55 protein-coding genes and 1 pseudogene (2 of these 56 cut by a window edge) are annotated in these 56,377 nt (G+C 72.5%); 28 read left to right on the top strand and 28 right to left on the bottom strand.

Annotated elements, in window-relative coordinates; genetic code table 11:
- Together N912_RS0123800 and N912_RS54240 are read left to right on the top strand one after the other, a co-directional pair.
- On the top strand, positions 1-1,230 hold the 3' portion of the coding sequence (locus tag N912_RS0123800; protein WP_028924354.1) for an amidohydrolase family protein. 102 nt of this gene lie to the left of the window's left edge; 1,230 of the gene's 1,332 nt are visible here — the last part of the coding sequence; the start codon falls outside the window, past its left edge; it ends in the stop codon at positions 1,228-1,230.
- A 157-nt stretch (positions 1,231-1,387) separates the two neighbouring features.
- Positions 1,388-2,029 (top strand): hypothetical protein, encoded by a 642-nt coding sequence (locus N912_RS54240; protein WP_051580694.1) that lies wholly within the window; start codon positions 1,388-1,390, stop codon positions 2,027-2,029.
- Positions 2,030-2,106: 77 nt separating this feature from the next.
- On the opposite strand, the gene N912_RS0123790 is transcribed toward N912_RS54240, so the two are convergent.
- Both N912_RS0123790 and N912_RS0123785 read right to left on the bottom strand, forming a co-directional pair.
- A complete protein-coding gene (locus tag N912_RS0123790; protein WP_037066235.1) occupies positions 2,107-3,372 on the bottom strand; it encodes a D-arabinono-1,4-lactone oxidase in 1,266 nt (421 codons plus the stop codon).
- Positions 3,373-3,435: 63 nt separating this feature from the next.
- Complete coding sequence (locus N912_RS0123785; protein ID WP_156993939.1) at positions 3,436-5,391, bottom strand: hypothetical protein; 1,956 nt, start codon at positions 5,389-5,391, stop codon at positions 3,436-3,438.
- Positions 5,392-6,546: 1,155 nt separating this feature from the next.
- Here N912_RS0123785 and N912_RS54235 point away from each other — a divergent pair.
- Entirely contained in the window at positions 6,547-7,893 is a 1,347-nt protein-coding gene (locus tag N912_RS54235; RefSeq protein WP_084211141.1) for an AI-2E family transporter, read from the top strand.
- Positions 7,894-7,941: 48 nt separating this feature from the next.
- Here the strand turns inward: N912_RS54235 and N912_RS54230 are convergent, their stop codons facing one another.
- Positions 7,942-8,817 (bottom strand): aldo/keto reductase, encoded by an 876-nt coding sequence (locus N912_RS54230; protein ID WP_051580693.1) that lies wholly within the window; start codon positions 8,815-8,817, stop codon positions 7,942-7,944.
- A 172-nt stretch (positions 8,818-8,989) separates the two neighbouring features.
- Positions 8,990-9,874: an alpha/beta hydrolase gene (locus tag N912_RS0123770; RefSeq protein ID WP_156993935.1), complete on the bottom strand. Its 885-nt coding sequence runs from the start codon at positions 9,872-9,874 to the stop codon at positions 8,990-8,992.
- 43 nt (positions 9,875-9,917) lie between these two features.
- On the opposite strand from N912_RS0123770, the gene N912_RS0123765 reads away from it, so the two are divergent.
- From N912_RS0123765 to N912_RS0123740, 6 genes are all read left to right on the top strand, one after another.
- Positions 9,918-11,603 carry an acyclic terpene utilization AtuA family protein gene (locus tag N912_RS0123765; protein ID WP_028924350.1) on the top strand — a complete coding sequence of 562 codons (1,686 nt, stop codon included), beginning with the start codon at positions 9,918-9,920 and terminating at the stop codon, positions 11,601-11,603.
- Positions 11,604-11,662: 59 nt separating this feature from the next.
- Entirely contained in the window at positions 11,663-13,198 is a 1,536-nt protein-coding gene (locus tag N912_RS0123760) for an acyl-CoA carboxylase subunit beta (RefSeq protein ID WP_156993993.1), read from the top strand.
- Between the two features lie 7 nt (positions 13,199-13,205).
- Positions 13,206-15,167, top strand: coding sequence for an acetyl/propionyl/methylcrotonyl-CoA carboxylase subunit alpha (locus N912_RS0123755; RefSeq protein ID WP_028924348.1), 1,962 nt, complete (start codon positions 13,206-13,208; stop codon positions 15,165-15,167).
- A 7-nt stretch (positions 15,168-15,174) separates the two neighbouring features.
- Positions 15,175-15,777, top strand: coding sequence for a TetR/AcrR family transcriptional regulator (locus N912_RS0123750; RefSeq protein ID WP_037066230.1), 603 nt, complete (start codon positions 15,175-15,177; stop codon positions 15,775-15,777).
- A gap of 63 nt (positions 15,778-15,840) precedes the next feature.
- A complete protein-coding gene (locus N912_RS0123745; protein ID WP_028924346.1) occupies positions 15,841-16,146 on the top strand; it encodes a type II toxin-antitoxin system Phd/YefM family antitoxin in 306 nt (101 codons plus the stop codon).
- 3 nt (positions 16,147-16,149) lie between these two features.
- The gene (locus tag N912_RS0123740; protein ID WP_028924345.1) at positions 16,150-16,509 is read left to right on the top strand and encodes a type II toxin-antitoxin system RelE family toxin; all 360 of its coding nucleotides are present in this window, start codon (positions 16,150-16,152) and stop codon (positions 16,507-16,509) included.
- Between the two features lie 3 nt (positions 16,510-16,512).
- On the opposite strand, the gene N912_RS54225 is transcribed toward N912_RS0123740, so the two are convergent.
- Positions 16,513-16,983, bottom strand: coding sequence for a MarR family winged helix-turn-helix transcriptional regulator (locus N912_RS54225; RefSeq protein ID WP_051580692.1), 471 nt, complete (start codon positions 16,981-16,983; stop codon positions 16,513-16,515).
- A gap of 132 nt (positions 16,984-17,115) precedes the next feature.
- On the opposite strand from N912_RS54225, the gene N912_RS54220 reads away from it, so the two are divergent.
- From N912_RS54220 to N912_RS54215, 5 genes are all read left to right on the top strand, one after another.
- The gene (locus tag N912_RS54220) at positions 17,116-18,528 is read left to right on the top strand and encodes an MFS transporter (RefSeq protein WP_037066228.1); all 1,413 of its coding nucleotides are present in this window, start codon (positions 17,116-17,118) and stop codon (positions 18,526-18,528) included.
- 119 nt (positions 18,529-18,647) lie between these two features.
- Complete coding sequence (locus N912_RS0123725; protein WP_028924344.1) at positions 18,648-19,451, top strand: CoA transferase subunit A; 804 nt, start codon at positions 18,648-18,650, stop codon at positions 19,449-19,451.
- 17 nt (positions 19,452-19,468) lie between these two features.
- Entirely contained in the window at positions 19,469-20,200 is a 732-nt protein-coding gene (locus N912_RS0123720; RefSeq protein ID WP_037066411.1) for a CoA-transferase subunit beta, read from the top strand.
- Between the two features lie 7 nt (positions 20,201-20,207).
- Complete coding sequence (gene pcaD / locus N912_RS0123715) at positions 20,208-20,984, top strand: 3-oxoadipate enol-lactonase (protein WP_028924342.1); 777 nt, start codon at positions 20,208-20,210, stop codon at positions 20,982-20,984.
- Positions 20,985-21,031: 47 nt separating this feature from the next.
- Positions 21,032-21,640, top strand: coding sequence for a DUF1707 SHOCT-like domain-containing protein (locus tag N912_RS54215; RefSeq protein WP_051580690.1), 609 nt, complete (start codon positions 21,032-21,034; stop codon positions 21,638-21,640).
- Positions 21,641-21,645: 5 nt separating this feature from the next.
- Here the strand turns inward: N912_RS54215 and N912_RS0123705 are convergent, their stop codons facing one another.
- On the bottom strand, positions 21,646-22,518 hold the full coding sequence (locus N912_RS0123705) for a thermonuclease family protein (protein WP_028924341.1): 873 nt from the start codon (positions 22,516-22,518) through the stop codon (positions 21,646-21,648).
- Positions 22,519-22,582: 64 nt separating this feature from the next.
- Positions 22,583-23,227, bottom strand: a complete 645-nt coding sequence (locus N912_RS0123700) for a class I SAM-dependent DNA methyltransferase (RefSeq protein ID WP_028924340.1) — start codon at positions 23,225-23,227, stop codon at positions 22,583-22,585.
- Between the two features lie 67 nt (positions 23,228-23,294).
- Here N912_RS0123700 and N912_RS54210 point away from each other — a divergent pair, with 67 nt between their 5' ends.
- From N912_RS54210 to N912_RS0123680, 4 genes are all read left to right on the top strand, one after another.
- Positions 23,295-23,753, top strand: a complete 459-nt coding sequence (locus N912_RS54210) for an NUDIX domain-containing protein (RefSeq protein ID WP_051580689.1) — start codon at positions 23,295-23,297, stop codon at positions 23,751-23,753.
- Between the two features lie 22 nt (positions 23,754-23,775).
- Positions 23,776-24,723, top strand: a complete 948-nt coding sequence (locus N912_RS0123690) for a phosphotransferase family protein (RefSeq protein ID WP_028924339.1) — start codon at positions 23,776-23,778, stop codon at positions 24,721-24,723.
- Between the two features lie 81 nt (positions 24,724-24,804).
- Complete coding sequence (locus tag N912_RS54205) at positions 24,805-25,440, top strand: hypothetical protein (protein WP_051580688.1); 636 nt, start codon at positions 24,805-24,807, stop codon at positions 25,438-25,440.
- 1 nt (position 25,441) lies between these two features.
- Positions 25,442-26,185, top strand: a complete 744-nt coding sequence (locus N912_RS0123680; protein ID WP_028924338.1) for a class III extradiol dioxygenase subunit B-like domain-containing protein — start codon at positions 25,442-25,444, stop codon at positions 26,183-26,185.
- On the opposite strand, the gene N912_RS54200 is transcribed toward N912_RS0123680, so the two are convergent.
- The 4 genes from N912_RS54200 to N912_RS0123660 all read right to left on the bottom strand — a co-directional run bounded on the left by N912_RS54200 (position 26,140) and on the right by N912_RS0123660 (position 29,391).
- On the bottom strand, positions 26,140-26,877 hold the full coding sequence (locus N912_RS54200) for a pyrimidine reductase family protein (RefSeq protein ID WP_156993929.1): 738 nt from the start codon (positions 26,875-26,877) through the stop codon (positions 26,140-26,142). The genes N912_RS0123680 and N912_RS54200 overlap by 46 nt on opposite strands.
- Before the next feature lie 7 nt (positions 26,878-26,884).
- Entirely contained in the window at positions 26,885-27,661 is a 777-nt protein-coding gene (folP, locus tag N912_RS54195; protein WP_051580758.1) for a dihydropteroate synthase, read from the bottom strand.
- 68 nt (positions 27,662-27,729) lie between these two features.
- Positions 27,730-28,359: a class I SAM-dependent methyltransferase gene (locus N912_RS54190; RefSeq protein ID WP_051580686.1), complete on the bottom strand. Its 630-nt coding sequence runs from the start codon at positions 28,357-28,359 to the stop codon at positions 27,730-27,732.
- A 6-nt stretch (positions 28,360-28,365) separates the two neighbouring features.
- Positions 28,366-29,391: an NAD(P)/FAD-dependent oxidoreductase gene (locus tag N912_RS0123660; RefSeq protein ID WP_028924337.1), complete on the bottom strand. Its 1,026-nt coding sequence runs from the start codon at positions 29,389-29,391 to the stop codon at positions 28,366-28,368.
- A 73-nt stretch (positions 29,392-29,464) separates the two neighbouring features.
- Here N912_RS0123660 and N912_RS0123655 point away from each other — a divergent pair, with 73 nt between their 5' ends.
- Positions 29,465-30,046, top strand: coding sequence for an XRE family transcriptional regulator (locus N912_RS0123655; RefSeq protein ID WP_028924336.1), 582 nt, complete (start codon positions 29,465-29,467; stop codon positions 30,044-30,046).
- Here N912_RS0123655 and N912_RS0123650 read toward each other — a convergent pair.
- Complete coding sequence (locus N912_RS0123650; RefSeq protein WP_028924335.1) at positions 30,043-31,080, bottom strand: NAD(P)-dependent alcohol dehydrogenase; 1,038 nt, start codon at positions 31,078-31,080, stop codon at positions 30,043-30,045. The genes N912_RS0123655 and N912_RS0123650 overlap by 4 nt on opposite strands.
- Positions 31,081-31,163: 83 nt before the next feature.
- Between N912_RS0123650 and N912_RS0123645 the strand changes: the two genes are divergently transcribed.
- Positions 31,164-31,760: a TetR/AcrR family transcriptional regulator gene (locus tag N912_RS0123645; RefSeq protein ID WP_028924334.1), complete on the top strand. Its 597-nt coding sequence runs from the start codon at positions 31,164-31,166 to the stop codon at positions 31,758-31,760.
- A gap of 7 nt (positions 31,761-31,767) precedes the next feature.
- On the opposite strand, the gene N912_RS0123640 is transcribed toward N912_RS0123645, so the two are convergent.
- Entirely contained in the window at positions 31,768-32,490 is a 723-nt protein-coding gene (locus tag N912_RS0123640; protein ID WP_028924333.1) for an alpha/beta fold hydrolase, read from the bottom strand.
- 108 nt (positions 32,491-32,598) lie between these two features.
- Between N912_RS0123640 and N912_RS0123635 the strand changes: the two genes are divergently transcribed.
- Complete coding sequence (locus tag N912_RS0123635; protein WP_028924332.1) at positions 32,599-33,168, top strand: TetR/AcrR family transcriptional regulator; 570 nt, start codon at positions 32,599-32,601, stop codon at positions 33,166-33,168.
- Positions 33,169-33,180: 12 nt separating this feature from the next.
- Here N912_RS0123635 and dnaB read toward each other — a convergent pair whose 3' ends face one another.
- From dnaB to rpsF, 5 genes and pseudogenes are all read right to left on the bottom strand, one after another.
- Positions 33,181-34,575 carry a replicative DNA helicase gene (gene dnaB / locus N912_RS0123630; RefSeq protein WP_028924331.1) on the bottom strand — a complete coding sequence of 465 codons (1,395 nt, stop codon included), beginning with the start codon at positions 34,573-34,575 and terminating at the stop codon, positions 33,181-33,183.
- 580 nt (positions 34,576-35,155) lie between these two features.
- Positions 35,156-35,608 (bottom strand): 50S ribosomal protein L9, encoded by a 453-nt coding sequence (gene rplI / locus N912_RS0123625; RefSeq protein ID WP_028924330.1) that lies wholly within the window; start codon positions 35,606-35,608, stop codon positions 35,156-35,158.
- 9 nt (positions 35,609-35,617) lie between these two features.
- Complete coding sequence (rpsR, locus tag N912_RS0123620; RefSeq protein WP_028924329.1) at positions 35,618-35,854, bottom strand: 30S ribosomal protein S18; 237 nt, start codon at positions 35,852-35,854, stop codon at positions 35,618-35,620.
- Positions 35,855-35,908: 54 nt separating this feature from the next.
- On the bottom strand, positions 35,909-36,394 hold the full coding sequence (locus N912_RS0123615) for a single-stranded DNA-binding protein (RefSeq protein ID WP_028924328.1): 486 nt from the start codon (positions 36,392-36,394) through the stop codon (positions 35,909-35,911).
- A 91-nt stretch (positions 36,395-36,485) separates the two neighbouring features.
- Positions 36,486-36,809, bottom strand: a pseudogene (rpsF, locus tag N912_RS54185) (30S ribosomal protein S6); the annotation flags it as partial.
- Between the two features lie 152 nt (positions 36,810-36,961).
- Between rpsF and N912_RS0123605 the strand changes: the two are divergent.
- Together N912_RS0123605 and N912_RS54180 are read left to right on the top strand one after the other, a co-directional pair.
- A complete protein-coding gene (locus tag N912_RS0123605; RefSeq protein WP_028924327.1) occupies positions 36,962-37,732 on the top strand; it encodes a deoxyribonuclease IV in 771 nt (256 codons plus the stop codon).
- Complete coding sequence (locus N912_RS54180) at positions 37,729-39,099, top strand: glycosyltransferase family 87 protein (RefSeq protein WP_051580684.1); 1,371 nt, start codon at positions 37,729-37,731, stop codon at positions 39,097-39,099. Before N912_RS0123605 ends, N912_RS54180 begins: the two co-directional genes overlap by 4 nt.
- Here the strand turns inward: N912_RS54180 and N912_RS0123595 are convergent.
- Complete coding sequence (locus tag N912_RS0123595) at positions 39,040-39,675, bottom strand: NUDIX hydrolase (protein ID WP_028924326.1); 636 nt, start codon at positions 39,673-39,675, stop codon at positions 39,040-39,042. The two genes, N912_RS54180 and N912_RS0123595, sit on opposite strands and share 60 nt — an antisense overlap.
- Positions 39,676-39,679: 4 nt before the next feature.
- Positions 39,680-41,062 carry an MFS transporter gene (locus N912_RS0123590; RefSeq protein ID WP_051580683.1) on the bottom strand — a complete coding sequence of 461 codons (1,383 nt, stop codon included), beginning with the start codon at positions 41,060-41,062 and terminating at the stop codon, positions 39,680-39,682.
- A gap of 144 nt (positions 41,063-41,206) precedes the next feature.
- Between N912_RS0123590 and N912_RS0123585 the strand changes: the two genes are divergently transcribed.
- Complete coding sequence (locus N912_RS0123585) at positions 41,207-43,249, top strand: M13 family metallopeptidase (RefSeq protein ID WP_028924324.1); 2,043 nt, start codon at positions 41,207-41,209, stop codon at positions 43,247-43,249.
- 4 nt (positions 43,250-43,253) lie between these two features.
- On the opposite strand, the gene N912_RS54175 is transcribed toward N912_RS0123585, so the two are convergent.
- Positions 43,254-43,871, bottom strand: coding sequence for a TetR/AcrR family transcriptional regulator (locus tag N912_RS54175; protein ID WP_037066222.1), 618 nt, complete (start codon positions 43,869-43,871; stop codon positions 43,254-43,256).
- A gap of 100 nt (positions 43,872-43,971) precedes the next feature.
- Between N912_RS54175 and N912_RS0123575 the strand changes: the two genes are divergently transcribed.
- The gene (locus N912_RS0123575) at positions 43,972-45,450 is read left to right on the top strand and encodes an FAD-dependent monooxygenase (protein ID WP_028924323.1); all 1,479 of its coding nucleotides are present in this window, start codon (positions 43,972-43,974) and stop codon (positions 45,448-45,450) included.
- Here the strand turns inward: N912_RS0123575 and N912_RS54170 are convergent.
- The 3 genes from N912_RS54170 to N912_RS0123560 all read right to left on the bottom strand — a co-directional run bounded on the left by N912_RS54170 (position 45,394) and on the right by N912_RS0123560 (position 49,959).
- On the bottom strand, positions 45,394-46,923 hold the full coding sequence (locus N912_RS54170; RefSeq protein WP_051580682.1) for a glycosyltransferase family 87 protein: 1,530 nt from the start codon (positions 46,921-46,923) through the stop codon (positions 45,394-45,396). The two genes, N912_RS0123575 and N912_RS54170, sit on opposite strands and share 57 nt — an antisense overlap.
- A 53-nt stretch (positions 46,924-46,976) precedes the next feature.
- Positions 46,977-49,046 carry a transglycosylase domain-containing protein gene (locus tag N912_RS54165; RefSeq protein ID WP_051580681.1) on the bottom strand — a complete coding sequence of 690 codons (2,070 nt, stop codon included), beginning with the start codon at positions 49,044-49,046 and terminating at the stop codon, positions 46,977-46,979.
- A gap of 508 nt (positions 49,047-49,554) precedes the next feature.
- Entirely contained in the window at positions 49,555-49,959 is a 405-nt protein-coding gene (locus N912_RS0123560) for a DUF5318 family protein (protein WP_211261363.1), read from the bottom strand.
- Between the two features lie 173 nt (positions 49,960-50,132).
- On the opposite strand from N912_RS0123560, the gene N912_RS0123555 reads away from it, so the two are divergent.
- The 3 genes from N912_RS0123555 (at position 50,133) to N912_RS66800 (ending at position 52,814) form a co-directional block, all read left to right on the top strand.
- On the top strand, positions 50,133-50,696 hold the full coding sequence (locus N912_RS0123555) for a PadR family transcriptional regulator (protein WP_028924321.1): 564 nt from the start codon (positions 50,133-50,135) through the stop codon (positions 50,694-50,696).
- A gap of 13 nt (positions 50,697-50,709) precedes the next feature.
- Positions 50,710-51,801, top strand: a complete 1,092-nt coding sequence (locus tag N912_RS0123550) for an inositol-3-phosphate synthase (RefSeq protein ID WP_028924320.1) — start codon at positions 50,710-50,712, stop codon at positions 51,799-51,801.
- A gap of 350 nt (positions 51,802-52,151) precedes the next feature.
- On the top strand, positions 52,152-52,814 hold the full coding sequence (locus N912_RS66800; RefSeq protein ID WP_084211195.1) for an NlpC/P60 family protein: 663 nt from the start codon (positions 52,152-52,154) through the stop codon (positions 52,812-52,814).
- Between the two features lie 44 nt (positions 52,815-52,858).
- Here the strand turns inward: N912_RS66800 and N912_RS0123540 are convergent, their stop codons facing one another.
- The 4 genes in view from N912_RS0123540 to N912_RS0123525 are tightly spaced (at most 58 nt apart) and all read right to left on the bottom strand, a layout consistent with a single transcriptional unit that may run on beyond the window.
- A complete protein-coding gene (locus N912_RS0123540) occupies positions 52,859-53,725 on the bottom strand; it encodes a polysaccharide deacetylase family protein (RefSeq protein ID WP_028924318.1) in 867 nt (288 codons plus the stop codon).
- A 58-nt stretch (positions 53,726-53,783) separates the two neighbouring features.
- Complete coding sequence (locus tag N912_RS0123535) at positions 53,784-54,161, bottom strand: nuclear transport factor 2 family protein (protein ID WP_028924317.1); 378 nt, start codon at positions 54,159-54,161, stop codon at positions 53,784-53,786.
- Positions 54,162-54,164: 3 nt separating this feature from the next.
- Positions 54,165-55,568, bottom strand: a complete 1,404-nt coding sequence (locus tag N912_RS54160) for an amidohydrolase family protein (RefSeq protein ID WP_064745369.1) — start codon at positions 55,566-55,568, stop codon at positions 54,165-54,167.
- A 33-nt stretch (positions 55,569-55,601) separates the two neighbouring features.
- Positions 55,602-56,377, bottom strand: the 3' portion of a protein-coding gene (locus N912_RS0123525) for an NAD(P)-dependent oxidoreductase (protein WP_028924316.1). 73 nt of this gene lie beyond the right edge of the window; 776 of the gene's 849 nt are visible here — the last part of the coding sequence; the start codon falls outside the window, past its right edge; its stop codon occupies positions 55,602-55,604.

Here is a 56,377-nt window from a genome sequence, read left to right as displayed (position 1 = left end):
ATCGCCTGGTGCGGTCCTGCCGTCGACGCCCCGGACGCGCCGGGGGCGAGCGTGCGCCGGCTGGACGGGCTGCTGCTGCCCGGGTTGGTCAACGCGCACTGCCACACCCCGATGACGGTGCTGCGCGGCATGGGCGGTGACCTGCCGCTGATGCGCTGGCTGCGCGAGGTGATGTGGCCGGCGGAGGCTCGGCTGGCCGCGCCGGACGTGCGGGCCGGCATGCTGCTCGGCTGCGTGGAGCTGCTCCGCGCCGGGGTCACCACCAGCGTGGAGATGTACTTCTACACCGACGCGGTGGCCGAGGCGGTGCTGGCCGCCGGCAGCCGGGTGGTGCTCACCCCCGGGATCATCGACGCGCCCGGGTGGGACCGGCTGGGCACCTGGCGGCAGATGCTCGACGAGGTGTCCGCGCGGATCGACTCGGACGGGCTGCGGTACGGGCCGGGCGAGCGGGTCGAGCTGGGCTACGGCCCGCACGCGGCGTACACGCTGCCCGCCGAGGCGCTTCCGGCGGTGGCGGACGCGGCCGCCGAGCGGGGCGCGCTGGTGCACCTGCACCTGGCCGAGACCGCCGACGAGGACGCCGCCCAGCGCGCGAGGTACGGCTCGGTGCCCCGGATGCTGCACGAGCTGGGCGTGCTCGGCCGCGCCGACCGGCTGCTCGCCGCGCACGCCGTGCACCTGGACGCCGAGGACATCGCGCTGCTGGCCCGGCACGGCGTCGCGGTCGCCCACTGCCCCGGCTCGAACGCCAAGCTCGCCGCCGGCACCGCCCCGGTTGGTGCGCTCCGGTCGGCGTCCGTACCCCTCGCCCTGGGCACCGACGGCCCGGCATCCTCCGACGACCTCGACCTGTGGTCGACCGCCCGCCTGGCCGGCCGGCTCGCACGCCTGGCCAGCGGGGACGCCGCCGACCTGACCGCCGCCGACCTGCTCCTGCTGGCCACCCGCCACGGCGCCGCCGCGATCGGCCGGCCTGACCTGGGTTCCTTGGAACCCGGCCGCTGGGCCGACGTGGTGCACGTGAGCACGGACGACCCGGCGTTCCTCGACCTGGACGACGACGCCGGCCTGCTCTCCAACCTGGTCTGGGCGGGCGGTGGCCGGCTGGTCCGCGACGTCTGGGTGGCCGGCTCACAGGTCCTGGCCGCCGGCGAACCCACCCAGGTGGACCGCGCATCCGTCCAGTCCTCCGCCCGAGCCGTAGCCACCCGCCTCCGCCACCCCTAGCCGGCGCCGCACACCTCGTTGGGGTGCCGCACAGGGTGCGGGGTATGCGACGGACCAACGAGGTGTACGCAGGCGGATCAGGGACGGCTCGTTCACCCCGGTTCGTCGGGGCGCCTACCTGGAGGGGCACTGGCCGAAGGAGGCTCACCGCAGGCATGTGCTGGCGGTGCGGGCGGCCGCATGGGAGCTCGGTCCGGATGCGGTCATCAGCCATGTCTCCGCCGCGGTCCTGCACGGGCTGCCGACCTGGAGAACGTCCCTGCGCCGGGGGCACGCCACCCGCAATCGGAGCTCCGGCGGCCGCCGGGTGCACATCCACGTGACCCCGTTGGAACCGGATGCGATCACCGTCGAGGACGGGATATCGGTCACGACGGTGGCGCGGACCGTCGTCGACATCGCTCGAAGCGCACCGTTCGAGGAGGCAGTCGTGGTGGCCGACGCCGCACTGGCTTCGGGCCTGACCAGCCGAAACGAGCTCGAGGAGGCGTGCGGTCGGCTGACCGGGCGTCGTGGCGGGCCGAGGGCTCGACGCGTGGTCGGCTTCGCGGACGGACGGTCCGAGAGCGTCGGCGAGTCGCGCAGTCGGGTGGGGATCGCCCGTTGCGGACTCCCCACGCCCGACCCGCAGTGGGAGGTACGGGACCGGGATGGGCGGCTACTGGGTCGGGCCGACTTCGGCTGGCGCGAGCACAAGGTGGCCGGCGAGTTCGACGGCCGCCTCAAGTACGGCCGCCTCGTGCTCCCCGGCCAAACCCCCGGTGACGTGGCCGCCCGCGTCCGCGAGGCCCTCTCGTGATCCTCGCGCGTCGCATACCTCGTTGGGGCGTCGCACATGGTGCGGAGTATGCGACGGACCAACGAGGTGTGCGGCGGCTAACCGTCCAGTACGGAGTCGAGGTGGGAGTTGGTGAAGACTCGGGCGGGGTCACGGTGGTCACGGATGGTGCGGAAGTCGGCCAGCTTCGGGTAGGCCTCGGCCACCTCGCGGTTCGTCCACGGGTGGCGCTTGCCCCAGTGCGGGCGGCCGGCGTGCGCTCCGAGCACATCGGCCGCGAGCGAGAGCAGCGGCTCCGGATCGGTGCCGGTGGCGGCGTGCACGGCCACCCAGCCGGTGGCGCGGCCGTACGCCGGGTGCAGCCAACCGGTCTCGGCAGGGCCGACGCGCACCTCCAGCGGGAAGCCCACGTCCAGCTCGCGGTCGCTGATCGCGGCGAGCAGTTCGCGGACGCCGTCGGCCAGCGCCTCCCGGGGCAGCGCCCATTCGCCTTCCTCCCAGCGAACCACCGGGCGCGCGACCAGGACCCGGTGCGCCAGGTCGGTGACCGAGCCGGTGCCGGTGAGCGCGGTGGCCACCCGGTTGATCGTCGGGACCAGCCTGGGCACGGACCGCCCCAGCGCAACCCCGCCGCCCACGGCCGCCGCCCGTACCACCCGCCGCTCCACGAACGTGCGCACCGCCGAGGGCGGGTCGGGCTCCTCGTCCGCCTCGTCGGCCCACCGCGCGAGCGCGTCCTGGGCGTAGGGGAACACGGAGAACTCCGCCCAGCGGTGCGCGTCCAGGTAGTCGGCGGCGAGCGCCTCGTCCAGCGGCATCCGGGCCTGCGACGCCCGCAGCACCAGCGCCGGCATCACCTCGAGCTCCACCTCGGTGACCACGCCGAGCGCGCCGAGGCCGGTGCGGGCGGCGTCCAGCTCGGCGTCCGGGACCTCGACGGCGGCGCCGGTGCCGTCGATCATGCGCATCCCGGTGACCTGCGCGGACAACGACCCCGTTCGCGGTGTGCTGCCGTGCGTGCCGGTGGCCACGGCGCCGGCCACGGTCGGGGTGTCCAGGTCGACGAGGCCGGCCACGGCCAGGCCGCGCTCGGCCAGCGCCGCGTTCAGCTCGGCCAGCGTGGTGCCGGCCCGCACCCGCGCGCGCCGCCCGGTCACCGAGACCACGCCGGTCAGCGCCGACAGGTCGAGCGCCACGTCGGTGGTCACCGCCAGCGGGCTGAACGAATGCCCGGCACCGACCGGCCGTACCCGCTGCCGGTTACCGGCGGCCCGCCGCACGGCCGCCCGCACTCCCGCCTCGTCGAGCGGGCGGACGGTGGCGGCGGGACCGCAACGCTGCCCGCCCGACCAGTTCGTCCACATGCGGGGCGAGCCTAGCGGCCCGACCCGGATCCGCCGCGCCGATTCCGCTGCCGCGTCGTGCCGTTACCGAGGCTGGGACGAGAGCGAGCCGAACAGCCCGCTGCTGTCCAGGCTACCCAGCGCCGAGGTCTCCGCGTCCACGTCGACCACCTGGCCCGCCGGACCACCCGGCAGGCCCTGCGGGGACTGCTGAGCCTGCCGACCGCCCTGGTTGTGCGGCTGGCCGCCCTGGTGGCCGTGCGGCTGGGCCTGGCCACCGTGGTGCGCCTGACCGTGCGGCTGGTTCTGCCCGGGGCCGCCCGGCTGGCCGAACGCGGGGACCTGCCCCGGCATCGGCGCCTGCGCGGGTCCACCCGGGTTCATCTGGCCGACCGGCCGAGCCTGGCCCTGACCCTGCGGCTGGGCGGGCCCGGCCGGCTGCGACGGGGCCGGCGGCATCGCCTGGCCGACCGGCCGCATCCGCCGAGGCCCACGGCCGCCCTGGCCCTGGCCGATGGAACGTCCCGGCCCGGACGGCTGCCCGGGGCCGGCGGGCTGGACCGGGGCACCGGGTCGGCCCGGCGCCGACTGCGGGGCCTGGTCGCCGCGCGGTCCGGAGTGGCGGCCGCCCGCTTGCGGTGGGGCGGGCGGCCGCGCCGCGGGCGGGACGGCGACGGTGGACGACTCGGCGCCGGCCGGGTTCTCGGCGAACAGCTCGGCGGGCTCCGGGCGGGCGTGCCGGCTGACCGGACGGTTCGCCTCGGGCTGCGCCGTTGCCCCTCCGTAGGCCCCGAACCCGGTGCCCAGGCTCCCCTCGGCCGGACCCAGGGCGCCGATCGTCGAGTCGTTGCTCATGAGGTTGGCTGGCGCGGAGGCCAATGCCGCGGCGTTGCCGGCGAGGAACCCGTCCGACCCGTTGCCGGCCAGCCCGTTGGACCGTCCGGGCGTCAGCGCCTCGGTCCGCTCCACCCCGGCCAGCGACACCGTGCGGTCCGGGCCTGCCTGCGCCGGAGCCCGGTCGCCGTCGGTCAGCCCGATGGTGCGCTCGGCCGAACCACCCGGCTGCACCGGGCGTGCCCGGGTGACGCCGAGCTGGTTCATGCCCGGCTGGTTCATCGGGCCGTGGTTGGGGCCGGGCTGGCTCATGTCGGGCTGGCTCTGCCCAGGCTGGCCGGCCGAACCCTGGTTCAGACCCGGCTGACCCGGCCCCGGCAGGTTCATCGGGGTGTGGCTCGGCCCCGGCTGGCCCATGTCGGGCTGGCCCGACCCCGGCTGGTTGGCCGGGCCGTGACTCGGGCCGGGCTGGTTGATCCCCGGCTGTCCCGGCGCCGGCTGGTTGACCGGGCCGGGCTGGCTCATGCCCGGCTGGCTCTGCCCGGGCTGGCTCTGCCCCGGCTGGTGCACCGGCGCCTGGTTCGCGGGGGCGTTGTTCGCGGGCGCCTGGCTCGTGGGCGCCTGGTTCCTTGTCTGGTTCGGACCCTGCTGCCCCGGACCGGACTGTCCGTTCACGGACTGGCCTGGGTAGTCGGACGAGAACCCGCCGGGGACGTGGTCGGGGGCCGCGCGGTCCGGGGAGGCGTGCCGAGGAGCGGCGTCTGCCCCGTACCGCGCGCGATCCGGTCCGCCCTGCTCGCCAGGCGCCGACGGGTGCCCACCGGACAGGCCGGAGGGAACGGCGAACCCGCCAGTTCCCGGACCCTCGGGCGCACGGAACATGTCGGCGTCCGGGGCGCGGAAGCCACCCTCGGCCGGCCCGCGCTCGCCGGACCCCCGGCGCTCGCCCTCACCGGCCGACTGCGACTCCGGCCGCCCGGGCTCGGGCTGCTGCTCGGCGATCTCGGCCAGCTGGAACTCCGAGGAGTCGGCCACCGCGGGAGAGTCCGGCACCCCGTAGCGCGCGGAGCTGGCACCCACGCCGGCCGGCCGCGTCGGCACGGCCACCCCCGCCGCGCCGGCACCGCTTATCCCGATCATGCCCCCGGTCACGGCCGCGGCCGCGAAGCCATGCCTCCCCCAGGTGTGCCTAGCCCTGGCATCCATCCGGTCCTCCTTCATATGTCCCCGTCCGGTTCAACGCGGGGCATCCGGACGAGTGATGGGCTCACCCGAGTGAAGGAGGCAACACAATTCGATGACGATCCGTGACATGCGGCGTGCCGATATCACATCTCGCCGCTCACCCGGTAGGTCGAGCTGGGCCCTTACCTACCGGGGAAACTGGCCGCGACCCACCGATCGCGACGCCCGGTGCCGACCGCCGCGGGCACCCCGAAGTTCGGTGATCCCCCGTAGCTCGTGGGGACCGGAGCGGTGCGGCGCCGGGCGGGGCTGGACCGGGTTCGGCCACATCGCCGGCACGGTGGCCGGTGCCCCGGGATCGGCGCACACCGTCGGGACCGACCGCAACCGAGGCCGCGCGGGCTGTGCGGGCACCGGTGCGGGCATCGGGGCGTCGAGGGGGTCTCTACGGAAGTGCTCCACCGGATCGGCAGCATGGCTGACCAACGCGTGGAAAATCGGGGTGAGCTCGGAGTCCTCGGCATTGAGGCTGTTGGGGTCGATGACCGGCTCGTACACCTGGGCGCTTACCTTCCGACGCGATCTTGTCAAGGGCAAGGGGGACCGACCGGTGCCGTTCCCGGCACCGGCGCCAACTAGGGGTTCTGTTCAGCGACAACGGGCGTCACGGGCGGAAGTTGCGGCGGTTACCGGCATCCCAACCAAACAAACGAATGACCCCCCGATAGAGTGGCCCTTTTACGGTCGTTCGGGCACTCAGACCACATCCCGGGCCGTCATCGGGGCCAAGATCAGGCCCGTCGCCACGACCGAGCTACTCACCCGGTGGGCGGGGGCAGCCGGCGGCCGGTAACCGATCAGCGGCCGGCCGGGATGTGCCCACCGTAACCGGCCGCCGCCGGCTCCCCGGTGATCGAACGGGGCCGCAACGACCGGGCGACCTCGGCTCCGCGCACGGCCGGAACGGGGCAAGCCCGCGCACCGCCAACCACGGACGGTAACCGAAACTCACAGTGCACCAATGCAACCCGGCAGGACCGGTCCGAGCGGCCCGAACACGACCGCCGACGACGGCCCGCGCGGCCCGCCGGAGAAGCCGCCCACGGCAGGTCACAAACGGTGCACACGCGCCCGCCAACCGGTCACCACGGCCGCCGCCGCACTACCCTCGGACCCGTGAGCACCGACGGCGCCGAGCCGCCCGACAACCAGCAGCAGCCCGCGCGACGGACGACCGAACCCACCCCGACCCGCCAGGCGAGCTCACCCACATCCGTACCGTCGGACGCACCGCCCTCCACGCTCACTGGCGCACCGCAAGCAGCACCGGACGCAAGGCCCGCCGCGGTCGCGGCCGGCCCGCTGCGGGTGGTCTCCGAGCTGTGCGCCCGGTTCCTGGTGATCGCGGCCGCGCTCGGCGTGGTGATCTTCCTGGTGATCCAGCTGCGGGTGGTGGTGATCCCGGCGGCCATCGCGCTGCTGCTGGCCGCCCTGCTCGCGCCGCTGGTCGGGACGACGACGCAGCACCTGCGGCTGCCGCGAGGGCTGGCCACCGGACTGGTCCTGATCGGCGGCATCGCGCTGCTCAGCCTGGTGCTCTCGTTCGTGATCAACGCGTTCATCGCCGGCCTGCCCGACCTGCGCACCAGGCTGATCCAGAGCTTCGAGCTGAACATCAAGCCGTTGCTCTCCGGCCCGCCGCTGCGGCTGCCCCCGGAGCGGCTGGACGACCTGCCCGGCGAGCTGCAGCGCTCGCTCACCGCGAATACCGACGCGATCACCTCGGGGGCGCTGTCCACGGCGGCGACCGTCGGCGAGATGGCCTCCGGGCTGGCCCTCGTGCTGTTCGTCCTGATCTTCTTCCTGTACGACGGCAAGCGCGTCTGGGGTTTCCTGCTGCTCGCCTTCCCGGTGGCGCAGCGGCGCCGGGCGGACATCGCCGGGCAGCGCGCGTTCGCCTCCCTGGTCGGCTACACCAGGGCCACGGTGGTGGTCGCGGTGGTCGACGCGGTGGGCATCGGGATCGGGCTGTGGGTCATGCGGGTGCCGCTGGTGGTGCCGCTGGCCGCGCTGGTGTTCCTTGGCGCGTTCGTGCCGGTGGTCGGGGCCGTGCTGTCCGGGTCGGTCGCGGTGCTGATCGCGCTGGTGGCCAACGGGCCGTTCACGGCGCTGATCGTGCTCGGCGTGGTGATCGCGGTGATGCAGCTGGAGAGCCACGTGCTGCAGCCGATCCTGCTCGGCAGGGCGGTGCAGCTGCACCCGCTGGCCGTGGTGCTCGCGGTGGCCGGCGGCGTAGTGATCTCCGGCATCGCCGGCGCGCTGCTCGCCGTGCCACTGGTCGCGGTGATCTCGGCCGGCGTCCGCTCCCTGGTCACCCCGGCCGAGCCGAACCCCGCCGAGATCAACCCGCTGGACCCAAGGCACGCCAAGGCGGGCCCGATCGAACCGCGCCAGCGCCGCCGCCTGGTCCGGGTCGGCGCCGCCGCGAGCAGCGGCCTCAAACGCGGCCGCCGGCAGGACTGACCCGTGAGTGGCTAGGGCCGCCAGAGCGGCCCTAGCCACTCACGGGTGTCAGGCGACGTCGTCGAGGGTGGCCACGGTGCCGAGGTCGAGCTTGAGCCCGGCGGCGGCGACGTTCTCCTCCAGGTGCGACAGCGACGCCGTGCCCGGGATGGGCAGCATGATCGACGAACGCTGCAGCAGCCAGGCCAGCGCCACCTGCGCGGAGGTGACGTCCAGGCCCTGGGCGATGTCGTGGACGACCCCGCCGGGCTTGGCCAGCTCGCCGGACGAGATCGGGCGCCACGGGATGAAGCCGATGCCGCGCTCGGTGCACATGCGCAGCACCTCGTCGGAGGAGCGGTCGGTGAGGTTGTAGCGGTTCTGGACGGTGGCCACGTCGACGATGGCGGTGGCGTCCGCGAGCTGCTCGGCGGTCACGTTCGACAGCCCGACCAGCCCGACCTTCCCCTCCGAGCGCAGGTCGGCGAGCGTGCCGAACTGGTCGGCGGCGGGCACGGCCGGGTCCACGGCGTGCAGCTGGAACAGGTCGATCCGCTCCACCCCGAGCCGGCGCAGGCTCATCTCGGCCTGCTGACGCAGGTACTCGGGCCGGCCGCAGGCGGGCCACTCGCCGGGCCCGGTGCGCAGCTTGCCGGCCTTGGTCGCGATGACGAGGCCGTCGTAGGGGTGCAGCGCTTCGCGGATCAGCTCCTCGTTGACGTACGGGCCGTAGGCGTCGGCGGTGTCGATCAGGTTGACGCCCAGCTCCACGGCCCTGCGCAGCACCCGGATCGCGTTGTCGTGGTCGGCCGGCGGCCCCCACACCCCGGGGCCGGTGAGCTGCATGGCGCCGTAACCGAGCCGGGTCACCTGGACCGCGTCACCGAGCCGTATCTCGCCGCTCTGGACGGCCGGGCGTGCGGTGGCGGTTGGGGTGGCTGTCACTCGTATCTCCCCCGAGGGATGTCACTGTGTCGGAAGTAAACAAGCCTGGCAGCAGGCGTGGGTGCGCGGCTCGCGGACGTGACGAGTCAGACACCCTCAGTACCTCGTTCGTGCCAGGTATCACCGGGCCGGGTCATTGCGGGGCACCCGTGGCGAAAGACCGGACCCTAGCTCAGCCGTCGAGGCGCCGCCCGACGAACCGCAACGCGGCGGGCAGCACCCGCCGCCAGTACCCGACGGTATGCGCCCCGTGATCGAACTCGGCGACCTCGGCGCGGGCGCCCGCCGCCAGCGAACGCGCCGCCGGACAGAACGGGTCCTCCCGCCCGCACCACACCCCGAGCAGGTGCCCGGCGGGCAGCGCGTCGAGGTGGCGCAGCGGCTCGTGGCGCGCCCACTGCCGTTCGTCGGCGAACGCGTCGAGCCCGCGCGCGTCCCGCCAGTCTTCGAACACCGCCGGGCTGAGCACGGCGGTGGGCATCCGGGTGCCGACGTAGGCCAGCGCGCCGAACCCGCCCATGGAGATCCCGAGCACCGCGCGCGGGGCGGCCAGCCCGAGCCCGGCCAGCCAGTCGGGCAGCTCTGCCCGGAGCATCGCCCTCGGGTCGTCGGCCGGGGTGCGGGCCACCCAGTAGCTGTCGCCGCCGTCCAGCGCCACGACCGTGAACGGAAGCACGCCGTCCCGGTCGCACGCGGCCAGGAAGCTCGGCAGCCCCAGCTCGACCATCCCCCGCGCGTCGCTGTGCCGCCCGTACAGCAGCAGGCAGACCGGCAGGCTGGGCGCCGGCCGCATGGTCACCATCGTCACGTCGCGCCCGCGCGCGGCCGAGGCGAACCTGTCGGTGCGGGTGGGCACCGCCGCAACCTCGGGCACCGCGCCGTCCGGCCCGACCAGGCCGAGCGCCCGCCGGACCGGCGCCAGCTCCGCGACCCCGACCCCGGCCCCGATCCCGAGCGCGGCGAGCGCGCCGGCCCCGAGCAGCGCCGTGCGCCTGGTCACCACGACCTGGTTGACGCCCGGAGCCCGCCCCCGGTTGCGTCCGACGAAAACAAGCACGCACGCTTGATTGTTTCCCCCCACGCTGGCAGGGTCCGTAGGCGTGACGCTGCGCATCGGGAACGCATCCGGGTTCTACGGGGACCGGTTCTCCGCCGTGCGGGAGATGCTCACCGGCGGCCCGCTGGACGTGCTGACCGGCGACTACCTGGCCGAGCTGACCATGCTCATCCTGGGCCGCGACCGGCTCAAGGACCCCGCGCGCGGCTACGCCCGCACCTTCCTGCGCCAGCTCGAGGAAAACCTCGCCTTGGCGGTGGACAACGGAGTGAAGATCGTCGCCAACGCGGGCGGGCTGAACCCGGCCGGCCTGGCGGACGCGCTGCGCGAGCTCACGGCACGGCTCGGCGTACCGGCGCGTATCGCCCATGTCGAAGGCGATGATCTCAGCGGACGGACGGGCGAGCTGGGCCTGGGCGAGCCGTTGACGGCGAACGCCTACCTGGGCGCGTGGGGCATCGCGGAGTGCCTGAAGGCGGGCGCGGACGTGGTGGTCACCGGGCGGGTCACGGACGCCTCGCTGGTGGTCGGGCCGGCGTCCGCGCATTTCGGCTGGGGCGCCGAGGACTACGACGCGCTGGCCGGGGCGGTGGTGGCCGGGCACGTGCTGGAGTGCGGGGCCCAGGCCACCGGCGGCAACTACTCGTTCTTCACCGAGCACGACATCGCCACCCCGGGTTTCCCGATCGCGGAGATCGACGCGTCCGGGCAGAGCGTGATCACCAAGCACCCCGGCACCGGCGGCGCGGTCACCACCGAGACCGTCACCGCTCAGCTGCTGTACGAGATCGCCGGCGCCCGCTACGCCGGCCCGGACGTGACCACCCGGTTCGACAGCATCACCCTGAGCCAGGACGGCCCGGACCGGGTCCGGATCTCCGGCGTGCGCGGCGAGGCGCCGCCGCCCGACCTGAAGGTCTGCCTGAACACGCTCGGTGGCTTCCGCAACGAGACGACGTTCGTGCTCACCGGCCTGGACATCGAGGCCAAGGCCGACCTGGTCAAACAGCAGCTGGAAGCCGGCCTGGGCAAGCGGCCGTCCGAGGTCCGCTGGACGCTCGCCCGCACCGACCACCCGGACACCGACACCCAGGAAGCGGCCAGCGCGCTCCTGCACTGCGCGGTGAAGGACCCCGACTCGAAGGTCGCCGGCCGGGCGTTCAGCTCGGCGGCGATCGAGCTGGCCCTGGCCAGCTACCCGGGTTTCCACGTCACCGCGCCGCCCTCGGACGCCTCGCCGTACGGGGTGTACACCGCCGCGTTCGTGCCGGCCGAGACGGTGCAGCACATCGCCGTACTCCCCGACGGCGCCCGGACGACCATCCCACCGTCAGCCAACACCAGCGCGCCAGCGGCTGTAGACCAACCAGAACTCCCGCCACCGCTGGCCGACGGCCCGACGCAACGCCTCCCGCTGGGCACCGTGCTCGGCGCGCGCTCCGGGGACAAGGGCGGGGACGCCAACCTCGGCGTCTGGGCGCGCACCGACGAGGCATACCGCTGGCTCGCGCATGCACTCACCCCCGAGACGCTGAAACGCCTGCTCCCCGAGACCGCCCCGCTGCACGTCGAAGCGCACCCGCTACCCAACCTGCGCGCCGTCAACTTCGTCATACACGGCCTGCTCGGCGCCGGAGTCGCCTCGGCTCACAGGTTCGACCCACAGGCCAAGGCACTCGGCGAGTGGCTGCGCTCGCGGGTGGCGGACATCCCGGAGGCGCTGTTGTGACCACCCTGCACACCCACGTCGACCCGTCCAGCGACGAGTTCGCGACCAACCGCGACGACATGCTCACCAAGCTGGCCGAGATCGACGCCGAGCACGCCAAGGCCGTCGCCGGCGGCGGCGAGAAGTACGTCACCCGGCACCGCAAGCGGGGCAAGCTGCTCGCCCGCGAACGCATCGAGCTGCTGCTGGACGAGGACAGCCCGTTCCTGGAGCTGTCCCCGCTGGCCGCCTGGGGCACCGACTTCGCGGTGGGCGCCAGCGTGGTCACCGGCATCGGCGTGGTCGAGGGCGTGGAGTGCCTGATCGTCGCCAACGACCCCACCGTCAAGGGCGGCGCGAGCAACCCGTCCTCGCTGCGCAAGGGCCACCGCGCCGCGCAGATCGCCCAGGAGAACCGGCTGCCGGTGATCAACCTGGTGGAGTCCGGCGGCGCCGACCTGCCCACCCAGAAGGACATCTTCATCCCCGGCGGGCGCACCTTCCGCAACCTGACCCGCTCGTCCGCCCGCAAGGTCCCGACGATCGCGCTGGTGTTCGGCAACTCCACGGCCGGCGGGGCGTACCTGCCCGGCATGTCCGACTACGTGGTCATGGTGGCCGGCCGCGCCAAGGTGTTCCTGGGCGGCCCGCCGCTGGTCAAGATGGCCACCGGCGAGGAGGCCGACGACGAGGAGCTGGGCGGCGCGGAGATGCACGCCCGCTCGTCCGGCCTCGCCGACTACCTGGCCGCCGACGAGGAGGACGCGATCCGGCTGGGCCGCTCCATCATCAAGCGGCTGAACTGGCGCAAGCACGGCCCGTCACCCAAGCCGGACTACGCCGAGCCGCTGTTCGACCCCGAGGACCTGCTCGGCATCGTCCCGACGGACCTGAAAGTGCCGTTCGACCCGCGCGAGGTGATCGCCCGGATCGTGGACGGCTCGGACTTCGACGAGTTCAAGCCGCTGTACGGGTCCTCGCTGGTCACCGGCTGGGCGCAGCTGCACGGCTACCCGATCGGCATCCTGGCCAACGCGCGCGGCGTGCTGTTCAGCGAGGAGTCGCAGAAGGCCGCCCAGTTCATCCAGCTGGCCAACCAGACGGACACCCCGCTGCTGTTCCTGCACAACACCACCGGCTACATGGTCGGCAAGGAGTACGAGCGCGGCGGGATCATCAAGCACGGCGCGATGATGATCAACGCGGTGTCCAACTCGACGGTGCCGCACCTGTCGGTGCTGATGGGCGCCTCGTACGGGGCCGGGCACTACGGCATGTGCGGGCGGGCCTACGACCCGAGGTTCCTGTTCGCCTGGCCGAGCGCGAAGTCGGCGGTGATGGGCCCCGCGCAGTTGGCCGGGGTGCTGTCGATCGTGGCCAGGGCGGCGGCGCAGTCGCGCGGCGCGGAGTACAGCGAGGAGGACGACGCCGCGATGCGCGCCATGGTCGAGGGCAAGATCGAGGCGGAGTCGCTGCCCATGTTCCTGTCCGGGATGGTCTACGACGACGGCATCATCGACCCCCGCGACACCCGAACCGTGCTCGGCCTGTGCCTTTCCGTGGTGCACAACACGGCCGTCAAGGGCGCCGACGGCTTCGGCGTCTTCCGGATGTGAGGCGTTCGTGATCCAGAACCTGCTGGTGGCCAACCGGGGCGAGATCGCCCGCCGGGTCTTCCGCACCTGCCGCGAGCTGGGCATCGGCACCGTGGCGGTGTACTCCGACGCGGACACCGACGCCCCGCACGTCACCGAGGCCGACGCCGCCGTCCGGCTGCCGGGCAACGCGCCCGCCGAGACGTACCTGCGGGCGGACCTGCTGGTCAAGGCGGCCGTCGAGGCCGGGGCGGACGCCGTGCACCCCGGCTACGGCTTCCTGTCCGAGAACGCCGAGTTCGCGCGCGCCGTGACCGACGGCGGCCTCACCTGGGTGGGCCCGCCGGCCGCCGCGATCGAGGCGATGGGCTCGAAGGTCGAGGCCAAGCGGCTGATGGCGGCCGCCGGGGTGCCGGTGCTCCCCGAGCTTTCCCTTAACACCGTCACGGAGGCGGACCTGCCGGTGCTGGTCAAGGCGTCGGCCGGCGGTGGCGGGCGGGGCATGCGGATCGTCCGCTCGCTGGCCGACCTGCGCGCGGCGGTGGACGGCGCGGCGGCCGAGGCGGGCTCGGCGTTCGGCGACGCAGGCGTGTTCTGCGAGCGGTACCTGGAGGCCGGACGGCACATCGAGGTGCAGGTGCTGGCCGACGCGCACGGCACCGTCTGGGCGCTCGGCGAACGCGAGTGCTCGATCCAGCGCCGCCACCAGAAGGTGCTGGAGGAGGCGCCGTCCCCGCTGGTCACCGACGAGATGCGGACACGACTGTGCGACGCCGCGCGCGCGGCCGCTTCCGCCGTGGACTACATCGGCGCCGGCACCGTGGAGTTCCTCGCCACCGCGACCGGCGAGTTCTACTTCCTGGAGATGAACACCCGCCTACAGGTCGAGCACCCCGTCACCGAACTCGTCACCGGCCTCGACCTGGTCGCCCTCCAACTGTCCGTCGCCGAGCGCACACCGCTACCCCCCGACGGTCCGCCGCCGTTCGACGGCCACGCCATCGAGGCCCGCCTCTACGCCGAGGACCCCGCCCGCGACTGGCAACCCCAAAGCGGCCTTCTGCACCGGTTCGACCTACCCGTGAGTGGTAAGCGTTGCTATGACAACGCTAACCACTCACGGGTGCGGGTGGACAGCGGCGTGGAGTCCGGGTCGGTCGTGGGCGTGCACTACGACCCGATGTTGGCCAAGGTGATCGCGTGGGCGCCGAGCCGGGCGGGTGCCGCGCGCACGCTCGCCTCCGCGCTCGCCCGCGCCCGGATCCACGGCTTGGTCACCAACCGCGACCTGCTGGTCAACGTGCTGCGCCACCCCGCGTTCCTGGCCGGGGAGACGGACACCGCGTTCTTCGACAGGCACGGGCTGGATACCCTCGCCGCCCCGCTGGCGAACGCGGACGCCGTCCGGCTGGCCGCGCTGGTGGCCGCGCTGGCCGACGCCGAGGCGAACGCGAACCGGTCCGGCGCGCGGCTGCCCAGCGGCTGGCGGAACGTGCCGGCGGTGCCACAGCGCAAGCGGTACCTCGGCCCGGACGGTGACGAGATCGAGGTGAGCTACCGGCTGGCCAGGGACGGGCTGCGGGCGGCCGGGTACGACGGCGTCGGGCTGGTGTCCTCGGCCCCGGACCGGGTGGTGCTCGACGTCGGCGGGCTGCGCCGGGAGTTCGCGGTGGGTCGCTACCCCGGGCTGGTCCACGTCGACTCCGCGCTCGGCCCGGTGGCGCTGACGCCGGTGCCGAGGTTCCGCGACCCGGAGTCCGCGCTGGCCAGCGGCTCGCTGGTGGCGCCGATGCCGGGCACCGTGCTGCGCATCGCGGTGTCCGAGGGCGATCGGGTGACCGCCGGCCAGCCGGTGCTGTGGCTGGAGGCGATGAAGATGGAGCACCAGATCAGCGCGCCGGCCGACGGCGTGGTCAGCGAGCTGCCCGTCGAGCCCGGCCAGCAGGTCGACGTGGGCACCGTCCTCGCGGTGGTCCCCTCGGAGCAATGACAGCCTCATGACCACCGTGCGCCAGCCGCAACAGGCACGCAGCCGGACCACCCGCCGGGGCCTGCTGGACGCCGCCGTGAGCTGCCTGTCCGAACGGGGCTGGACCGGCGCGACGGTGTCCGTGATCGCCGAGCGCGCCGGGGTGTCCAGGGGCGCCGCCCAACACCACTTCCCCACCAGGGAGGACCTGGTCACCGCCGCGGTCATCCACCTCGGCGAGGAACAGGTCCGCCACCTGCGCGCCCGCGCCGCCGACCTGCCGCCCGGCCCGCCCCGGATCGAACCGGTGGTGGACCTGCTGCTGGAGCTCTACACCGGCCCGACGTTCCGCGCCGCGCTGCACCTGTGGGTGGCCGCGTCCACCGACGAGTCGCTGCGCGCCGTCGTGCTGCCGCTGCAGGCCAGGGTCGGCCGGGAGGCGCACCGGGTGGCCGTCGAGCTGCTGGGCATCGACGAGTCGCACCCGGGCGTGCGCGAGCTGGTGCAGGCCACCCTCGACCTGGCCAGGGGCCTCGGCCTGGCCAACCTGCTCGCCGACGACACCCCCCGCCGCCGCCAGATCATCTCCCGCTGGTCACAGGTGCTCCGCGAGTCAGTAGCCGCGCACTAGCGTCGCAGCGTGCTATCTAGGTAGAATTCGGCCCATATGGCGCGTGGAGAGCGGAGGCCCGGCATGAACGTCGACACCGGCGACCTGATCAGCGTCACCGACGCCAGCAACCGGGGCGTGTCCAAGCTCGCCTCCGACGCCGAGCACGGCCGGCCGCAGGTGCTGGTCCGCAACAACAAGCCGGTGGCCGCCATCGTCGACATCCCCACCATGGACCGGCTGCGGCGCCTCGACGAGCTGGAGGACGACCTGCGGTTGCTCAGCATCGCGCTGGTCCGCACGGCCGCCGACTCCGGTCGTCGGTACGCCCTTGACGACGTGCTCGCCGAGGCGGGCATCGATCGGGACGAGCTCACCGACGAGGCCTGACCCGTGGCCAGGGTCATCCTGACCGAGGAGGCCCGCGAGGACTTCCTGGACCTGGACGGCGCCACCCGGCGGCTCGCGGCGAAAGGACTGGTCAAGCTCGAGACGGAGCCGGAGAAGCGCGGCCAGCCGCTGGGCCGCCGGTCCACCACCAACCTGACGAACTTCCGCAAGCTGGTCGTCGGCAACCGATCCGTCCGGATCGTCTACCAGGTACGGCCGAACGGCGACGTCGTGGTCGTCTGGGTGATCGGCAGGCGAGCCGACAACGAGGCGTACGAGCTGGCGATGGCCAGGCTCCGGCTGCACGGCGACCCGGCCATCCGGAGCCTGGCCACCAGCATGGAAGAACTCTGGCCCCGGTGACGCCTATCCGGCGGCCAGGCGCGTGTCGGCCCTGGCCTCGGCGTCGGCGAGCCTGGTCAGGAACTCGGCGACGGTGGCGAGCTGGTCGTCGGTGAAGCCGGTGACCACGTCGGCCAGGCGCCGCGCGCGCGGCGCGTCCTCGTCCTCCAGCCAGTCCTGGTTGAGCGACACGCTCACCTTGCGCCGGTCCGTGGTGCTGCGGGTGCGGCTGACGTAACCGGCCCGTTCCAGCCGGTCGAGGACGCCGGTGATGGTGCCGGACGAGGTGTACCCGGCGAGCCGACCGAGCTGGCCGGGGCTGAGCGGGCCGTGCAGCCGCAGCAGGTTGACGAACTGCGCCTCGCAGCTGCTCAGCGTCAGGCCCGCCTTCGCGCCCACCTCGTGGTCGAACCGCATGGCCGCGGCCGCGTGCCGGCGGGTGGCCGCACCGATGGTGCGCAGCAGGCAGCACCGCTCCGTCGATTCGCTTGCCACCGACGACCTCCGTCCGTAATGTGTCGCGACGACGACTTAGTCGTTTGTACGACAGAATCGCTCACACGACATAGCCGTCGGCACGACTCTGTCGTTCATCACGACCTTACTTCTCACCGGGGGCGCAGCGCCGTGACGACCGAAGACGCCATGACCGAGACCGAGCCGGAGGCGCCGTACTCGCGCAGGTGGGCGGCGATGGTTGTACTGATCCTGGCCTTCGCGCTGGACCTGCTGAGCGTGACGATCGTCAACGTCGCGCTGCCCGCGATCCAGCGCGGCCTCGGCGCCGGCCCCACCGACCTGGAGTGGATCTCCGCCGGCTACCTGCTGGCGTTCGCCGTCGCGCTGATCACGGCGGCGCGCCTCGGCGACCTGTGGGGCCGCAAGCGGGTGTTCCTGGTCGGGCTCGCCGCCTTCGGCCTGGCCAGCGCGTGGTGCGGCCTCGCGCACGGCCCTGGCGAGCTGATCGCGGCGCGCGCCGCTCAGGGCCTGGCCGCCGCCGCGCTCACCCCGCAGGTGATGAGCATCATGTACACCATCTTTCACGGCAGGGAGCGGGCCACCGTGTTCGGCGTGTTCGGCATCATCTCCTCGTTCGCGCAGGCCGGCGGGCTCGCGCTGGGCGGTGTGCTGGTCACCGCGGACCTCGGCGGCCTGGGCTGGCGCACGATCTTCCTGGTCACCGTGCCCGCCGTGTTCGTGCTGGTCGGGCTCGGCGCGTGGCTGATCCCGGAGAGCCGGGCCGGCGGCGCCGCCCGCCCGCGCCCGGTGGCCGCCGCGGTGCTCACCGTGGGGTTGGTCGCGATCGTGTTCCCGCTGCTGGAGGGCCAGCGCTACGGCTGGCCGGCGTGGTGCGCCGGGTGCCTGGTGGTGGGGCTCGGCGCGGTGGTCGGGCTGGCGCTGGCCGAGCGCGGGCGGCCGGGCGCGCTGTTGCCCGTCGAGCTGCTGCGGCTGCGGCCGGTCGCCACCGGGCTGGCCGTGATGCTGCTGGCGTTCTCCGGCTTCAGCGGGTTCCTGCTGGTGTTCGCGCTGTGGCTGCAGGACGGGCAGGGCTACTCGCCGCTGGCCGCCGGGCTGGTCACCGTCGCGTTCCCGGCCGGCGCCCTGCCGGTGGCGCCGTTCATCGGCCGGCTCACCGTCCGCTACGGCCGCCGGGTGGTGCTCACCGGGTGCGCGGCGGCCGTGCTGGGCGCGCTGGCCGTGCTGGTCGCCGCCGGCGGCGCGCCGAGGGTGGGCGCGTGGGCGCTGGTGCCCGGGCTGGTGCTGCTCGGCGCCGGGATCAACCTGTGCATTCCGCCGCTGGTCACGCTCTATCTCGCGGCGGTGCCACCTCGGCACGCCGGCTCCGCCTCGGGCATCCTGAGCACCGTCCAGCAGTTCGGCGGCGCGCTCGGTGTCGCGGTGCTCGGCGCCGTGTTCTTCGCCGGGCTGGCCGGCGGCTACCCGGCGGCCATCACCGGCAGCATGATCACCATGATCGCGCTGTTGGTCGCCGCCTCGGCGGCGGTCGTCCTCGGCCTGACGCCGAAGCGCGCCCGGTAGCGTCCGATCACCGGACGGCCCGTTGGCGGGGCCACGCGGCGACGGCTAACGTTCGGCCGAGACGGTCATGCGCGTTCAACTGTCAGGGACGTGCAGGCCTACGAGCGGGACGGAGCCGGATGGCCGAGATCATGACGCTGACCGAGGCGGTCGAGCAGTTGGTGCACGACGGCGACTCGGTCGCGCTCGAAGGCTTCACCCATCTGATCCCGTTCGCCGCCGGCCACGAGATCATCCGGCAGCGCCGGCGCGGGCTGACGTTGATCCGGATGACCCCCGACCTGATCTACGACCGGATGATCGGCGCGGGCTGCGCGTCCAAGCTGGTGTTCTCCTGGGGCGGCAACCCGGGCGTCGGCTCGCTGCACAGGATGCGCGACGCGCTCGCGCACGGCTGGCCGGAGCCGCTGGAGATCGAGGAGCACAGCCACGCCGGGATGGCCAACAGGTACCAGGCCGGGGCGTCCGGGCTGCCGTTCGGCGTGCTGCGCGGCTACGCCGGCACCGACCTGCCCGCGCACACCGACACCATCAGCACCGTGACCTGCCCGTTCACCGGCGAGCGGCTGGCCGCCGTGGCCGCCCTCAACCCGGACCTGGCGATCGTGCACGCGCAGCGCGCCGACCGCGCCGGCAACGTCCAGCTGTGGGGCATCACCGGGGTGCAGAAGGAGGCGGTGCTGGCGGCGAAGCACTCGCTGGTCACCGTGGAGGAGATCGTCGACACCCTGGACCCGGTGCCTGGCGCGGTGCTGCTGCCGTCCTGGGTCATCGACGCGGTGGCGCTGGCCCCTGGCGGGGCGAAGCCGTCCTACGCGCACGGCTACTACGAACGGGACAACGCGGCATACCGGGCCTGGGACGCGGTGAGCCGGGACCGGGAGAAGTTCTCGGCGTGGCTGAAGGAGTTGGTCTCCCCGTGAGCTACACCGCCGACGAGATGATGACGGTGGCCGCCGCCCGCGCGCTGAGCGACGGCGACGTGTGCTTCGTGGGCATCGGGCTGCCGTCCACGGCGGCCAACCTGGCCCGGCGGCTGCACGCGCCGAACATCGTGCTGATCTACGAGTCGGGCACCCTGGACACCCGCCCCGAGCTGCTGCCGCTGTCCATCGGCGACGGCGTGCTGGCCGAGTCCGCGCTGACGGTGGTCAGCGTCCCCGAGGTGTTCAACTACTGGCTGCAGCCGGGGCGGATCAGCGTCGGCTTCCTGTCCGGCGCCCAGCTGGACAGGTTCGGCAACATCAACACCACAGTGATCGGCGACTACGACGAGCCGAAGGTGCGGCTGCCCGGATCCGGCGGCGCGCCGGAGATCGCGGCGTCCTGCGGCCATGTGCTGATCGTGATGCGGCATCGGCTGCGGGCGTTCGTCGACACGGTGGACTTCATGACGTCGGTGGGCTACGGCAGCGGCCCCGGCGACCGCGAGCGGCTGGGCGTGACCGGCGCCGGCCCGACCAGGGTGATCACCGACCTGGGCGTGCTGGAGCCCGATCCGGAGACGCGCGAGCTGACCCTGACCGGCCTGCACCCCGGGGTGGACGTCGAACAGGTCAGGGCCGAGACCGGCTGGCCGCTCGCGCTCGCCGCCGAACCTCTGGTCGAGACCCCGGCGCCGACCGCGCGCGAACTGGAGATCCTGCGCTCACTGCGGACCGTGGGGGAATGACGACATGATGGGCGACCGCGAACCGGTCACGCTGCACCACGTCGAGGACGGCCGGCCCGACGGCCCGCCGCTGCTGCTGCTCGGTTCGCTGGGCAGCACGCTGGAGATGTGGCGCCCGCAATTACCCGCGTTGACGCCGAACTGGCGGGTGATCAGGGTGGACCACCGGGGCCACGGCGAGTCGCCGGTGCCCGCCGGCCCGTACACGGTCGCCGACCTGGCCGGCGACGCGCTCGCGCTCATGGACCGCCTGGAGCTGGAGCGGGTCAGCTTCCTCGGGCTGTCGCTGGGCGGCATGGTCGGCATGTACCTCGCCTCCGAGGAGCCCCGGCGGATCGACCGGCTGGTGCTGTGCGCGACCACCGCTCGGTTCGGCGAGCCGTCGCCGTGGCCGGAGCGGATCGCCACGGTGGCCGCCGGCGGCACCGAGTCGATCGCCGAGGCGACGGCCACCCGCTGGTTCACCCCCGCGTACGCGGCCGCGCACCCGGACAAGGCGGCGTGGGCCGAGGCGATGGTCCGCGACACCCCGGACGCCGGTTACCTGGCCTGCTGCCAGGCGCTGCGGGACTGGGACCACGTGCACCGGCTCGGCGCGATCCAGGCGCCCACGCTGATGATCGCCGGCGCGGCGGACCCGTCCACCCCCAAGGACCCGCACGCCGACGTGATCGCGGCCGGCATCCCCGACGCCCGGCTGGAGGTGCTCGACGCCGCGCACCTGCTCACCATCGAGCGCGCCGACGAGGCGAACAAGCTGATCACCGAACACCTGGGGAACTGATACAGGTTCTTGCTCCGGGCGTGGGCGCGGGCGGCTAACGTAACCGCGTGTCCGGCGAGATCGATCCCACCGAGGCCCGGGCGTCCGACCTGGACCGCGAGCGCACCGTCGCCGCGCTGGCCACCGCCATGGAGGAGGGCCGGATCACGCCCGTCGAGTTCAGCGACCGGGCCGAGACCGCGTGGGCCGCGCGCACCCGCCCCGAGCTGCTCGCCGTGCTCGCCGACCTGCCCGGCGGCCCGCCCCCGGAGCTGGTGCCGCTGGAGCTGGACGTGGCCTTCGGCCAGGTGCAGCGCTCCGGCCAGTGGACCGCGCCCGAGCTGGTCCGCATCCTCGGCCTCGGCCAGCGCACCACGCTGGACTTCACCGAGGCGGTGATCCGGGTGCCGGAGGTGGTCATCGAGGTCACCGCGAGCATGAGCTCGACCCGGGTGGTGCTGCCGGCGGACGCCGAGGTGGACACCGACGGGCTGGAGCTGGTCGCCGGCTCGGTGCGCCACCGGGCGGAGGCCGAGCGGCACCGGCACCGGCTGCGGCGGCTGCTGCCCGGCGGCGGGCGCGACCCCGAACCGGGCACGCCGATCCCATTCGTGCTGCGCGGCCGCGCCACCCTGGCCACCGTGACCCTCTGGTACCCCCGTAAATCGAGGCGCTGACCCCGTCACTTCTCGACGAAGACCAGGTCCTCCGGCGGGTAAAGCAGCCGCACGTCCTGCCCGTCCACCTCGATCACGTTGTCGAACCCGGTGAAACGGCCCTCGGGGAGCACCACCAGCCGGTCCTGCTGGCTCTCCAGGAACTCCGGCAGCCCGGCCAGCGACGAGTCGCCGTCGTTGAGCGCGAGGTAGTCCACCAGCCGGCGGAACAGCTTGGGCATGATCACAACCTGATCGGTGAGGGTGTCCAGGCCGGCCACCGTGAAACCGGCGGTGGTGCGGTCGGACGGCCACAGCCCGGAGCCGGCGGCGCGGGCCGACTCGACGGCGGTGCTCAGCGCCTGGCGCAGGTCGGGGAACAGCTTGCTGTAGTACGTCGGGTAGGCCAGCCCGTCCGCGAGCACGGCGACGTTCGCGCTGGTGGTGACCCGTTCGGCGGTCAGGTTCACGGACGTGAGGTCCTTCTCCCCCAACGGCGGCTCGCCGGCGAACGCGAACGACACGCACCGCCCGTACTTGTCGGCGAACCGGGTCAGTATGTGGCCCGGCGTGGCCTTCGGGCTGGCCGAGAGCACCGTCTGGTGGTCATTGCGGCGGACCTTGTCGAACCCGAGCGCGCCGAGCAGCCGCGCGGCGGCCGCGTCACCGAACTCGGCGGGCTGGCGCAGCGGACCGGTGCCGCCGGCTTGCGGCGTGTAGTGCGTCTCCAGCGCGTCGATCCCGTCCAGCCGAAGCTGCGCGCCGCCGCCCTGGTTGGTGCGGACGTTCAACCCGGCCCGCCGGAAGGCGTTCTTCGCGGCCGAGTAGAAGCGCACCGAGTCACCGTCCGGGGCGGCGCCGACTATCCGGTACTGGCCTGAGATCAGGGTGAACGACATGATCATCACGATCCCGGCCGCGCCGCCACCCGGCAAGCCAACGTTCGGCCAAGACCACGTGACGCTACGGCTTGCGGGCCAGCAGGTGGGCCTGCGGGACCTTCTCCCAGCCGGACGGTTCGCGCACCGTCCTGGCCAGCATGGCGAAGCCGGCCCGGTCCAACAGCCCGGTGATCCGGTCCGGGCTCAACCGGTGGAAGCTCATGTCCACCGGGTGGCCGAACGCCTCGTCCAGGTGCAGCGGCTCGTCACCGACCTGGAACGCGAGCAGCAGGTGCCCTCCCGGGGCCAGCACCCTGTTGAACTCCGCGAACACCGCCGCCAGCCGCTCCGGCGGGGTATGAATGATGGAGTACCAGGCCACCAGCCCACCGAGCGCGCCGTCCTCGACGTCCAGCGCGGCCATCACTCCCTGCTCGAACCGCAACCCCGGGTGGGCGCGGCGGGCCACCGCGACCATCCCCGGCGAAAGATCCACCCCGGCGATGTCCAGCCCGAGCCCGTGCAGGAACGCCGTGACCTCGCCCGGCCCGCTGCCCACCTCGACGACCGGCCCGGCGCTGTCGGCCCGTACCAGCTCCGCGAATGCGCCCAGCGTGGCGCGGTCCAGCGGCCTGTCCCGCAGCTCGTGCCTGAAGTGCTCGGCGTAGTCGGCGGCCATCGCGTCGTAGCCGGCCTTGGTCGAGTCGAGGTACGAAGGTGTCGTCACGGCGCCGACGCTAACCCGCCGCCCCGACGCTCCTCGGCAACCGACGGCTTGGAGGCATCCCGTGCCCATGTCCGCCCACCTGCGCCGGCTTCGCGAGCGCATCGGCCACGACCTCATCACGCTGCCCTCGGCGACCGCGTGCATCGTCGACGAATCCGGCCGGCTGCTGCTCGCGCGTCACGACGAGGGCGTGTGGGTGTCCCCGGGCGGGGCGATCGAGCCCAACGAGCGCCCGCTGGACGCGGTGCGCAGGGAGGCCAGGGAGGAGACCGGCCTGAGCATCGAGCCCCGGGAGCTGCTCGGGGTGTTCGGCGGCCCGGAGTTCCAGATCACCTACCGCAATGGAGACCGGGTCTCCTACGTCTGCGCCGCCTACCTCTGCGACGTGATCGGTGGCGAGCCGACACCGGACCGCGACGAGGTGCACGAGCTTCGGTGGGTGCACGAGCGTGAGCTGTCCGGTCTCGAGCTGCCCGCCTGGGCGCGCATTGTGCTACCGGCGGCCTTCCGGCGCGTTCGGCCGTGAGCCCGCCGGTAGCCTCGCGGTAGTGATCGACGACGGGGCACGGCGGGTGGCGGCGAAGGTGCTGGCCGGCCACGGGGTGGACGTGGACGCCGCCGAGCGCGGCCGGGGCTGGACCAACGCAACCTGGCTGACCGACGAGCTGGTGGTCAGGGTGTCGTCTCGGCCGGGGAACACCGACCTGCTCAGGGAGTCGCGGCTGGTGGCGCTGCTGCCCGAGCAGGTCGGATATCCCGAGATCGTCGACGCCGGGGTGCTCGACGGGCACGAGTGGGTGCTGTCCCGGCGGGTGGCCGGGACGAACCTGGAGGAGGTCTGGCCGACGCTGGAGCCGGCCGAGCGGGTGCGCGCCGTCGAGCAGATGTGGACCAGGGTCCGGCACGTCCACCGGGTCGACCTGGCGGCCGCCGCGCCGCACGCGCGCGCCCGGTCGCCGTTCTTCCCGGACCGCCCCGCCGACGCGTCGGCAACCCTGCGGCGGCTGGCCGACGCCGGCGAGCTGACCGCCGCGCAGGTCGACGGGCTCGACCGTGCCCTGGACCGGTTCTGGGCCGCGCTGCCGGCCGCGCCCAGGGTGCTGAACCACGGCGACTTCTGCGTGCCGAACACGATGTGGCACGACGGCCGGGTGGTGGCCCTGCTCGACTTCGAGTTCGCCCTCGTCGCACCGCCGGCCATCGACCTGAACGAGCTGGTCAAGATGGCATTCGTACCCAGCGACCCGGCCGGGCGCGCACCGCTGCGCGAGATGGTGGGCGCGATCGCCCGCTCCACCCTGCCCGAGGCCGGCGGCCCCGACGTGCTGGTCGGCTACGCGATCATGCTCGAGGCCTGGATGCTGGAGAACGAGCTTTCCACCGTCGCCAACGGCGGCGAGCCTGACGAGGCCGAGCGGGCGGACGCGTCCGAGCTGCTCACCGCCTTCGCCCGAGGCGACGGCGGCCACTACGCCCCACTGTTCACCGGTCCCTGACCGGCGCTCCACGCGGCTGACAGTAGCGTGGGGTAGGTGAGCGTTGAACCGGTTGCGCGGTGGCATGTTGGGCAGTGGACGATGGCTGCCAGCCTGCCGGGCGAGCCGCTGCAGCCGGGGCGGCGGCGCACCCCGGACGAGGGGCACTTCGACGTGATCGGGCTGGCCAGGATCCTGGGCCGGCGGCTGAACGGCGCGGAGGAGCTGCGGGTGCGGCTGTGGCAGAACGAGCTGCGGCCGACGCACACCCGCGCCTGCGGCGTGCACACCCTGGCCGACCCGGACAACGCCGAGGCGCTCGCGGACAAGGCGCGCGAGGCGTTCGAGTGGCTGGCCGAGCGCGCCCCCGCCGGGTACCGGTTCGTCTGGACGGACGCGGTCTACCTCGAGCCGGACGCCGACCTGGGCGCGGAGGTGGTAGCGGTGGACGCGGTCGCGCGGATGGCCGGGGGCGCGGACGCGGTCGACCTGGCGTGCGCGCACGTCCGGCGGGGTGCGGGCGGATGGGTCGCCGGTGACGCGGTGCGGGTGCTGGCCGGCCCGTTCGACCGGCGGGACGAGGCGGTCGGCGCGGTGGAGCGGGCGCGGGCGCGGCTGGTCGGCCAGTTGCGGGCGGCCGGGCGCGAGGACCTGGCGGGGACGGCGTCGCGGTGGCCTCCGGTTCCGGTCGAGCCGGACACCTGGGCGTCGACTCCCGAGCGAGCGGTGGGGCGGTAACGTGCCGATCGTCTCGATGGCGGTGTGCCCGCATCCGCCGCTGCTGGTCCCGCAGGTGGCCCCGGGCGCCGAGGTCGCCGACCTGCGCGCGGCCTGCGTGGCGGCCGTCGACCGGCTGGTGGCCGCCGGGCCGGACTCGGTGCTGGTCGTGGGCTGTGACAACGGCGGCGACGAGGGTCACCGGGCCTACCCGCCGGGCTCGCGCGGTTCGTTCGAGCGGTACGGCGACTACGACGTGGAGGTCGTCCTCGGCGGCGGCAACGGTGCCGCACCGGCCGGCCGGCTGCCGCTGTCCCTGCTGGTCGGCGGGTGGCTGGTGCGGCGGAGCGCGGCGGCGTCGCGGCTGGGGTGCTCGGGGCTCGGGGTGGCCGAGGACGCGACGCCGGCGGAGTGCGCCCGGCTGGGCCGCGAGCTGGCCGCGCGCGAGGAGCGCATCGGGCTGCTGGTGATGGGCGACGGCTCCGCCTGCCACTCCGAGCACTCGCCCGTGCACCTGCATCCGCGCGCCGAGGTGTTCGACGCCACGGTGAGCCGCGCGCTGGCCACCGCGGACACCGACACCCTGTCCCGGCTGGACCCGACGGTGGCCGCCGAGCTGTCCGCCGGCGGCCGGGCGGCCTGGCAGGTGATGGCGGCGGCGGCCGGGCCCACGGGCTGGGACGCCGAGCTGACCTACTCGGCGTGGCCCTACGGCGTCGGCTACTTCGTGTCGAGCTGGCGCCCGTCCAGGCCGGCGCGGGCGTAGCGGAGGAAGACGCTGCCCTGCTCCCCGGCGAGCGCATGCCGTAGGTCCATCCGCGTGGCCAGGGAAAACGGCGAGCCGGCAATGATCCGCCCGGCGCCGGGCCCGGCCAGCAGCGGCGACACCGACAGGCACACCTCGTCCACCCGGTCGGCCCCGGCGAGCGTGCCGAACAGCTCGGGCCCACCCTCGCACAGCACCTGCGGCAGGCCGCGCGCGACCAGCGCGTCCACCAGCAGACCGGCATCGACGCCGCGCTCACCGCACACCACGACGTCCGCCATCGACTCCAGCACGGCACGCTGCCCGGCCGGCGAGCCGGCGTGGGTGAGCACGATCGGACGGACCGGCGCGGCGGCGATCGCCCGCTGCTCGGCCAGCGCGGTGAGCCGGCCCGACACCACCGCCAGCACCGGGTGCTCGGGCAGCCCGTGCGCGCGCCGCCACTCCCGCGCCTCGGTGCCCACGGTCAGCGGGTTGTAGTTCTCCAGCCGCAGCGTCCCGGCGCCCACCAGGACGACGTCGGCCATCATCCGCAACAGCTGAAACACCAGCTGGTCGTCCGGGTCGGACAGGTCGTTGGACAGCCCACCCAGGGTGACCGCCCCGTCGATGCTGGTCACGAAGTTCACCCGGACCCGGGGCGTCGCCCGCTCGCGCACCAGGTAGGCGTCGATGAGCGCCTCGCGTTCCACCGAACCCTCAGCTCGCGGCGGCGGAGACGACGGCGAGCGTGCGGCGGGCGGCACCCACGTCGTGCACCCGGAACACCCGGGCACCGCGCGCGGCGGACAACGCCAGGGCCGCGATCGTGCCCTCCTGGCGCTCGCCGGGAGGCCGGTCCAGCGTCTCGCCGATGAAGTCCTTGTTGGACACCGCGACCAGCACCGGCCATCCGGTCGCCGCCAGCTCGTCCAGCCGCCGGGTCAGCGCCAGCGAGTGCGCGGTGTTCTTCCCGAAGTCGTGGGTCGGGTCGATGACGATGCCGTCCGGGCGCACCCCGACCGAGGTGGCCCGCTCGGCCAGCCCGGTGACCGTCCTGATCACGTCCGCGACCACGTCGTCATAGGCCAGCCGGTGCGGGTCGGTCCTCGGGTTGACCCCGCCGGCGTGGCTGCACACCAGCCCGGCGCCGTACCGCGCGGCGACCTCGGCGACCCCCGGGTCGTGGCCGCCCCAGGTGTCGTTGATCAGGTCCGCGCCCGCCTCGCAGGCCAGCCGCGCCACCCCGGAGCGCCAGGTGTCGATGCTGATCACGACCTCGGGGTGGCGGGCCCGGACCGAGGAGATGAAGTCCACCGTCCGCGCGATCTCGTCGGTCTCGCTCACCGGCTGGCCGTAGCCGGCCTTCACCCCGCCGATGTCGACCAGGTCGGCGCCGGCCTCGATCGCCGCGTCGACGGCCTCGTGCGCCCGGTCCGTGGCGTAGCCGGCGCCCTTGTCGAAGAACGAGTCGGGGGTGCGGTTGATGATCGCCATCACGGCGAAGCTCCCCGGTGGGAACGTGCGCGCGCCCAGGCGCAGCTCGCGTTGGACGGCCACCGTTTTCACCTTCCCTCGGTTCGACGGTGCCCATTGTCCCCGAGCACCGGGGCGCGTTGCGCACGCAGGACCGTGTCGCGGGTGTGGCGGGTGCCCTCGGGGGCCGGCGCGGTTCGCGGGCGGGTCTCGTTGACCAGGACCGCCCAGTCGTCGTCGAGCAGCCCGGCGATCTCGTCGTGGCGGTAGTACTCGGCGGGGTCGAAGCCGGGGCGCGCGGACAGGTCGGCGGGGTCGTGGCTGCCGAACAGCAGGGTGCCGCCGGGTGCGACGGCGGCCAGCAGCCGGCGCAGCACCGCGTCGCCCGGCCGGCGCGGCAGCGGGAAGTACTGGATCGACACCAGGTCGAACGCGCCGGCCGGCAGCGGCGTGACCGTCAGGTCGGCGCGGGTCCACGCCACCCGGCCGGCGAGTTCCGGGCCCGCCGTCGCGGCGGCGCGTTGCAGGGCGGTCCGGGAGAGGTCGACCGCCGTCACCCGCCAGCCGCGCCGGGCCAGCCAGATCGCGTCGGCGCCCTCGCCGCACCCCACGTCGAGCGCCTGCCCCGGCGCCAGGTCGGAGGCCTCGGCGACGAGCACGCCGTTGGGCGCGCCGCTGAAGACCCGCTCGCGGCCCCGGTACATCTCGTCCCAGTCCATCGGCGGTCAGAGCCCGTGCCGCCGCGCGCCCATGACCTGGTCGCAGAGCCGCGCCTCCGACTCGCGCGAGAACGGGTCCCGGCGGCGCAGCACGGCGCGGCGGGTCTCCTCGGCGATGAGGTCGGCGTTGATCGCTCCGGCGGCGGCCGATCCGGAGGCGGCCGAGGCCAGCACGTTCGCCATGGGATCGGCGAGGTTGCCCGCGACCCACACGCCCGGTACCGGCGTGCGGCCGGTCGGGTCGGCGGCGATGTAGGCGCCCATCCCGCTCGGGTGCGGTGTGGGTTCCAGCCCGAGCGCGCCCAGTACGGCCGCGCGCGGGACGGCGCGCGGCGCCACCGCCAGCGCCCGCAGCGCGACCCGCTCGCCGGTGCGCAGCCGGACCCCGGTGAGGCGGTCCTCGGCGATCTCCAGCGCGGACACCTCGCCGGTCACGACCCTGATGTCGCGCGCGGCCAGCTCCTCGGCCTGCTCGGCGGTGGGAACGGGGCCGGTGTGGGTCAGGAACGTGAGCCGGTCGGTCCACTGGCGGAACAGCAGGGTCTGGTGCACGCTCATCGGGCCGCTGGCCAGGACGCCGATCGGGCTGTCGCGAACCTCCCAGCCGTGGCAGTACGGGCAGTGCAGCACATCGCGGCCCCACCGTTGCGCCAGCCCGGGAACGTCCGGCAGCTCGTCGACGATGCCGCTCGTGACCAGCAGCCGCCGCGCCCGCACGGTACGGCCGGTGTCAAGCTCGATGGTCATCCACTCGCCGTCCCGGGACGCCGAGCGCGCCCGGCCGCCGATGACCTCACCCCCGTAACCGGCCGCCTCCCGCCGTCCCGCCTCCAGCAGCTCACCGGGCGCGACACCGTCCCTCGACAGAAAGCCGTACATGTGCGCGGCCGGCGCGTTGCGCGGCTCCCCACCGTCCACCACCAGCACCGACCGCCGAGCGCGCCCCAGCATCAGCGCCGCGCTCAACCCCGCCGGCCCACCGCCGACGATCACCACCTCGTACCTACCGGTCACCGTGACCACCTCCGCCACGAACCTCTCCCACCCCGCGACCGGCTGACAAAGTTCTTTGCACAAACAGCAAATTCTGGGCACCGTGAGGTGTATGAGCGAAGAGTTCGACGAGGTGCTGGCCGCGATCGGCCCACGGCTGCGCGAGCTGCGACGCCGGGGCGGAGCCACCCTGGCCGAGCTGTCGGAGACCACCGGCATTCCGATCAGCACGCTGTCCCGGCTGGAGTCCGGGCACCGCAGGCCGGGCCTGGAGCTGCTGCTTCCGCTGGCTCGCGCATACCAGGTGCCGCTCGACGAGCTGGTCGGCGCCCCGGCCAGCGGCGACCCGAGGGTGTACCCGCGACCGTTCACCCGCCACGGCATGACGATCGTCCCGCTGACGCGTCGGCCCGGCGGGCTGCAGGCGTTCAAGCACATCGTCCCGGCCGGCCCGAACGACGTCGAACCGGATCCCCGCTCGCACGAGGGGTACCACTGGCTGTACGTCCTCAACGGGCGGCTGCGCGTGGTGCTCGGCGACCAGGACCTCGTGCTCAGCGCCGGCGAGGTCGCGGAGTTCGACACCCACCTCCCGCACTGGTTCGGCAACGCCGACACCCGCCCGGTGGAGTTCCTGAGCATCCTCGGTCCGCAGGGCGAACGGTTCCATATCCGGGCTCGCTACCGGCCCTAGCGTCGGTCCAGGTCGGACATGTCGAGCACGAAGCGGTAGCGGACATCGTTGCGGCGCAGGCGCTCGAACGCCTCGTTGACGCGCGCGGAGGGGAGCAGCTCGATGTCCGCGGTGACCCGGTGCTCGGCGCAGAAGTCGAGCATGGCGGCGGTGGCCGGCCGCCCGCCGCTGCCCGCGGAGCTGAGCTTCTTGCGGCCCACGAGCAGGTCGATGGTCTCCACGGTGACCGGCCCGAGGTCGCCGAGGTGGCTGAGCGTGCCGTCCGTGGCGGTCAGCCGCAGGTACGGGCCGAGGTCGTGAGGGGCCGAGATGGTGTCGATGACGACGTCGAACCGGTCGCGCGCCTCGGCCATCCGCCGGGTGTCGGTGGTGACCAGGAGGTCGCGGGCGCCGAGCCGGCGGGCGTCGTCGGCCTTGGCGGCCGACCGGCTGAGGACCGTGGTGTCGGCGCCGAGCGCCACCGCGAGCTTGACCGCGAGATGTCCGAGGCCACCCAGCCCGGCCACGGCGACGGTGCTGCCTGGCCCGACGCCGAGGGCGCGCAGCGGCTCCCAGACGGTGATCCCGGCGCACAGCAGGGGGGCCGCCGCGGCGGGGTCGAGCGCGGCGGGCAGCGGATGGGCGAACCTGTCTCGGACCACGTACTCGCGGGAGAAGGCACCCAGCGTGGTCGAGCCGTCGTGCCGGTCGCTGCCGCCGTAGGTCAAGGTCGGGAACTCGTGGCAGAAGTTCTCCTGGCCGGCCCGGCACATGGCGCACGTGCCGCAGGAGTCGACGATGTTGCCCACCGCGACCGGGTCGCCGGCGGCGAACCCGGTGACGTCGCTGCCCACCTCGGTCACCACGCCGGTGAACTCGTGCCCCGGCACCAGGGGTCCGGCGGCCCCGCGGACGGAGTGCAGGTCGGTGTGGCAGACCCCGCAGTAGTCCACGCGCACCGCGATGTCGTCCGGGCGCGGGTCCCGCCGTTCGAGAGCCACCCGCCGCAGGGCCGCCGACGGGCCATCCGCCTGCCAGCCCACCGTGCGCCTCATGCCGCCTCCTCGTTCAAACAGACTGTTCGGTTTATTTGAGCGTAACAAACAAACCGACTGTTCTGTTGATATAAGCTCGGCGCATGGTCGAGCACCCCCTCACCGCCCGCGGCGCAGCGACCCGCGCCCGCATCGTCGAGGTGGCGACCCGGGAGTTCGCCGAGCACGGCATCGCCGGCGCGCGCATCGAGCGGATCGTGGCCGAGGCGCGCACCAACAAGGCGCAGCTCTACGCCTACTTCGGCAGCAAGGACGGCCTGTTCGACGCGATCTTCTTCGGCTCCCTGGAGCGGATCACCAACGTCGTCCCGATCGATGCCTCGGACCTCGCGGACTGGGCCGTCCGCCTCTACGACGAGTACCTGCGCCGTCCGGACCTGATCCGGCTGGCCACCTGGGCACGCCTGGAGCGGCGCCCGGCCGGCCACCTCGTCGAGGAGGCAGACCGCCTCGACGACCACAAGCTGCGCGCCATCGCCGCCGCACAGGCCGAGGGCACCGTGCGGCCGGGCGACCCTTTCGACGTGATGGCGCTGGTCATCGCCATGTCGATGGCGTGGTCACCGGTCAGCAACGTCTACGCCGCGACCGCCGAAGAACCCGCCGAGCTGCACGAACGGCGGCGAGCGCTGCTCAGGGAGAGCGTGCTGCGCGCGATGGTCCCCGATCCCGCTCGGTGAGACCGTCCTATCGCAACGATGACCAGAACTTGACGAGGATCTCGGCGGCCCGCTCCGGCGCCTGGTACGGCCAGAAGTGGCCTGCGCCGTCGATCAGCTGGAACCGCGCGCCCAACGCGGCGGCCACCTCGCGCGCTTTGGTCTCGTCGGAGAACTCGTCGTCGGTCGGGTGCAGGACCAGGCCGGGCGCGTCGGTCGGGGTGAGCGGGCCCCAGTCGGCGTGCGCGGTCGACGTGACCGACCGGTACAGCGACAAGATCGAGGTGCCCATCGTCTCGGTGAAGGCGTCGGCCATGTCCCGCGCGTCATCCCCCGACAGGCCCCACCGGGCGGCGGAGTCGGCGAAGGCCTGGGGCTCCGTGGCGAGCATGTCCGCGATCGCCGCCTCGCCGTCGCCGGGCGTCCGCCAGGTCCGCGCGAGGGAGTGCCAGACGTAGTCGGGGTGCAGGAAGCCGCCGACGTCGGCAACCCATGAGCGCAGTGGCCGGGTCATCGCCAGCCGGTACACCAGTCCGGCGCCCCAGTCGTGGCCGACCAGGTCGACGGTGTCGTACCGGTCGAGCCGGTCGGCGACCCAGTCGACGTACTCGTCCTTGGTCGAGGTGAACCCGTCCGGCCGTGAGCCGTCGAACCCCGGCAGGGTCAGCGCCACCGATTCGGCGCCGATCTCGGCCCGCACCCTGCGCCAGACCGCGGCCGTCTCCGGTACTCCGTGTAGGAAAACGATCACAGTTCCTCCGAACGGCTCGGCTCATGAGAGCCTCCACAAGCCAAGGTGATGAGACTTGGTCCCATCACCATACACGGGTGACGGGACCAAGTGCCGTAAACTTTCCCCGTGGCCCGCTGGCAACCCAACGCAACACAGCGACTCGCGGTCGCCGCCTTGGAGCTGTTCGAGGAACGGGGCTACGAGAGCACGACGGTGATCGAGATCGCCGAACGAGCCGGGCTCACCAAGAGCACCTTCTTCCGTCATTTCCCTGACAAGCGGGAGGTGCTCTTCGGCGGGGGCACGATGACCGGGCTGCTCGTCGACGGGATCGCCGCGGCGCCGGCCGGGGCCGGTCCGCTCGAAGCCGTGGCTCATGCTCTGGACGTGATCGGAAGGGAAGCCTTCACACCCGATCGTCGTGAGTTCGGCGCCCGGCGGCAGGCGGTGATCGCCGCCAACCCGGAACTGCGAGAACGCGAGGCGCTGAAGGGACTCGGCCTCACCGCGTCGATGATCGACGCGCTCACCCGCCGCGGCGTTCCCGGCCTGACCGCGCACGTGGCCGCCGAACTGGGCACGCTCGCCTGGAAAATCGCCTACGAGCGCTGGAGCGACCCGACCAACGACGAGGAGTTCGGCGAACTCGCACGGCGAGCACTCACCGAGGTGCACACGGCCAGCGCCTTGTGCTGACGGGTGGCGCGCTCAGCCCTGGGCGAGGTCGGCGAACCGGCTGTAATGCAGCTGGTGGGCCACGGTGATCGTGTTGGTCGGGCCGTTTCGGTGCTTGGCCAGGATCAGGTCGGCCTCGCCGGCGCGCGGGTCGTCGCGCTCGAACGCGTCCGGGCGGTGCAGCAGGATCACCATGTCGGCGTCCTGCTCGATCGATCCGGACTCGCGCAGGTCCGAGAGCATCGGCCGCTTGTCGGTGCGCTGCTCGGGGCCGCGGTTGAGCTGGCTGATCGCCACCACCGGCACCTCCAGCTCCTTGGCCAGCAGCTTGATGTGCCGGGAGAACTCGCTGACCTCCTGCTGGCGGGACTCCACCCGCTTGCCCGAGGTCATCAGCTGCAGGTAGTCGACCACCAGCAGCTTCAGGTCGTTGCGCTGGCGCAGCCGGCGGGCCTTGGCGCGGATCTCCATCATGGTCAGGTTCGGCGAGTCGTCGATGAACAGCGGCGCCTCGCTGATCTCGCTCATCCGCCTGGCCATCCGCGTCCAGTCGTCGTCGCTCATCCGGCCCGAGCGCATGTCGGCGAGCCGGATGCGGGCCTCGGCGGACAGCAGCCGCATCACGATCTCGCTGCGGCTCATTTCCAGCGAGAAGAACGCGCTGGTCATGCCGTGGCGCACCGAGCACGACCTGGCGAAGTCCATCCCCAGCGTGGACTTGCCGAGGCCGGGCCGGGCGGCGACGACGATCATCTGGCCGGGGTGCAGGCCGTTGGTCACCGCGTCCAGGTCGGCGAACCCGGTCGGCACACCCAGCGACACCCCGCCCCGGCTCGCGATCGCGTCGATCTCGTCCATGGTGGGCTGCAGCAGCTCTTCCAGCGCGATGTAGTCCTCGCTGGTGCGCCGCTCGGTGACCTCGTAGATGGCGGCCTGTGCCCGGTCCACCACCTCGTCCACCTCGGCGCCGTCCGCGCCGTGGTAGCCCAGCTGCACGATCCGGGTGCCCGCCTCCACCAGCCGGCGCAGCACCGCCTTCTCCGCGACGATCTCGGCGTAGTAGCTGGCGTTGGCCGCGGTGGGGACGGTGGCGATCAGGGTGTGCAGGTACGGGGCCCCGCCGAGGCGGGTGAGGTCGCCACGCCGCTCCAGCTCGGCGGACACCGTGACCGGGTCGGCCGGCTCGCCCCTGCCGTACAGGTCGAGGATGCAGTCGTAGATGGTCTGGTGCGCGGGGCGGTAGAAGTCGTCGGGACGCAGCACCTCCACCACGTCGGCGATCGCGTCCTTGCTCAGCAGCATGCCGCCCAGCGCGGACTGCTCGGCGGTGAGGTCCTGCGGCGGCTGACGGTCGAACTCCGGCGGCGGCTCGTCGGCCGGCCGGACATGACGAGGCCGTCCCACCGGCCGTTCGTCGGGTACCGCCATCACGCCGCCCTTTCTCCCCCATGGACTTGTATCGCCTGCCAGATTTCTACTGCCTGCGACTGACAGAAGCTCGGAGGCTAAGGGCGCGAGTCGGGCCTCTCCAAAACGTTCTGTTGACGGTTCTGTTGATCGCCTGGGGACAACTCGGCCCGCGCGGGCACAAGCCTGGGTACAACTGTGGACAAACTGGGGAGCAACGGGCGCGCTCGCGATGTCTACGCAGGTCAGAGCCGCAATCGTTGCTGGGGACAAGTCAGTCGAAATCGGCTCGGCGCGTCACTGGAGATCGCTCTCCCGGGCGTGTCCCAGACCCTCGACCCCCACCGGAGGGAGGCGGATGAAGATCGTGGAGCGGAGATATCCACAGCCAGTCACCACATGGGTATAACCGGTGGCGCACCGGAGTGCCCTCGGACCACTGTGGGTCAATGAGGCACCATCCGTCACGCGCGCACCGGTCTGGCGTGTGTTGTTACGGGCAAGGATTGGGCCCGTTCTCATCGAGGCCTGGTCGGCCTCGTCAGGTTGTGGCGTCGCCTGGCCGAGCCCGACCCGGCCAGGCGACGAAGAAGCGGCCGGCTCAGCCGGCCTTGACCTCGAGGGCGAACTCGGCGCTCACCTCGGGGTGCAGCCGGACGGACACCGTGTGGCGGCCGACGGCCTTGATCTGACCGGGCAGCGACACGGTGCGGCGGTCCAGCGCCGGCCCGCCGGCGGCGCGCACGGCGCTCACCACGTCGGCCGGGGTGACCGAACCGAACAGCCGGCCGCTGTCGGCGGCGGCCCGGGCGGTCAGCGGGACCGGCGGGAGCGCCTCGATCGTGGCCGCCACCTCGCGCGCGTGGCCGAGGTCGCGGACCGCGCGGACCTCCCGGCCCTTGCGGATCTGGGCGACCTGCTTCTCCGCGCCCCGGGTGGCCTGGATGGCCATCCCGCGCGGCATCAGGTAGTTACGGCCGTAGCCGTCCCTGACCTCGACGATGTCACCGGGCGCACCGAGGTTCGGCACGTCGGCGGTAAGGATCAGCTTCACGGTCTACTCCTAGCGCGCCGTCGAGGTGTACGGCAGCAGCGCCACCTCACGGGCGTTCTTCACCGCGACGGCGACATCGCGCTGGTGCTGACGGCAGTTGCCACTGACCCGGCGGGCGCGGATCTTGCCCCGGTCGGAGATGAACTTGCGCAGCAGGCCGGTGTCCTTGTAGTCGATCTGCTGAGCCTTGTCCTTGCAGAACGCGCAGACCTTCTTCTTCGGTTTGCGCAGTACGGGCTTGGCCATGTGTTACGAACTCCTGTTACGTGGTCTCTCGAGGTCGAGCGAGAAGGGTGCGGGTCAGAACGGCGGTTCGTCGCTGGAGCCGCCGCTGCCGGCGACCGGAGCGGAGCCCCACGGGTCGTCGGCGGGGGCACCGCCACCACCGCCGCTTCCGCCGAACCCGCCGCCACCGCTGCCGCGGCTGACCTTGTTCACCTTCGCCGTGGCGTAACGCAGCGAGGGACCGATCTCGTCCACCTCGAGCTCCACCACCGTGCGCTTCTCGCCCTCGCGCGTCTCGTACGAGCGCTGCTTGAGCCGGCCGGAGACGATCACCCGGGCGCCCCGGGTCAGCGTCTCGGCCACGTTCTCCGCCGCCTGGCGCCAGATGTTGCAGCGCATGAACAGCGCCTCGCCGTCCTTCCACTCGCCGGACTGGCGGTCGAAGGTGCGCGGGGTGGACGCCACAGTGAAGTTGGCGACCGCCGCGCCGGACGGGGTGAACCTCAGCTCTGGATCGGCGGTCAGGTTGCCGATCACAGTGATGACCGTGTCGCCTGCCATGTCACCCTCAGCTCGTCGGGGTCGGGGTAGGGGTGGGCGCGGGAGTCGACGCGGCGGCAGCGGCGGCCGGGGCGGGTGCCGGGGCCGCCGGAGCGGGCCCGGTGGCCTTGGCCGGTGCCGGCCGCTTGGTCGGCTCGACCCGCATCACCTTGGTACGCAGCACCGACTCGTTCAGCCCGAGCTGGCGGTCCAGCTCGGCCACGGTCGCCGGCTCGCACCTGACGTCGAGCACCGCGTAGATGCCCTCGGCGTGCTTGGCGATCTCGTAGGCCATCCGGCGCTTGCCCCAGACGTCGACCTTCTCCACCGTGCCGCCGTCGCCGGTGACCACCCGAAGGAAGGTCTCCAGAGACGGGGTGACGGTACGTTCGTCGAGGCTGGGATCGAGGATGACCATCAGCTCGTAATGACGCATGAGAACCACACACCTCCTGTGGACTCGTGGCGGCCGCGGTCTTTCCGCGGCAGGAGGGTCTCATCAGCCACCGACATTTCCGGTGGCACTGCTTGACATCGTACCGACGCCGGCCCCGAGCCCGGCCGGCGGGCTGACTAGTCTCTGGAGTCATGCATATCGGGGCTCACGTTCGGTCCGACGCGAACCCGCTGGCCTCGGCGGCCGACTGCGGTGCGGAGGCGATGCAGTTCTTCCTCGCCGACCCGCAGGGCTGGAAGAAACCGCCCGCGCATCCGATGGCCGAACAGATCGCCGCCAGCGACCTGACGGTGTTCGTGCACTCGCCGTACGTGGTGAACCTGGCGTCCACCAACAACCGGATCCGGATCCCGAGCCGCAAGCTGGTCACCCAGCACGCCGAGGCGGCGGCCACCGTCGGCGCGGTCGGCCTGATCGTGCACGGCGGGCACGTCACCGCCGGTGAGGACGCGGCCGTCGGGGTGGACAACTGGCGCAAGTTCTTCGCCCGCCAGGCCGACGAGGGCGGCTTCGCGGTGCCCATCCTGATCGAGAACACCGCCGGCGGGGACAACGCCATGGCCAGGCGGTTCGACGCGCTGGCCCGGCTGTGGGACGCGGTCGGCGAGTTCGGCGCCGGGTTCTGCCTGGACACCTGCCACGCGTTCGCCGGCGGGGAGGACCTGGTCGGCGTGGTGGACCGGGCGAAGGCGATCACCGGCCGGATCGACCTGGTGCACCTGAACAACTCCCGCGACGAGTTCAACTCCGCGCGCGACCGGCACGCCAACATCGCCGACGGCACCATCGACCCGGACGAGCTGGTCGCGGTGTGCGCGGCGGCCGGCGCCCCGGTGGTGGTGGAGACGCCCGCCGAGGGGATGGCCGAGGACATCGCGTTCCTGCGCGAGCGGCTGGGATGACAGGGCAGACCCGGCGGCGCCTCGGCGGTGCCGGACTGCTCCTGCTGGTGCTGCTCACCTGGCTGACCATGCTGGCCAGCTTCGAGAACAAGGCCCGCTGCATCGGGCCGGTGTTCGACTCCGAGGGCCGCAGCGGCCCGGACTACGACGTCCGCAAGAACCGCGACCTCTGCTACACCGACGTCCAGGAGCTGTGGCTGGGCCGCGACATCAACCGACACGTGGTGCCTTACGTCAACGGCGCCATCACCGAGGACGGCACGTTGGTCGGCGGCACCGTGGAGTACCCGGTGCTGAGCGGCATGCTGATCTGGGCCGGCGCGCTGTTCGCGAACACGGACGGCGGCTTCATGCTCGGCACCGCGCTGCTCCTGGCGCCGTTCGGGCTGGTGACGGCGTGGCTGTTGGGTCGGCTGTCGCGGTGGCGGGCGCTGCTGTGGGCGCTCGGGCCACCGCTGTTCCTCTATGCGTTCCACAACTGGGACCTGCCCGCCGTGGCCTGCGCGGTCGGGGCGGTCGCGGTGCTGCACGGCTGGCGGACGCCAGACCAGCTGGTACGGCGGGCCACCTGGGCCGGGGTGCTGCTCGGGCTCGGGTTCGCGTTCAAGATCTACCCGGGCGTGTTCGTGGCCCCGCTGGCGCTCTACGTACTGACCAGGGGCACCCGGGCGGGGGCGCTGCGGGTGGTGGCCGCGAGCATCGCGACGGTGATCGCGGTGAACCTGCCGTTCGCGGTGCTCGGCTACGAGGGCTGGCGGGCCTCGTTCACCTACCAGCAGCTGCGCACGGTGGACGCGACCACCAACTCGATCTGGTACTGGGGGTTCCGCCCGGCGTCCGACCCGGAGAACGAGGCGTTCCAGGCGCTGGCCGACCGGCTGTCGCCGGCGTTGGTGCTGCTGTCGTTCGCGGTGGCGCTCGGGGTGGGGTGGTGGCGCTACCGCCGCACCGGGGTGTACCCGTGGGTGCAGGTCAGCGCCGCGATGCTGGCCGGTTTCCTGCTGTTGCACAAGGTGCACTCGCCGCAGTACGCGCTGTGGCTGCTGCCGTTCTTCGTGCTGCTGCGGGTCCGCTGGGGATGGATCGCCGGGTACCTCGCCGCCGACGCCGCCATCGGGCTGGGGATCTTCCGCTGGTTCTACACGCTGCGGGTGAACAGCGGCTACCAGGTCTACGACGGGCTGGCCGCGCAGGCGGTGGTGGTCGGGGTGTGGGGCCGGGCCGCGCTGCTGGTCGCGCTGTTCGGCGTGTTCCTGGCCGCCGAGACCACGTTCGATGACGCAGCGGACGACCGGACGGAAGCCGACTCAGCGCCAGGCGAAGACCGGCTGCTCGAGGTGGGCCACCCTGGTCGCCCTGCCGTGTAGCGCGACCTCGCGGAACTGGTAGAGCACCGCGCCGGTGGGGGCGTGCACCCGCCGGCCCATCAGCGGCAGCTGGATCACCGGGGCGTCCGACTCCGGGATGGTCAGGAAGATCGGGTCGATGTCCAGCTGCCCGAGCGGAATGCCGTACACGGCGGCCACCTCGCCACGGGCCGGACGCAGCGGCCGCGCGCCCGGCCTCGACACGCCCGCGCTGACCGGGCCGGCCCACAGCACCACCGGCGTGATCACGAACCCGGACCGGGTGGCGTAGTCGTCGAGCTGGCCGAGCACGGCGGCCTCGGGCAGCTCCAGGCCCAGCTCCTCGGCCAGCTCGCGGCGGGCCGCGTCGGGCGCGGACTCGCCGTCGTCCACCCCTCCACCCGGCAGCGCCCACTGCCCGGAATGGGTACGCAGCCGGGGCGCCCGCCGGGTCAGCAGCACCTGCACCGCGCCGTCCCCGGCACAGGCCAGGGTGACGGCCACCGCCGCCGCGCGCAGGTCGGGACGGTCGACGGCGCGGCGGGCGAACCCGGCCAGCGCGGCCCGGACGGACTGCTCGGTCAGGGTGGGCGGCACCGGCTCAGGCTAACCGCGACCGCCGCACCCGGCCGGCCAGGAAGGCGCCGGCGACCGCGATCACCGCCATCAGCGCGGTGACCGAGCCGACGGCCGGGGCCAGCCCGAGCAGGCCGTGCTCCGCCGCGCCCACCACCGCCCCGGCCAGCCCGATGCACAGCGAGGAGCCCGTCACGTCGCTGATCTGCAACGCCGAGCTGTTGGCGCCCCGCCCCTGCTCCGGGGACAGGTCCAGCATCAGCACCCCGGTGGTGGGCATCACCAGCCCCATGCCTAGGCCCCCGAAGATCCACAGCGGGTACGCCGGCCAGCCCGGCATCCCGGGCAGGCAGATCAGCACCAGCCCGCCGACGCACACCGCCAGCGCGACGAACCCGCAGCGCACCAGCACGTGCCTGGGCACCGCCCGCACCCGGCCCTGCACCTGCGCGCCGCCCGCCCAGCCCACCGCGCCGACCAGCAGCGGCAGCCCGGCCGTGATCGGGGACATGCCGTGCAGGGTGGTCAATGTCAGCGGCAGCACCGACTCCACGCTGAAGAACGCGCCGGACACCAGCCCGCGCAGGCCGATCACCGCCGGCACCCCGGCGCGCAGCCGCAGGGTGCCCGCCGGCAACAGCACGCGCAGCCCGACCAGCACGCCCGCGATCCCGCCCAGCCCGGCCAGGACGCCCACCGCGTCGACCCCCGTCACCACCCGCGCGCCGGCGTACTGCAGGGCGAGCACGGCGGCGCCGGTCAGGATCGCGTAGGGCACCCGGCGCCGGGGTCGCGCGGGTGGCTCGGTCGGCCGGGGGATCCGGCGCAGCACCGGGAGCAGCAGCACGGCGCCGGTGGCCAGCAACGGCACCAGACCCAGGAACACCAGCCGCCAGGTCAGGTAGGTGGCCAGCGCGCCGGAGATCACCGGCCCGACCAGCGCCGGCAGCACGTAGGCGGCGGACACGATGGACATCGCCCGGGGCCGCAGCCAGGGCGGATACCCCGCGCCGATGATCAGGTACGCGGCGACGCTGGCCATCCCGACGCCGAGGCCCTGCATGCCCCTGCCGAGCACGAACGTCCACATCCACGGCGCGGTGCCGGCGACCACCAGCCCGGCGGCGAACACCGCGATCCCGGTGAGCAGCGGGCCGCGCGGGCCCACCCGGTCGCCCCACCCGCCGGCCACCACCAGCCCGACCAGGCTGGTGAGCAGGAACGCGCTGAACGGCCAGCCGTAGTAGGCAAGCCCGTCCAGCTCCCGCACTGCCGAGGGCATCGCGGTGGCCACCGCGACCGTCTCGAACGCGAACAGCGTGACCAGCAGCCCGACGCCCAGGCTGGTGGCCCGCCACGGCGCGGCGAACGGTCCCTGGCTTCGATCCTCCCGCTCGCCCCCGGTCACGTGGGGCCACGCTATCGATCAAGCCGATGGGGCTCCACCGGGTTTGGTGCCGTCTGTCAAAAGTCCCGACTCACCCTGACGAAATCCCCGACTCGCGGGGTGCCGGGGGCACGGACGCGCGCGGGGTGCTCCTAGGGTGGCCGGATGCGGATATGGGGCCGGCGGGTTGTGGTGCTGGTGACGGGGGCGGCGGTCGGGTTGAGCACGGCGTGTGGCGGAGCGGCGCCACCGCCGGCGCCGCCGACCTCGGGGCTGGACCAGGCCGGGTTCGACCGGGCGGTGCGGCCGGCGGACGACCTGTTCGACTTCGTCAACGGCACCTGGATGCGCAACACGCAGATCCCGCCGGACATGTCCGAGTACGGCTCGTTCTCCATCCTCGCCGAGAAGTCGCGGGCCAACCAGCGCACGCTGATCGACGAGGCCGCGAAGGACACCAACGCGCCGGCCAACTCCGACCAGCGCAAGATCGGCGACATGTACGCCAGCTTCATGGACACCGGGCGGCTGGACCAGCTGCGCGCGGCCCCGCTGGCGCCGGACTTCGCCGCCGTTGACAAGATCTCCAACTCCACCGACCTGGTCCGCCACCTCGGCGAGATCCAGCGGTTCGGCGCGTCCAACCCGATCGGGCTGAGCGTCAGCCAGGACTCCAAGCAGGCGACCTCGTACGTCACCGACGTGTTCCAGGGCGGCACCTCGCTGCCCGACCGGGACTACTACCTGTCGAACGACAAGAAGTTCACCGACATCCGGGACAAGTACCGGGCCTACACCGCCAAGATGCTCACCCTGGCCGGCCTTCCCGACCCGGATGGCACCGCCGGGCGCGTCCTGGACCTGGAGACCAAGCTGGCCGCCGCGGAGTGGACGAAGGTCCAGAACCGCGACCCGCTGGCCATCTACAACAGGTTCACCGTGGCCGACGCGACCAAGGCCACCGGGATGGACTGGGCGACCTACATGGCCGGCGCCGGCGTCACCCAGCCCGACTTCATCATCTCCCAGCCGAGCTTCTTCTCCGCGCTGTCCAAGATGGTCACCGAGGTCCCGCTGGACACCTGGAAGCAGTACCTGAAGTGGCACCTGCTCCAGGACTACGGCTCGTACCTGAGCCAGGACTTCGTGGACACCAAGTTCGACTTCGGCGGCAAGGTGCTCGGCGGGCGCGAGCAGAACCGGGACCGCTGGCAGCGCGGCGTGGCGGCGGTCAACGGCGTGCTCGGCGAGACGCTCGGGCGGATGTACGTGTCCAAGTACTTCGCGCCGGAGGCCAAGGAGCGCGCCGAGGCGCTGGTCCGCAACCTGCTCGACGCGTACCGCCGCTCGATCGACACGCTGGACTGGATGACGCCGCAGACCAAGGCCGCCGCCCGCGCCAAGCTGGACAAGCTGGCCGTCAAGATCGGCTACCCGAACCAGTGGAAGGACTACTCCAAGCTCGAGATCAAGCGCGACGACCTGATCGGCAACCTGCAGCGCGCCGCCCGGTTCGAGCACCAGCGGGCCCTGGACAAGCTCGGCAAGCCGGTGGACCGCAACGAGTGGTTCATGACCCCGCAGACGGTCAACGCATACTACAGCCCGACCATGAACGAGATCGCGTTCCCGGCCGCGATCCTGCAGCCGCCGTTCTTCGACGCGCGGGCCGACGACGCGGTCAACTACGGCGCGATCGGCGCCGTGATCGGCCACGAGATCAGCCACGCCTTCGACGACCAGGGCCGCCAGTACGACGGCGACGGCAACCTGCGCGACTGGTGGACCCCGGAGGACGCGCAGCGCTTCACCGCGAAAACCAAGGCGCTGGTCGCGCAGTACAACGCCTACCAGCCGCTGCCGGACGCGCACGTCAACGGCGAGCTGACCCTCGGGGAGAACATCGCCGACCTGTCCGGGCTGACCGTGGCGCACCGGGCGTACCAGGCCTCGCTGGCCGGCAAGCCGTCGTCGGTGATCGACGGCTTCACCGGTGACCAGCGGTTCTTCCTCGGGTTCGGGCAGATCTGGCGGACCAAGGAACGCGAGGAGTCGCTGCGCACCGGCCTGCTCACCGACCCGCACAGCCCCGGCCTGTTCCGCTCCAACGGCGTGGTCACCAACGTCGACGCCTTCTACCAGGCCTTCGACCTCAAACCCACCGACAAGCTCTTCAAGCCCCCCGCCGACCGCATCCACATCTGGTAGGCGGTTACGGGCGGTAGGCGCGGACGATCAGGTCGGCCGCGGCGGCGGCGATGTTGCGGCGCAGTGGCCCGGCGAGCGGTTCGTGGCCCCAGAGGGTGGCCACCCTCGCCTCGGTGACCATCACGTAGGTGAACTGGCGCGCGGCGCGTACCGGGTCGGGCACCGCCAGGGTGCCGGCCTCGTGGCAGGCCCGTAGGTACGACGCGATGCCCCGGTCGAGGGCCGGGTCGGCGCTGTCCCGCCAGGCGCGCTGCAGCTCGGGGTGGTGCCTGAGCTCGGCGATGGTCAGCCGGTGCAGCGCGGAGACCCTGGGGCTGGCCACCACCCGCAGGATGCGCTCCCCGGCGGCGGTCAGGTCGGCGAAAGGGTCGCCGGTGTCGGTGATCAGCTCGTCCAGGGCGGGGAGTGCGGACCTCGCGTCGTCCACGGTGGCCAGGAACAGGTTCTTCTTGTCGCCGAAGTGGCCGTACACGGTCTGCTTGCCCACGCCGGCCTCGGCGGCGATGGCGTCCACGCTGGTCCGGGCGTAGCCCTGGGCGCAGAACACCTCGAAGGCGGCGTCCAGGATGGCCCGGCGCTTGGCGGGTGACCGCCGGCCACCGGGGTCCGCTGGTTCGACCACCCGCCCAGTTTATCGGTGGCTAGACGGAACGGTTCCGTCTAGTCTCGCATTTCGGAGTCGAGACTAGACGGTTCAGTCTTAGCAACCGAGAGAAGGTGACATGGAAGCGGACGTCCTGGTGGTGGGCGCCGGCCCGGTCGGGCTGGTGCTGGCCGCCGAGCTGAAGCTGGCCGGCGCCCAGCCGCTGGTGATCGAGCGGCTGGCCGAGCCGAACCCGGACCGCAAGTCGCGCGGCATCGGCCCGCTGGCCGCCGAGGCACTGCGCCGCCGAGGCCTGGCCGGCCAGCTCGCCGAGTACCACGAGGCCGGCCTGGCCGACCTGCGGCGTGACCACGGCAGCGACAAGGGCCACTTCGCGCACATCCACAAGATCGACCTGGTGCCGGCGGACGAGCCTGGCCGGGAACGCTCGCTGATCTGGCAGCCCGACCTCGAGCGGTTGCTGCGCAAGTACGTGGCCGGGCTCGGGATCCAGGTGCTCCCCGAACACGCGCTGACCGGGCTGGTCCAGGACGACGACCGGGTCACCGCCACCGCGGACACCCCGAGCGGCGAGCGCCGGATCACCGCCGGCTACCTGGTCGGCTGCGACGGCGGCCGCTCGACCGTGCGCAAGCTGGCCGGTTTCACCTTCCCGGGCACCGAGCCTTTCATGATCACGAGGGCGGCCGAGGTGGAACTGGCCGACGCCAGCCGACTGCCTCCCGCCGGACGGCTGCGGAACGGGGCGCTGCTGCACGGAGCCGGCCCGCTGCTGGGCACCATCGAGTTCGGGGACTTCCCCGAGGCCGAGGACGGCCGCGCGCCGCTGACCGCCGACGAGCTCACCGAGAGCGTGCGCCGGGTCAGCGGCGGGGACGTCACCATTACCGCCCTGCGCGAGGGGAGGCGGTTCCTCGACCACGCCCGGCAGGCCGAGACGTACCGGATCGGCCGCGTGCTGCTGGCCGGCGACGCCGCGCACGTGCACTCACCCAACGGCGGCCAGGGGCTCAACCTCGGGCTGATGGACGCGGTGAACCTGGGCTGGAAGCTAGCGGCCGGGGCACCGGGCGGCCTGCTGGACAGCTACACCACCGAACGCCACCCGGTGGGCGCCGCCGTGCTGCGCAACACCCGGGCCCAGTCCGCGCTGATGATGCCCGGCCCGCACACCGACGCGCTGCGCGACGTCGTGTCCGACCTCATGGACCTGCCGCAGGCTAACGCCTACTTCGCCGAGATGATGACCGGCCTGCACGTCCGCTACCCCATGCCGTACGCCGGCGCCCACCCCCTCCTGGGCCAGCACTGCCCGAACCTGACGGTGACCGTCCGTACCCCCACCGCCGACCGGAGGACCACCCTGTACGAACTGGCCGAGTCCGCCCGCCCGCTACTCCTGCACCCGGCCGACGACCCCGCCCCCGAGACGGGCCGAGTCACCGCCATACCGACCACCGCGATCGAACGGCCCGACCTGGACGCCACGCTCATCCGCCCGGACGGCGTGGTGGCCTGGGCCAGCGGCCCCGACCACCCCTCACCCGCCGGAGCGCTGCGCGCCGCCCTCCAGCACTGGTTCGGCCAGGCTCCGTGATGAAGGCGCAAGCACCGACCGCACCACGAGAACCATGAGCAACACCACCACCGCGTCTCGGATCAACACGGCGACCAGGAAGTGCTCGGCCGGCAGCCCCTTGTTCTCCACCCCGAGGTAGTAGAACATCCGGGGCACCCAGATCAGCGCGTCGATCGTCATCCAGGCCAGCAACAGCCGCCACCTCGGCAGCGCCAGCACCGCCAGCGGCACCAGCCACAGCGAGAACTGCGGGCTCCACGACTTGTTGACCAACAGCGCGGCGGCCACGATCAGAAACGCCAGGCTGGCCAGCCGGGGCTGTCGCGGCGCGCGCCACACCAGCACCGCCAGCCCCACGCAGCAGGCCACGAACAGGGCCAGCACCACCAGGTTGAGCGGCACCGGGGCCTGGCCGGGGCCGGCGCGGCCGTCCAGGCCCGACCAGCCGGCCAGGTAGCTGAGCACGAAGTACAGCGAGTCCGGGGCGGCCGCGGCGCGCAGGCCGGTGCGGATGAACTCCAGCCAGCCGGCCGTGTAGAACCACATGACCGGCGCGTTGACCGCCAGCCAGGTTCCGGCGCCGATCGCGAGCATCCTGGGCTCCGGCCCGGCGCGGCCCTCCCGCCGGCGACGCCGCCACCACAGCAACATCAGCGGTACGAACAGCAGCGCCGCGTACAGCTTGGTCGCGGTGGCCAGCCCGAGCAGTGCCCCCGCCCACCCCGGCCGGCCCCGGGCGTAGGCGTACATCCCGCCGGTCACGGCCGCGACGGCGAGCGCGTCCGTCCCGGTGAACACGTGCAGCAGCGCCAGCGGTGAGATCGCCACCAGCACGGCGTCCCACGGCCGCATCGGCCGCATCCGGCGCACCGCCCACACCACCACCAGCCAGGCGATGGCCAGGAGCCCGGCGGTGATGTCGAAGTACAGCACCTCCTGCAGGCCCGAGGGCAGCCCGAACTGGGCGGCGAGCGCCTCGTAGCGGACGGTCAGGCGCGCGGTGGCCCACAGGAAGAACCCGGTCACCACCGGGTAGTCCATGTAGTGCGTCCTCGGCGTCGGCGAGCCCTCGTCCGGCGTCTCCCAGTGCGTCTTGTACGGCAGCTCGCCGCCGGCCAGCCGGTGGTCGCCGTAGAGCGTGATGATGTCCGAGTAGCACATCGCCACGTACTGCCGGCCGGCCTGCCAGTCCAGCGTGAGCCCGCCGTCCGGGCCCGGGTACTGCTGGATGCAGGGCGCCTTGACCAGCCACCCCGCCGCCAGGGTGAGCACCGTCGCGAGCAGCACCACCCGCAGCGGCGTCCAGAACCAGGAGCGCCCTACCACCGCGTGCCGGCCGAGCGGGCCGCCGATGAACGTGCTGGCGGCGGTCGCTACCGGCTCGGTCCAGGACGGCACCACCCGCGCCGCCGGCCTCGGCTCAGGGCCGCTCGCATCCGAACCCACCGGTTCCGAGCCCAGGCCGTCCGGCTTCACCACGTCCGGGCGCACTACCTGGTCGTCTCCGTCCTGTCGTCCCCGTCCTGTCGTCCGAGGCCGCTCGGCTAGTTGTCGTCGCCGGAGTCGCGGCCGCTGCCGCTGCCGCCTCGGCGCCTTCCGATCGGGTTGCCGTCATCATCGCAGGCCACGAAGTCGCACGCGGCCTCGCCGTTCTCACTGTCGCCGCGATGGCGCTTGCGGCGCCGGTCGCAGTCCTCCTCGTCCTCGTCACAGCTCGCGCTCTCGCTGGCGGTGGCGTCGCTGTCGTCCGGCGGGGTGCCCAGCGGGGTGAACTTGGAGAACTGCTCCTTCGGCTTGCCGCGCAGCGCGGTGTTCATGAATCCCTGCCAGATCGAGCCGGGCACCATCCGGCCGTAGATCGGCGTGCCACCCGATGTCTTGATCGGCGAGTTGTCGTCCGTGCCGACCCAGACCGCCGTGGACAGGCTCGGGGTGTAGCCGACCATCCAGGCGTCGTTGTTCTGGCCCTGGATCCGGCTCTGCACGGTGCCGGTCTTGGACGCCACCGCGCGGCCGTCGGTCAGCCCGATCCGGCTGTGGCTGGCCACGTCCATCATGGACTCGGTGACGTTGCGGGCCACCTGCTGGTCGATCCGCTGCTCGCCGGGGTCGATGGTGCCGTCGTAGATCACATTGCCTTCCGCCGTGGTGACCCTCGTGATCATGTGCGGGGCACGGTAGAGGCCTTCGGCGGCGAAGGTGGCGAACGCCGAGGCCATGTCGACGGTGTGCACCTCCTTGTCGCCGAGCGCGATGCCGGCGTTCGGGTTGGCCAGCAGGTTGTTCGGGATGCCGGCATCGTGCGCCGCCTTGGCCACCGCCTCCGGCCCGATCTGCACGACCAGGTTGTAGAAGACGGTGTTGATGGACTTCGTCATGGCCGTCTTGAGCGAGCAGTCGTCGCAGTTCTCACCCTCGGAGTTGGCCACTGTCTGGCCGGCGATGGTCTGCGGTGACGACCCGTCGAAGCGCTTGCCCAGCCCGATCGGCGGGTTCTGCCGCAGCGCCGCGGCCATCGCGAACGGCTTGAACGCGGAGCCCGGCTGCTTGAGCACCTGGGAGGCGTAGTCCAGCCCCAGCCCGTTGTCCCCGCCGTAGTAGGCCCGGATCCCGCCGTCGCGCGGGTCGATGGCGACCAGCGAGGACCGCAGGTTCTTCGGGTTCTGCTTCATGATCTTCTCGGCGGTCTGCTGCGCCTGCTTCTGCAGCACCGGGTCGATCGTGGTGGAGATCTTCAGGCCGTCCTGGTTCAGCTGGGCCTCGGTGATCCCCTTGGCCTCCAGCTCCGCCTTGATCTGGGAGTAGATGTGGCCGCGGGCGTCGGTCGGCATGCCCAGGGTCGCCGCGGTCGGCTTGACGGCGGTCGGGAACGTGGCGGCCTCCCGCTCGGCCTTGTTCATCCAGCCCTGGCTGACCATGCCGTCCATCACGAAGTTCCACCGCTCGCGGGCCTTCGTCGGGTTCTTCTCCGGGTCCCAGCGGGACGGCGACTGGATCATCCCCGCGATCAGGGCGCCCTGCGCGGGGGTCAACTGCTTGGAGTCGACGTTGAAGTAGGCCTTGGCCGCGGCCTGGATGCCGTAGGCGCCCCTGCCCAGGTAGATCGTGTTGAGGTAGTCCTCGAGGATCTGGTCCTTGTTCTTCTCCTTGGAGATCTTCGCGGCCAGCACGATCTCCTTGAACTTGCGGAACAGCGAGTACTGGTCCTGGCCCGTGGTGATCTTGACGTACTGCTGGGTGATGGTGGACCCACCGCCGGCCACGCCGTTGACCTGGTTCCAGGCCGCGCGCAGGATCCCGACCGGGTCGAAGCCCAGGTTGGTGTAGAAGGTCCTGTCCTCGGCGGCCAGCACCGCGTGCTGCACCTCGAGCGGCACCTCCTTCAGGGGGACCTTGGTCCGGTTCACGTTGCCGCTCGGAGCGATCTTGGTCAGCTCGTCGCCGTTGGAGTAGCTGACGGTGGCCACCTGGCTGGTGGCGAGGTCCTCCGGGGTGGGCACGTCGAAGGCGATCCACCCGATGGCGAACGCCAGGATCGGGGCGAACACGCCGAGCACGACCAGGACCAGGGCTACCCGACGGAACCGCCGCCAGCCGGAGGTCTTGCGCGGCATCCCGCCATCATCGCCATCGCCACCGTCCCCGCCGCCATCGCCGCGCCGGGGTGGCACCGAACCGGGTGGCACCGAACCGGGTGGTGCGTCGGCGCCGTCCGGTCCTCGGGGCCCGGGCGGCGGCATCGGGGGCGGGCCGATCCGGGTCGGTTGCTGGCCACGACCCGGCGGCGGGCCGCCCTGGCCGGGTTGGGCTCCCGGGCCGTCCTGATAGTGGGTGAGCAGATCCGGCTCACCGCCGCTGACCGGACCGGTCCCCTGACCCCTGTCGAAACGCCGTGGGCCCACGCGCGCACCGGGCGGCGGCCCGCCCACCCGCCTCGGCGCACCGGGCGGTTGTTGCCGGCCGCCGGGCGGCATCGGCCGACCGGCCGGTTCGCCCCGTCCTCGGGGATCGCGCTGGTCGTTCACGTCGACTCCGTTCAGCGGCGACCGGTCGTACCAGGTCTTGTATGTCGTCGCTCTGGATCTCGATGGCGTTTCACGATCGGTTGGCGGTCCGAGCCGGTCATTGGCCGGCGGTCCTTCTTCTCGCTCTCGGACCCGGTACCTCGGGGGTGCCCAGTACATACGACTGAACCAGATGGTTCCAACCGCAGCTTCGGCAGACCTCCACCACGTAGACCGAGAACTCCACCTGGGCGCCGTCCATCCGGTCCAGCTCCTGGGGAGTACGGGCCGAGCCGGACAGGTGCTTGAGCCCCTCGCCGAACACCCAGGAGACCTCGGTGAGCCGCTCCTTGCGACAGACCGGGCAGGTCACCTCGGACGATTCGCCGTGGAAGCGGGCCGCGCGCAGCAGGTACGGGCTGGCGTCGCAGACCTCCGCGATACCGACCCGACCGGCGTAGACATCCGCGAGCAACGATCGACGTCGCAACGCATAGTCAACGATCTCTCGGGGTCTGCGCACCCGACCAGGGTACGCGGAAGCCTCGGATCGGCCTCTCGGGCCGCTCGGATCCGCCCCGTCGCAGGTGACGCACGCCACCTCTGAAGCCACAACGGCTCGCGCGGATGTATCGAACCGATACACTGGGACACACCATTCTCGCGTGCCCGCCGAGAGCCGAGAGGAGGACGGCGTTGCTCGACTTCGCGGTGCTGGGCCTGCTGCACGAGGCCCCGATGCACGGGTACGAGCTACGCAAGCAGCTCGGCGCCCGCCTGGGCGGCTTCCGGGCGTTCTCCTACGGCTCGCTGTACCCGGCGCTGCGCAGGTTGCTGCGCGCCGGCCTCATCGTCGAGCAGACCGAGCCGAGCCGGGAGCCGGGCACCGAGCCGGCCCTGGCCTGGCCCCGGCGCAGCCGCCGCCGGGTGTACCACCTCACCGCCGAGGGCAAGGAGCGCTTCGCCGAGATGCTGGCCGACGCCGGCCCGGAGACCTGGGAGGACGACGGCTTCGGCATCCACATGACGTTCTTCTCCCGGACCCCGGCCGACACCCGGATGCGCATCCTGGAGGGCCGCAGGCGCCGCGTGGAGGAGCGCCGCGAAGGGTTGCGCGCCGCGCTGGCCAGGGCCGGCGAGCAGATCGACAGGTACACCCGCGATCTGCACCGGCTCGGCCTGGACGCCAGCGAGCGAGAGGTCCGCTGGCTCAACGAGCTGATCGCCCGCGAGCAGCGGGACACCACAACAGACCCCTGAGGAGGACCGGGCCGTGAACTCACCCGACCGTGCGGTACGAGAGGTACGGGTCGCCGTTGTCGGCGTGGGCAACTGCGCCACGTCGCTGGTGCAGGGAGTGCAGTACTACGCCGATGCCGACCCCGCGTCCCGGGTTCCCGGGCTGATGCACGTCGACTTCGGCGGATACCACGTGCGTGACGTGCGGTTCGTCGCCGCGTTCGACGTGGACGCCAAGAAGGTCGGCCGGGACCTGTCGGAGGCGATCTTCGCCTCGGAGAACAACACCATCAAGATCGCTGACGTGCCGCCGCTCGGGGTCACCGTGCAGCGCGGGCGGACCCTGGACGGGCTGGGCAGGTTCTACCGGGAGACGATCACCGAGTCGGACGAGGAGCCGGTGGACGTGGTGGCCGCGCTGCGCGAGGCGCGCGCCGACGTGCTGGTGTCCTACCTGCCGGTGGGCAGCGAGGAGGCCGACAAGTTCTACGCGCAGTGCGCGCTGGACGCCGGCGTGGCCTTCGTGAACGCGCTGCCGGTGTTCATCGCCTCGGACCCGGAGTGGGCGGAGAAGTTCCGCGCGGCCGGCGTGCCGATCATCGGTGACGACATCAAGTCTCAGGTCGGGGCCACCATCACGCACCGGGTGCTGGCCAGGCTGTTCGAGGACCGCGGCGTCGCGCTGGACCGCACCATGCAGCTCAACGTCGGCGGCAACATGGACTTTCTCAATATGAAGGAGCTGGAGCGGCTGGAGTCCAAGCGGGTCTCCAAGACGCAGTCGGTCACCTCCCAGCTCTCCGGGGACATCGGCAAGGACAACGTGCACATCGGGCCGTCGGACTACGTGTCCTGGCTGGACGACCGCAAGTGGGCCTACGTGCGGCTGGAGGGCCGCGCGTTCGGCGACGTGCCGCTGAACCTGGAGTACAAGCTCGAGGTCTGGGACTCGCCGAACTCCGCGGGCATCATCATCGACGCGATCAGGGCGGCCAAGATCGCCCGCGACCGGGGCATCGGCGGGCCGGTGCTGTCCGCGTCCAGCTACTTCATGAAGTCCCCGCCGGAGCAGTACTCCGACTCCGAGGCGCGCGACGCGGTGGAGTCGTTCATTCGCGGCGAGTAGTCAGAACTCCATTTCTAAACCGGAAACTTCTTATAACGAGATGGTTTCGTTACGCCAGGTGAGTGCAATCACGAAACAATAACTCTCAAATGTGATTCCGGTCATATCGCTTTTGTATTCGTGTTCGTAGCTTCTTCGTGGCCTTGCGGCAACGCGCCGCCCACCCGGGCGGACACGCCTGGCCACCGTCGATCGGACGCGCAGCTCAGGGGCGGGAACATCCCCCGCCCGCGCGTCCCGAGGTCCGAGCCGGACCGCCGCCAACCACTTCCTCCGGCGGTACCGGACGGCCTCGATCGGTCTTGGTTGATCGACGGGCGCACCGAAGGAGTACGGAGTTCGTGTACTCGATGGCCACCGCGACGGCCCTCGGAGACCAGCGGGGCGACATGTCGGTCACGCCGATCGCCGCCACCCCGCTGGCCAGGGCCACCGTCGCGATCGCGACCCTGGCCGCCGCTTTGTTCAGCATGGTCTCGGCCGGGCTGTCCTCGCCGGCACCGCTGGCCAGCCCCGCCGTCGCACCCGCTCCCCTGCCGGCCGCCGCGGCCACCTCGCTGGGCCTGACCGACCTGCCCGTGAGCGCCGGGATCGTGCACGCCTACCGCCCGCACCCGCCGGTGATCCTGCCCCCGCCGCCTCCACCGCCTCCGCCGCCCCCGCCCCCGACCACCGGTGAGGCCGCGCTGGCCGCCGCGCGCACCGCACTGGGCACCCCGTACGTCTGGGGCGGCACCGGCAAGGGCGGCTTCGACTGCTCGGGGCTGATGCAGTGGGCGTTCCGCCAGGCCGGGGTGAACATCCCGCGCACCAGCGAGACGCAGAGCACGTTCGGCCAGCCCGTGTCCCAGGCCGACCTGCGCCCCGGCGACATGGTCTTCTTCTACTCGGCCGTCAGCCACGTGGGCATCTACGTCGGCGACGGTCAGGTGCTGCACGCCCCGCAGACCGGTGACGTGGTGAAGATCAGCCCGCTGTCCCGGATGCCGTTCCACAACGCCCGCCGGGTCTGACGTAAGCCGTGAGTGGCTAGGGCCGTCATAGCGGCCCTAGCCACTCACGGGGTCGTTTCCAGGTAGTGCTTGGCGATGTCGTCGCTGGTGGTGAGCCAGACGCCGGGGTGTTCGGCGGCGTAGTCGAGCGCGAGGTCGAGGTACTTGGCGCGGAACGGCTGGCCGATCACGAACGGGTGCAGGGCCAGCGCCATCACCCGGCCGCTGTCGGCGCGGGAGGCGTCGGCGTGCAGTTGGTCGAGCTGGTCGGTGAACATCTGGAGGAACTCCGGGCCGGTGAGGGCCTTCGACATGAAGATGCCCAGGTCGTTCAGCTCCACGGTGTACGGGACGCTGAGCATGCCGGGGAGGTTCAACCGGTAGGGCTGGTCGTCGTTCGTCCAGTCCAGCACGTACCGCAGGCCCAGCTCGGCGAGCAGCCGAGGGGTGTTCAGCGTCTCGGTCAGGGCCGGGCCCATCCAACCGAGCGGCCTGGTGCCGGTCGCCTTCTCGATGGTGGTGACGATGTCGGTGAGCTCGGCGCGCTCCTCGGGCTCGTTCAGGTTGGCGTGTAACACGGAGTTGGTGCGGCCGTGGGCCAGCCAGGCCCAGTCGCGCTCCCGGCCGGCCTCGACGATCTGTGGGTAGTGCTCGGTGACCTCGGAGTTGACCAGCGCGCTGGCACGCACGCCGCGCGCGTCCATGCTCTCGATCACCCGCCAGATCCCGACCCGGACGCCGTAGTCGCGCCAGCCGTAGTTCAGCGCGTCCGGCACCAGCGACGTGGTGGTGTCGAACATGCTGGTCGACGGCTTGTCGAGGTGGAAGTGTTCGATGTTGAGGCCCACGTAGAACGCGACCTTGGCCCCGTTCGGCCACCTGATCGGCTCACGTTGGGTGATGGGGCTGTAGTCATAGAGCCGGTTCTCCATGATGTCTCCTCGGGTGCGTGGGCCGGGGCCACCTCATGGTTGAAGGCTCACATCGCTGTCAACCGTTTCGCAGCGGCGTGGGTTGGAAGGCGAGCAGGCGCCAGGTGGCGGGGGTACGGACCCAGACGGAGAGCACGGCGTTGTCGAGCGCGACCTCGGCGCCGTCGACGGCGATGGAGGCGATCATCTTGCCGACCACTATCGCCGTGTCGCCTACCACCGTGAGCTCGTCGACGGGGTGTGCCACCCGGTGGTATGCCAGGCGGCCTTCGGTGATCTTGGCCAGCAGCGAGGCGCGGGTGTCCCGGCCGCCGGTGGAGTGGGTGTAGCTGAGCCGCTCGTGCAGGAGCGCGGACAGCGCTTCGACGTCTCCGTCCAGGAGTGCGCGGTAGCGGGCGTCCTCGGCGGCGCGGACCTGCTTTTCGTCTTCGGTCACCTGTCATCCTTCCTGTGCGTGCACGGTTCCGGGGAACCACTCGGTCTCGCGGGTTGCCTCCGGGAACGCGGCGATCACGTGGTCGCGGCTGCGCTCGGCGCGGGACAGCAGCGCCGGCACGTCCACACCGACCAGGGCGCCGTTGCGCTTGCGGCACTGGCCGGCCACGAACACGGTGTCGACCAGGCCGGGGTGCGCGGCGTAGACCAGCGCGCCGAGCGGGTTGTTCAGCGGAGATGTGGCCAGGCCGGAGTTCAGGACCACCACGTCGGCCTGCTTGCCCGGGGTGAGCGAGCCGGCGCGGTCGGCGAGGCCGCAGGCGCGGGCGCCGTCGATGGTGGCGAACTCGAACACGTCGCGGCAGGTCAGCTCGAGGCGCTCCGGTTCGTTGCCGTTCTCGGCCGCTCGCGCGTTGTCGAACGCCCGCTGCACGCCGATCGTGGTGCGCATGGTGGCGAACATGTCGCCGCCGTTGAGGCTGCACACGTCGATGGACAGGCTGGGGCGGATGCCGGCGTCCAGCAGCCGGCGGGTGGCCGGCCAGCCGTGCCCCATGGCCAGCTCCACGTCCGGGGCCACCGAGGCGCTGCCCCCGGAGTCGGCGATCATGCGCAGTTCGTCGTCGGCGAGGGTGTTGCAGTGCACGTAGGTGGTGCGGTCGCGGAGCAGGCCGTCGCGGGCCATACCGCGCACCGGGCCGCGCCGGCCCCACTCGCCGTCACCCACGTGCACGGTGATCGGCAGGTCCAGGTCGGTGGCCAGCGCGTAGTCGTGGCGGTTCACCTCGGGCACGGTGAACTGCGGGCCGCGCAGTGCGATCGCCATGGTGACCAGCCCGTCGTCGGAGGCGAAGTGCTCGGCGCGGACCCGACGGACGTCGGCGGTGTGCGGCACGTCGGACGGCACCGCTCCCCATTCGTGCGCGCCGCCGCCGTGCGCGAACACCGCCCGGAGGCCCGAGTCGCGCAGGGCCTGGACGGCGGCGTCGGCATGCTCGGGCGTGTACAGGTTGTGCGACCAGTCCAGCAGCGTGGTGATCCCGGAGTCCAGCGCCTCCAGCGCGCCGAGCAGGTTGGCCAGGTAGGTGTCCTCCGGCCGGAAGTGCCGGCTCACACCGGCGTGGATGCCGGCCAGGTACTGCCCGAGGGTCCAGTTCGCGGCGAACCCGCGCACGATCGACTGCCAGGTGTGCCGGTGGGTGTCGACGAACCCGGGGATGACCAGCCGGCCGGCCACGTCGATCACCTCGGGCTCCGGGCCGGGCGGCGGTTGCAGCTCGGGGGCCACGGCGGCGATCGTCGAGCCGTCGATGAGCACGTCGCCCCTGGGCAGCACGCCAAGGCTCGCGTCCGCGGTGACCACCACGCCACCCTGTAAGAGGATTCGCCTTCCTTGTGGTTCGGGCATGAGACAGCACCGTCCCTTCCGTCGTGGGCCTGGTTACCGGCCGGAGAACCGCCGCAGCACCTCGATCACCCTGGCCATGTCCGCCTCGATGAGCCCGGCCGCGCCGGCCGCGACCAGCACCTGGCGCACCGCGGCCGCGCCGGGCAGGAACACCGACGAGCGGGCTCCGGCGTCCAGCGCGAGCGCGAGGTCCTTGTCGATCACCGAGACGGTCGCGGTGGGCGGGTTCGCGCCCGGGGCGAGGAACTCCGCGCGCTTGTAACCCAGGTACGGCGAGGCCACCGCGCTGGTCTCCAGCACGTCGTAGGCGGTGGCCGGGTCGATGCCGTGCGCCTCGGCGAACACCAGCGCCTCCGCGATGGCCTGGTTGTTCGCGCCGATCACGATGTTCACCGCGAGCTTGAGCGCGGACCCGGCGCCGGGCGGGCCGACGTGGGCCTGCGCCTTGGTCATGGCGGCCAGGGCCGGGCGGATCGCCCGGTACACCTCGTCGGTGGCGCCGACCATCGTGCTGATCTGGGCGTCACCGGCCAGCGCCACGCTGCCGGAGACCGGCGCGTCGGCGAACCGCCGCCCGGCGCCGTGCATGATCCCCGCCGCGTCGGCGGCACCGGCGACACCGAGCGTGCCCATCGCCACGTGGATGTGGTCCGCGCCGGTGCCGGGGACGATCCGGCGCAGCACGCCGGCCGTCACCTCGGCGTTCGGCAGCATGGAGATCGTCAGGTCGGTGTCGGCCAGCTCGTCGAGGTCGGCGGCCGGCCGGACGCCGGCGACCTCTGTCGCAACCGTGTCGTAGCCGATGACGT

Source organism: Actinospineispora acaciae DSM 45401 (genome assembly GCF_000620785.1).
In the GTDB taxonomy this organism is placed as follows: Bacteria; Actinomycetota; Actinomycetes; order Mycobacteriales; family Pseudonocardiaceae; genus Pseudonocardia; species Pseudonocardia acaciae.
The sequence above is the reverse complement of the archived record's forward strand: the minus strand, read 5'-3'. Positions and strand labels throughout refer to the sequence as shown.

What these genes read in the sequence shown, in the direction of transcription:
- N912_RS0123750 (WP_037066230.1), top strand. Translation starts at nt 15,175, where the DNA reads ATGACCACCGTGCGCCAGCCGCAACAGGCACGCAGCCGGACCACCCGC.
- N912_RS0123650 (WP_028924335.1), bottom strand. Translation starts at nt 31,080, where the DNA reads ATGAGGCGCACGGTGGGCTGGCAGGCGGATGGCCCGTCGGCGGCCCTG.
- dnaB (WP_028924331.1), bottom strand. Translation starts at nt 34,575, where the DNA reads ATGGCGGTACCCGACGAACGGCCGGTGGGACGGCCTCGTCATGTCCGG.
- N912_RS0123790 (WP_037066235.1), bottom strand. Translation starts at nt 3,372, where the DNA reads ATGTGGACGAACTGGTCGGGCGGGCAGCGTTGCGGTCCCGCCGCCACC.
- pcaD (WP_028924342.1), top strand. Translation starts at nt 20,208, where the DNA reads ATGGGCGACCGCGAACCGGTCACGCTGCACCACGTCGAGGACGGCCGG.
- N912_RS66800 (WP_084211195.1), top strand. Translation starts at nt 52,152, where the DNA reads ATGGCCACCGCGACGGCCCTCGGAGACCAGCGGGGCGACATGTCGGTC.
- N912_RS0123645 (WP_028924334.1), top strand. Translation starts at nt 31,164, where the DNA reads ATGGTCGAGCACCCCCTCACCGCCCGCGGCGCAGCGACCCGCGCCCGC.
- N912_RS0123655 (WP_028924336.1), top strand. Translation starts at nt 29,465, where the DNA reads ATGAGCGAAGAGTTCGACGAGGTGCTGGCCGCGATCGGCCCACGGCTG.
- N912_RS0123585 (WP_028924324.1), top strand. Translation starts at nt 41,207, where the DNA reads ATGCGGATATGGGGCCGGCGGGTTGTGGTGCTGGTGACGGGGGCGGCG.
- N912_RS54210 (WP_051580689.1), top strand. Translation starts at nt 23,295, where the DNA reads ATGTCCGCCCACCTGCGCCGGCTTCGCGAGCGCATCGGCCACGACCTC.
- N912_RS54160 (WP_064745369.1), bottom strand. Translation starts at nt 55,568, where the DNA reads ATGCCCGAACCACAAGGAAGGCGAATCCTCTTACAGGGTGGCGTGGTG.
- N912_RS0123785 (WP_156993939.1), bottom strand. Translation starts at nt 5,391, where the DNA reads ATGGATGCCAGGGCTAGGCACACCTGGGGGAGGCATGGCTTCGCGGCC.
- folP (WP_051580758.1), bottom strand. Translation starts at nt 27,661, where the DNA reads ATGGCGATCATCAACCGCACCCCCGACTCGTTCTTCGACAAGGGCGCC.
- N912_RS0123745 (WP_028924346.1), top strand. Translation starts at nt 15,841, where the DNA reads ATGAACGTCGACACCGGCGACCTGATCAGCGTCACCGACGCCAGCAAC.
- N912_RS54165 (WP_051580681.1), bottom strand. Translation starts at nt 49,046, where the DNA reads ATGCCGCGCAAGACCTCCGGCTGGCGGCGGTTCCGTCGGGTAGCCCTG.
- N912_RS0123760 (WP_156993993.1), top strand. Translation starts at nt 11,663, where the DNA reads ATGCTCACCAAGCTGGCCGAGATCGACGCCGAGCACGCCAAGGCCGTC.
- N912_RS54190 (WP_051580686.1), bottom strand. Translation starts at nt 28,359, where the DNA reads ATGGACTGGGACGAGATGTACCGGGGCCGCGAGCGGGTCTTCAGCGGC.
- N912_RS0123575 (WP_028924323.1), top strand. Translation starts at nt 43,972, where the DNA reads ATGGAAGCGGACGTCCTGGTGGTGGGCGCCGGCCCGGTCGGGCTGGTG.
- N912_RS54205 (WP_051580688.1), top strand. Translation starts at nt 24,805, where the DNA reads ATGGCTGCCAGCCTGCCGGGCGAGCCGCTGCAGCCGGGGCGGCGGCGC.
- N912_RS0123720 (WP_037066411.1), top strand. Translation starts at nt 19,469, where the DNA reads ATGATGACGGTGGCCGCCGCCCGCGCGCTGAGCGACGGCGACGTGTGC.
- N912_RS0123615 (WP_028924328.1), bottom strand. Translation starts at nt 36,394, where the DNA reads ATGGCAGGCGACACGGTCATCACTGTGATCGGCAACCTGACCGCCGAT.
- rpsR (WP_028924329.1), bottom strand. Translation starts at nt 35,854, where the DNA reads ATGGCCAAGCCCGTACTGCGCAAACCGAAGAAGAAGGTCTGCGCGTTC.
- N912_RS0123725 (WP_028924344.1), top strand. Translation starts at nt 18,648, where the DNA reads ATGGCCGAGATCATGACGCTGACCGAGGCGGTCGAGCAGTTGGTGCAC.
- N912_RS0123605 (WP_028924327.1), top strand. Translation starts at nt 36,962, where the DNA reads ATGCATATCGGGGCTCACGTTCGGTCCGACGCGAACCCGCTGGCCTCG.
- N912_RS54180 (WP_051580684.1), top strand. Translation starts at nt 37,729, where the DNA reads ATGACAGGGCAGACCCGGCGGCGCCTCGGCGGTGCCGGACTGCTCCTG.
- N912_RS0123540 (WP_028924318.1), bottom strand. Translation starts at nt 53,725, where the DNA reads ATGGAGAACCGGCTCTATGACTACAGCCCCATCACCCAACGTGAGCCG.
- N912_RS0123705 (WP_028924341.1), bottom strand. Translation starts at nt 22,518, where the DNA reads ATGTCGTTCACCCTGATCTCAGGCCAGTACCGGATAGTCGGCGCCGCC.